General features: G+C 43.1%; 54 protein-coding genes, 6 pseudogenes and 1 riboswitch (2 of these 61 cut by a window edge). Of the genes and pseudogenes, 38 read left to right on the forward strand and 22 right to left on the reverse strand.

Going from position 1 to position 57,671, the window contains the following annotated elements; genetic code table 11:
- The 4 genes and pseudogenes from G4V62_RS05885 to G4V62_RS05900 form a co-directional block, all read left to right on the forward strand.
- Positions 1-946, forward strand: partial view of an exonuclease SbcCD subunit D gene (locus G4V62_RS05885; RefSeq protein ID WP_165200171.1) — the 3' portion only. 257 nt of this gene lie to the left of the window's left edge; only the last 946 of its 1,203 coding nucleotides appear in the window; the start codon falls outside the window, past its left edge; its stop codon occupies positions 944-946.
- Positions 921-1,478: pseudogene (locus tag G4V62_RS21035) on the forward strand (AAA family ATPase); the annotation flags it as partial. The gene G4V62_RS05885 and the pseudogene G4V62_RS21035, both read left to right, overlap by 26 nt.
- A 2,379-nt stretch (positions 1,479-3,857) precedes the next feature.
- Positions 3,858-4,336: pseudogene (locus tag G4V62_RS21040) on the forward strand (SbcC/MukB-like Walker B domain-containing protein); the annotation flags it as partial.
- A gap of 25 nt (positions 4,337-4,361) precedes the next feature.
- A complete protein-coding gene (locus G4V62_RS05900; RefSeq protein WP_281358004.1) occupies positions 4,362-4,637 on the forward strand; it encodes an HNH endonuclease in 276 nt (91 codons plus the stop codon).
- Between the two features lie 3 nt (positions 4,638-4,640).
- On the opposite strand, the gene G4V62_RS05905 is transcribed toward G4V62_RS05900, so the two are convergent.
- The 6 genes from G4V62_RS05905 to G4V62_RS05930 all read right to left on the reverse strand — a co-directional run bounded on the left by G4V62_RS05905 (position 4,641) and on the right by G4V62_RS05930 (position 6,813).
- A complete protein-coding gene (locus G4V62_RS05905) occupies positions 4,641-4,859 on the reverse strand; it encodes a spore germination protein (RefSeq protein WP_165200177.1) in 219 nt (72 codons plus the stop codon).
- 280 nt (positions 4,860-5,139) lie between these two features.
- Positions 5,140-5,514: a spore germination protein GerPE gene (locus G4V62_RS05910; protein WP_246218282.1), complete on the reverse strand. Its 375-nt coding sequence runs from the start codon at positions 5,512-5,514 to the stop codon at positions 5,140-5,142.
- Positions 5,511-5,687, reverse strand: coding sequence for a spore germination protein GerPD (locus tag G4V62_RS05915; RefSeq protein WP_165200179.1), 177 nt, complete (start codon positions 5,685-5,687; stop codon positions 5,511-5,513). Before G4V62_RS05915 ends, G4V62_RS05910 begins: the two co-directional genes overlap by 4 nt.
- Positions 5,684-6,310, reverse strand: coding sequence for a spore germination protein GerPC (gene gerPC / locus G4V62_RS05920; protein ID WP_165200181.1), 627 nt, complete (start codon positions 6,308-6,310; stop codon positions 5,684-5,686). The genes G4V62_RS05915 and gerPC overlap by 4 nt, the downstream gene beginning before the upstream one ends.
- A gap of 54 nt (positions 6,311-6,364) precedes the next feature.
- Complete coding sequence (locus tag G4V62_RS05925; RefSeq protein WP_165200183.1) at positions 6,365-6,574, reverse strand: spore germination protein GerPB; 210 nt, start codon at positions 6,572-6,574, stop codon at positions 6,365-6,367.
- Between the two features lie 17 nt (positions 6,575-6,591).
- Positions 6,592-6,813, reverse strand: a complete 222-nt coding sequence (locus G4V62_RS05930; RefSeq protein WP_165200185.1) for a spore germination protein — start codon at positions 6,811-6,813, stop codon at positions 6,592-6,594.
- A gap of 140 nt (positions 6,814-6,953) precedes the next feature.
- Here G4V62_RS05930 and G4V62_RS05935 point away from each other — a divergent pair, with 140 nt between their 5' ends.
- The 15 genes and pseudogenes from G4V62_RS05935 to G4V62_RS06005 all read left to right on the forward strand — a co-directional run bounded on the left by G4V62_RS05935 (position 6,954) and on the right by G4V62_RS06005 (position 24,397).
- On the forward strand, positions 6,954-7,847 hold the full coding sequence (locus tag G4V62_RS05935; protein ID WP_165200187.1) for a fumarylacetoacetate hydrolase family protein: 894 nt from the start codon (positions 6,954-6,956) through the stop codon (positions 7,845-7,847).
- A gap of 73 nt (positions 7,848-7,920) precedes the next feature.
- Positions 7,921-9,341, forward strand: a pseudogene (locus tag G4V62_RS05940) (NAD-dependent succinate-semialdehyde dehydrogenase).
- A gap of 479 nt (positions 9,342-9,820) precedes the next feature.
- Positions 9,821-10,914 (forward strand): annotated as a pseudogene (locus tag G4V62_RS05945) (PhnD/SsuA/transferrin family substrate-binding protein).
- A 141-nt stretch (positions 10,915-11,055) separates the two neighbouring features.
- Positions 11,056-11,856, forward strand: a complete 801-nt coding sequence (phnC, locus tag G4V62_RS05950) for a phosphonate ABC transporter ATP-binding protein (RefSeq protein ID WP_165200189.1) — start codon at positions 11,056-11,058, stop codon at positions 11,854-11,856.
- Entirely contained in the window at positions 11,843-12,631 is a 789-nt protein-coding gene (locus tag G4V62_RS05955) for a PhnE/PtxC family ABC transporter permease (protein WP_165200191.1), read from the forward strand. The genes phnC and G4V62_RS05955 overlap by 14 nt, the downstream gene beginning before the upstream one ends.
- The gene (locus tag G4V62_RS05960; RefSeq protein WP_165200193.1) at positions 12,631-13,485 is read left to right on the forward strand and encodes a PhnE/PtxC family ABC transporter permease; all 855 of its coding nucleotides are present in this window, start codon (positions 12,631-12,633) and stop codon (positions 13,483-13,485) included. Before G4V62_RS05955 ends, G4V62_RS05960 begins: the two co-directional genes overlap by 1 nt.
- Before the next feature lie 294 nt (positions 13,486-13,779).
- Positions 13,780-15,486, forward strand: a complete 1,707-nt coding sequence (locus tag G4V62_RS05965) for a metallophosphoesterase family protein (RefSeq protein ID WP_165200195.1) — start codon at positions 13,780-13,782, stop codon at positions 15,484-15,486.
- A gap of 41 nt (positions 15,487-15,527) precedes the next feature.
- The gene (locus G4V62_RS05970) at positions 15,528-15,728 is read left to right on the forward strand and encodes a twin-arginine translocase TatA/TatE family subunit (RefSeq protein ID WP_165200197.1); all 201 of its coding nucleotides are present in this window, start codon (positions 15,528-15,530) and stop codon (positions 15,726-15,728) included.
- Between the two features lie 66 nt (positions 15,729-15,794).
- Positions 15,795-16,532: a twin-arginine translocase subunit TatC gene (gene tatC, locus G4V62_RS05975; protein WP_165200199.1), complete on the forward strand. Its 738-nt coding sequence runs from the start codon at positions 15,795-15,797 to the stop codon at positions 16,530-16,532.
- 68 nt (positions 16,533-16,600) lie between these two features.
- Positions 16,601-17,374, forward strand: coding sequence for a DeoR/GlpR family DNA-binding transcription regulator (locus G4V62_RS05980; protein WP_312855439.1), 774 nt, complete (start codon positions 16,601-16,603; stop codon positions 17,372-17,374).
- A 67-nt stretch (positions 17,375-17,441) separates the two neighbouring features.
- Entirely contained in the window at positions 17,442-18,206 is a 765-nt protein-coding gene (locus G4V62_RS05985) for an HAD family hydrolase (protein ID WP_165200201.1), read from the forward strand.
- A 403-nt stretch (positions 18,207-18,609) separates the two neighbouring features.
- Complete coding sequence (gene asnB / locus G4V62_RS05990) at positions 18,610-20,451, forward strand: asparagine synthase (glutamine-hydrolyzing) (RefSeq protein WP_165200203.1); 1,842 nt, start codon at positions 18,610-18,612, stop codon at positions 20,449-20,451.
- 148 nt (positions 20,452-20,599) lie between these two features.
- Positions 20,600-22,101: pseudogene (locus G4V62_RS05995) on the forward strand (phytoene desaturase family protein).
- On the forward strand, positions 22,098-23,567 hold the full coding sequence (locus G4V62_RS06000; protein ID WP_312855440.1) for a phytoene desaturase family protein: 1,470 nt from the start codon (positions 22,098-22,100) through the stop codon (positions 23,565-23,567). Before G4V62_RS05995 ends, G4V62_RS06000 begins: the two are co-directional and overlap by 4 nt.
- On the forward strand, positions 23,564-24,397 hold the full coding sequence (locus G4V62_RS06005) for a phytoene/squalene synthase family protein (protein ID WP_165200205.1): 834 nt from the start codon (positions 23,564-23,566) through the stop codon (positions 24,395-24,397). Before G4V62_RS06000 ends, G4V62_RS06005 begins: the two co-directional genes overlap by 4 nt.
- Positions 24,398-24,667: 270 nt before the next feature.
- On the opposite strand, the gene G4V62_RS06010 is transcribed toward G4V62_RS06005, so the two are convergent.
- The 9 genes and pseudogenes from G4V62_RS06010 to G4V62_RS06050 all read right to left on the reverse strand — a co-directional run bounded on the left by G4V62_RS06010 (position 24,668) and on the right by G4V62_RS06050 (position 35,421).
- On the reverse strand, positions 24,668-26,149 hold the full coding sequence (locus tag G4V62_RS06010) for a phytoene desaturase family protein (protein WP_165200207.1): 1,482 nt from the start codon (positions 26,147-26,149) through the stop codon (positions 24,668-24,670).
- Positions 26,146-27,171: a glycosyltransferase family 2 protein gene (locus G4V62_RS06015; RefSeq protein ID WP_281358006.1), complete on the reverse strand. Its 1,026-nt coding sequence runs from the start codon at positions 27,169-27,171 to the stop codon at positions 26,146-26,148. The genes G4V62_RS06010 and G4V62_RS06015 overlap by 4 nt, the downstream gene beginning before the upstream one ends.
- A gap of 97 nt (positions 27,172-27,268) precedes the next feature.
- Positions 27,269-27,949 (reverse strand): lysophospholipid acyltransferase family protein, encoded by a 681-nt coding sequence (locus G4V62_RS06020; protein WP_165200211.1) that lies wholly within the window; start codon positions 27,947-27,949, stop codon positions 27,269-27,271.
- Positions 27,918-28,718 carry a carotenoid biosynthesis protein gene (locus G4V62_RS06025; protein WP_165200213.1) on the reverse strand — a complete coding sequence of 267 codons (801 nt, stop codon included), beginning with the start codon at positions 28,716-28,718 and terminating at the stop codon, positions 27,918-27,920. Before G4V62_RS06025 ends, G4V62_RS06020 begins: the two co-directional genes overlap by 32 nt.
- 249 nt (positions 28,719-28,967) lie before the next feature.
- The gene (locus G4V62_RS06030; RefSeq protein ID WP_165200215.1) at positions 28,968-30,821 is read right to left on the reverse strand and encodes a bifunctional homocysteine S-methyltransferase/methylenetetrahydrofolate reductase; all 1,854 of its coding nucleotides are present in this window, start codon (positions 30,819-30,821) and stop codon (positions 28,968-28,970) included.
- Positions 30,818-31,950: pseudogene (locus G4V62_RS06035) on the reverse strand (methionine biosynthesis PLP-dependent protein). The gene G4V62_RS06030 and the pseudogene G4V62_RS06035 overlap by 4 nt, the downstream one beginning before the upstream one ends.
- Positions 31,951-32,157: 207 nt before the next feature.
- Positions 32,158-32,267: riboswitch (SAM riboswitch) on the reverse strand.
- A gap of 92 nt (positions 32,268-32,359) precedes the next feature.
- Positions 32,360-33,226 carry an SDR family oxidoreductase gene (locus G4V62_RS06040; RefSeq protein WP_165200217.1) on the reverse strand — a complete coding sequence of 289 codons (867 nt, stop codon included), beginning with the start codon at positions 33,224-33,226 and terminating at the stop codon, positions 32,360-32,362.
- Positions 33,227-33,350: 124 nt separating this feature from the next.
- The gene (locus G4V62_RS06045) at positions 33,351-34,220 is read right to left on the reverse strand and encodes a M15 family metallopeptidase (RefSeq protein WP_165200219.1); all 870 of its coding nucleotides are present in this window, start codon (positions 34,218-34,220) and stop codon (positions 33,351-33,353) included.
- Between the two features lie 334 nt (positions 34,221-34,554).
- The gene (locus G4V62_RS06050) at positions 34,555-35,421 is read right to left on the reverse strand and encodes a DegV family protein (RefSeq protein ID WP_312855441.1); all 867 of its coding nucleotides are present in this window, start codon (positions 35,419-35,421) and stop codon (positions 34,555-34,557) included.
- A 183-nt stretch (positions 35,422-35,604) separates the two neighbouring features.
- On the opposite strand from G4V62_RS06050, the gene G4V62_RS06055 reads away from it, so the two are divergent.
- Together G4V62_RS06055 and G4V62_RS06060 are read left to right on the forward strand one after the other, a co-directional pair.
- On the forward strand, positions 35,605-36,435 hold the full coding sequence (locus G4V62_RS06055; protein WP_165200223.1) for a YitT family protein: 831 nt from the start codon (positions 35,605-35,607) through the stop codon (positions 36,433-36,435).
- A 77-nt stretch (positions 36,436-36,512) separates the two neighbouring features.
- Positions 36,513-37,358 carry a BsuPI-related putative proteinase inhibitor gene (locus G4V62_RS06060; protein WP_165200225.1) on the forward strand — a complete coding sequence of 282 codons (846 nt, stop codon included), beginning with the start codon at positions 36,513-36,515 and terminating at the stop codon, positions 37,356-37,358.
- Between the two features lie 102 nt (positions 37,359-37,460).
- Here the strand turns inward: G4V62_RS06060 and G4V62_RS06065 are convergent, their stop codons facing one another.
- Positions 37,461-37,724 carry a NifU N-terminal domain-containing protein gene (locus G4V62_RS06065; protein ID WP_165200227.1) on the reverse strand — a complete coding sequence of 88 codons (264 nt, stop codon included), beginning with the start codon at positions 37,722-37,724 and terminating at the stop codon, positions 37,461-37,463.
- A 228-nt stretch (positions 37,725-37,952) separates the two neighbouring features.
- On the reverse strand, positions 37,953-38,075 hold the full coding sequence (locus G4V62_RS06070; RefSeq protein ID WP_165200229.1) for a competence protein: 123 nt from the start codon (positions 38,073-38,075) through the stop codon (positions 37,953-37,955).
- A gap of 201 nt (positions 38,076-38,276) precedes the next feature.
- On the opposite strand from G4V62_RS06070, the gene G4V62_RS06075 reads away from it, so the two are divergent.
- On the forward strand, positions 38,277-38,576 hold the full coding sequence (locus G4V62_RS06075) for a YbyB family protein (RefSeq protein ID WP_165200231.1): 300 nt from the start codon (positions 38,277-38,279) through the stop codon (positions 38,574-38,576).
- Positions 38,577-38,928: 352 nt separating this feature from the next.
- Here G4V62_RS06075 and G4V62_RS06080 read toward each other — a convergent pair whose 3' ends face one another.
- Positions 38,929-39,135 (reverse strand): hypothetical protein, encoded by a 207-nt coding sequence (locus G4V62_RS06080; RefSeq protein ID WP_165200232.1) that lies wholly within the window; start codon positions 39,133-39,135, stop codon positions 38,929-38,931.
- 177 nt (positions 39,136-39,312) lie between these two features.
- Between G4V62_RS06080 and G4V62_RS06085 the strand changes: the two genes are divergently transcribed.
- From G4V62_RS06085 to G4V62_RS06130, 10 genes are all read left to right on the forward strand, one after another.
- Positions 39,313-39,624, forward strand: a complete 312-nt coding sequence (locus G4V62_RS06085; protein ID WP_165200234.1) for a metal-sulfur cluster assembly factor — start codon at positions 39,313-39,315, stop codon at positions 39,622-39,624.
- A 221-nt stretch (positions 39,625-39,845) separates the two neighbouring features.
- Positions 39,846-40,895, forward strand: a complete 1,050-nt coding sequence (gene argC / locus G4V62_RS06090) for an N-acetyl-gamma-glutamyl-phosphate reductase (RefSeq protein WP_165200236.1) — start codon at positions 39,846-39,848, stop codon at positions 40,893-40,895.
- Positions 40,896-40,910: 15 nt separating this feature from the next.
- Positions 40,911-42,137 (forward strand): bifunctional ornithine acetyltransferase/N-acetylglutamate synthase, encoded by a 1,227-nt coding sequence (gene argJ / locus G4V62_RS06095; protein WP_165200238.1) that lies wholly within the window; start codon positions 40,911-40,913, stop codon positions 42,135-42,137.
- A gap of 15 nt (positions 42,138-42,152) precedes the next feature.
- Positions 42,153-42,929, forward strand: coding sequence for an acetylglutamate kinase (gene argB / locus G4V62_RS06100; RefSeq protein WP_165200240.1), 777 nt, complete (start codon positions 42,153-42,155; stop codon positions 42,927-42,929).
- Positions 42,926-44,092 carry an acetylornithine transaminase gene (gene argD / locus G4V62_RS06105; protein ID WP_165200242.1) on the forward strand — a complete coding sequence of 389 codons (1,167 nt, stop codon included), beginning with the start codon at positions 42,926-42,928 and terminating at the stop codon, positions 44,090-44,092. Before argB ends, argD begins: the two co-directional genes overlap by 4 nt.
- Before the next feature lie 29 nt (positions 44,093-44,121).
- On the forward strand, positions 44,122-45,198 hold the full coding sequence (locus G4V62_RS06110; protein WP_165200244.1) for a carbamoyl phosphate synthase small subunit: 1,077 nt from the start codon (positions 44,122-44,124) through the stop codon (positions 45,196-45,198).
- Positions 45,191-48,316: a carbamoyl-phosphate synthase (glutamine-hydrolyzing) large subunit gene (gene carB, locus G4V62_RS06115; protein ID WP_165200246.1), complete on the forward strand. Its 3,126-nt coding sequence runs from the start codon at positions 45,191-45,193 to the stop codon at positions 48,314-48,316. Before G4V62_RS06110 ends, carB begins: the two co-directional genes overlap by 8 nt.
- On the forward strand, positions 48,313-49,272 hold the full coding sequence (argF, locus tag G4V62_RS06120) for an ornithine carbamoyltransferase (RefSeq protein ID WP_165200248.1): 960 nt from the start codon (positions 48,313-48,315) through the stop codon (positions 49,270-49,272). The genes carB and argF overlap by 4 nt, the downstream gene beginning before the upstream one ends.
- Before the next feature lie 142 nt (positions 49,273-49,414).
- Positions 49,415-49,768 carry a hypothetical protein gene (locus G4V62_RS06125; RefSeq protein WP_165200087.1) on the forward strand — a complete coding sequence of 118 codons (354 nt, stop codon included), beginning with the start codon at positions 49,415-49,417 and terminating at the stop codon, positions 49,766-49,768.
- 93 nt (positions 49,769-49,861) lie between these two features.
- Positions 49,862-50,041 carry a YjzC family protein gene (locus G4V62_RS06130; RefSeq protein WP_165200250.1) on the forward strand — a complete coding sequence of 60 codons (180 nt, stop codon included), beginning with the start codon at positions 49,862-49,864 and terminating at the stop codon, positions 50,039-50,041.
- 46 nt (positions 50,042-50,087) lie between these two features.
- Here the strand turns inward: G4V62_RS06130 and G4V62_RS06135 are convergent, their stop codons facing one another.
- Both G4V62_RS06135 and G4V62_RS06140 read right to left on the reverse strand, forming a co-directional pair.
- Positions 50,088-50,354 carry a hypothetical protein gene (locus G4V62_RS06135; RefSeq protein ID WP_165200252.1) on the reverse strand — a complete coding sequence of 89 codons (267 nt, stop codon included), beginning with the start codon at positions 50,352-50,354 and terminating at the stop codon, positions 50,088-50,090.
- A 1-nt stretch (position 50,355) separates the two neighbouring features.
- Positions 50,356-50,547 (reverse strand): DUF2929 family protein, encoded by a 192-nt coding sequence (locus tag G4V62_RS06140; RefSeq protein ID WP_165200254.1) that lies wholly within the window; start codon positions 50,545-50,547, stop codon positions 50,356-50,358.
- 140 nt (positions 50,548-50,687) lie between these two features.
- On the opposite strand from G4V62_RS06140, the gene G4V62_RS06145 reads away from it, so the two are divergent.
- The 3 genes from G4V62_RS06145 (at position 50,688) to G4V62_RS06155 (ending at position 53,192) form a co-directional block, all read left to right on the forward strand.
- Positions 50,688-51,455, forward strand: a complete 768-nt coding sequence (locus G4V62_RS06145) for a hypothetical protein (protein WP_165200256.1) — start codon at positions 50,688-50,690, stop codon at positions 51,453-51,455.
- Positions 51,456-51,457: 2 nt separating this feature from the next.
- Positions 51,458-52,165, forward strand: a complete 708-nt coding sequence (locus tag G4V62_RS06150) for a hypothetical protein (RefSeq protein WP_165200258.1) — start codon at positions 51,458-51,460, stop codon at positions 52,163-52,165.
- Between the two features lie 79 nt (positions 52,166-52,244).
- On the forward strand, positions 52,245-53,192 hold the full coding sequence (locus tag G4V62_RS06155; protein WP_165200260.1) for a BMP family ABC transporter substrate-binding protein: 948 nt from the start codon (positions 52,245-52,247) through the stop codon (positions 53,190-53,192).
- A gap of 120 nt (positions 53,193-53,312) precedes the next feature.
- On the opposite strand, the gene G4V62_RS20780 is transcribed toward G4V62_RS06155, so the two are convergent.
- Positions 53,313-53,417 (reverse strand): YppG family protein, encoded by a 105-nt coding sequence (locus G4V62_RS20780; RefSeq protein ID WP_165200262.1) that lies wholly within the window; start codon positions 53,415-53,417, stop codon positions 53,313-53,315.
- Between the two features lie 380 nt (positions 53,418-53,797).
- Here G4V62_RS20780 and G4V62_RS06165 point away from each other — a divergent pair, with 380 nt between their 5' ends.
- Both G4V62_RS06165 and fabF read left to right on the forward strand, forming a co-directional pair.
- A complete protein-coding gene (locus G4V62_RS06165) occupies positions 53,798-54,739 on the forward strand; it encodes a beta-ketoacyl-ACP synthase III (RefSeq protein WP_165200264.1) in 942 nt (313 codons plus the stop codon).
- A gap of 34 nt (positions 54,740-54,773) precedes the next feature.
- A complete protein-coding gene (gene fabF / locus G4V62_RS06170) occupies positions 54,774-56,015 on the forward strand; it encodes a beta-ketoacyl-ACP synthase II (RefSeq protein WP_165200266.1) in 1,242 nt (413 codons plus the stop codon).
- Between the two features lie 290 nt (positions 56,016-56,305).
- Here the strand turns inward: fabF and G4V62_RS06175 are convergent, their stop codons facing one another.
- Positions 56,306-57,346, reverse strand: coding sequence for an LCP family protein (locus tag G4V62_RS06175; RefSeq protein WP_165200268.1), 1,041 nt, complete (start codon positions 57,344-57,346; stop codon positions 56,306-56,308).
- A gap of 153 nt (positions 57,347-57,499) precedes the next feature.
- Between G4V62_RS06175 and G4V62_RS06180 the strand changes: the two genes are divergently transcribed.
- On the forward strand, positions 57,500-57,671 hold the start of the coding sequence (locus G4V62_RS06180; RefSeq protein WP_165200270.1) for a DUF2268 domain-containing putative Zn-dependent protease. Its footprint extends 617 nt past the window's final position; the window shows 172 of its 789 coding nt (coding positions 1-172); its start codon is at positions 57,500-57,502; the stop codon falls past the right edge of the window.

Consider the following 57,671-nt stretch of genomic DNA (forward strand, 5'->3'; position numbering starts at 1 on the left):
TCCCGAACGTTTAATCGCAGCGAAGTCAATCGCCGAAAGCCAAGGAATTTATATATGGGGGCCACCAGTTCCAACGATGGCGTCAATGCCATTAGGAGAAAAACAGGAGCTTTTACAGCTAGCGGTGCTACCTTATCCTTCCGAATCTCGTCTCGCCAGCTACTTAAGTAAAGAGATCGATGAGCATGCGCTTCAGCAAGCGTATAACGAAAAAGTCGGCGCTCTTTTTCGTTCATTGAATGCATCTTACCAGACCGATGCGGTCAAGATTGCGACAAGTCACTTGTTTGCAATTGGTGGTCGAGCGGAAGGGGTTGAGCGTCCGATTGAGGTCGGAGGCGCTTATACTGTAGAGACAAATCAATTCCCACAGCAAGCACAGTATGTTGCTTTAGGGCATTTACATCGCCCACAAACGTTAAAAGGGAACCCTTTGGCGCGATATTCCGGCTCCCCCCTTGCGTATAGTTTTAAAGAAAGCCAGCATGCGAAATCGGTAACGATCATTGAGGCCAGCCCAAATGAACCGGTTTCGGTTGAAGAAATTTTCTTACGGAGTGGTCGGCCGCTTGTTCGATGGGAAGCGACTGAAGGTATATCTCAAGTGTTTCGTTGGATTGACGAAGGGAAGGATGCAAAAGCCTGGCTGGATGTACGTATACATGTTCATGATGTACTTGACGGGCATACGATACATGCCTTGCGAAAAGCCCATCCTGGTATCATACATATTCATCCCGTTTTTCCTGAACAAGCAAAGAGTTCATTTGAGACAGCGAGAACATCACTGCCAATCGATGAGCTTTTTAAACAATTTTATCGCCAACAAACAGGTGGAGCGGAAGTAGACGAAGCGGTATTATCGCTCTTTATGGCGCTTGTTCAGAGAAACGATGCTGAAGAAGGGAAGGAGGATATTTATGAGGCCAGTACAACTGACCATTGAAGGGTTGAATAGCTTCCGTCAAAAACAATCGATTGATTTCACGGCGCTTTGTGAGGGAGGCGTATTTGGAATATTTGGCCCAACAGGGAGCGGAAAATCTTCTATCTTAGATGCAATGACGTTGGCGCTCTATGGAAAAGTAGAGCGTGCGGAGCACAATACTTATGGCATCATGAACATGAATGAAAATACGTTACAAGTGTCCTTTACATTTTGTTTAGAAAACGCAGAGCAGGCAAAAACGTATCGGGTAGAACGAAAATACAAGCGTACAGGAGAACAACGTATGCAGACGACGCTTTGTCGTTTGCTTGATGTGTCTTCTGATTCGCCTGTCGTTCTTTCTGATAAAGCAACGGATGTCAACGATCAAATCGAAAATCTTCTCGGTTTGACAAACGATGATTTTACAAGAGCCGTCGTCCTCCCGCAAGGAAAATTTGCTGAATTCCTTTCGCTGAAAGGGAGTGAGCGGAGACAAATGCTGCAGCGTTTGTTTCAGTTGCAGCAGTACGGGGACCAGTTAAATCAGAATGTGAAAAATAGTAAAGCAGAGACGCTTGCAGACTTAAAAGAAATGGATGCAGAGCTCTCAGGGATCGGGGATGCTTCCAGTGAAGCTGTTGCTACAGCAGAAAGTGCACTAAAGCAAGCAGAAAAAGTCGAGAATGAAGCTAGGCAAAACGTTGAAGCGGTTGAGAAGAGCATTGCTTTTGCGAAGCAGGTAAGAGAATGGCAGCAGGAGGAGCGTGTTGCCATTGCTAAAATTGAAGAGCTAAAAAAACAAGAAGAAGGCATGGCATCTATTCAGGAAAAATCGAATCGGGCTAAAGAGGCTGATACACTTAAGCCCCAGCTTGATACCCTGCTCGAAGCAAGAAAAGAAAAAACAGAGGCAACTCAAGCAAAAGCTGTAGCGGTTCAAGCCGAGGAGAAGGCGACAGCAGAGGTGGAAAAACACCAAGCGAGTTATGAGCAGGTCGAAAAAAACTATGCGGATGCGTATCCAAATCTATTACAAAGGCAACTGCGCTTAGAGAACGTGGCAGGGATTGAAGAGCGGCTCACTGAGTTAAAGGAACAACAAACTGAGCTCACTTCACAGTGCAAGACCTACGAAAAGGCATGTGCAGAATTACAGAAAGAGAACAAGGTATTTGCAGCCAAGCAAATTGCTGAGGAGGAGCAATCCGCCTTGCTTCACAAGCAGTTTGAAGAAGTGATGTCTAACATTCCGCCTGAGGATATTCTTCAATTCGTAAATGAGTACTATCCGCTTGCCTATGAGAAAAAGCAGGTTTTAGATCATAGAACAGAAGAATGGATTGAGGCGAAAAAAGAGGCTGTCCTTACTGAGCAAAAGCTACAAAAGGAACAAAAACAGGTTGAATCAATCACACATCAACTGCATGAAGTGGACAACCAATTGCAAAATCGTTTTATGGGCGCAACAGATCAATTAAGAGCATTAAAAACAGTGGTGCAAACGGTGCAGAAAAAAATAGATCAGATTGAATCGGAAGAGCAACGCCTACAGCAAGAAATCATGGCGAAAGAATTGGCAGAGACTTTACATCATGATCAACCTTGTCCGGTGTGCGGGTCTCATCATCACCCTGCCCCGGCAACAAGAGAAGTGGCAACGTCCAGAGCTGAACATGAGAAGAAGCAGTGGTCTACCGTTCTTCAGCAAATGACACAATTTCAAGAACGGTGGCAACAAGTCGTTCGCCGCTTGCAAGACTGCTCTGATCAACTGTCTCAAACCTTGCCAACTTTCGCGCGGAAAATTGCTGACGCGGAAGGTGTACATAAAAATTTGCCATCAATGGAGACGAAACTCACAGCTGTTGAGCTGCTTGAAGAACAGGCATTAAAGGAAGAAGAATCCCTTAAAAAAGAAGAAGCTGCTGTTGCCAAAAGCGCCCGACATCTTTATACCCTCATGCTGCAGTATACAGAAAGTCAAGCGAATGCTGCGGCTGCAAAAGAACAGCATCTAGCCGCGTTAAAACGTGTGGAGCATAAAGCGGACGAAAAGCATGATGCTGAACAAAGAAATAAAGAAGTGGAAACAGAGTGGACCTCTAGGTGTGGGAACTGGCTGCCACTGCGAAATTACGATCGAGCAAAAAAGGAAATGGACAGCAGGTTAGAAACGAAAGCTAAACTTGAAGCGTCTTTACATGAGAGCCACAAAAAGATTGAGTCGATGAAACAACAGCAAGCCGACAATCGCCATGCCCTAGAGAGGCACCAATTGAGCTTGCAATATCGTCAAGAGTCAAAGAGAAAGGTCGAAGCGGAAATCACTGAGGGAGAAGCGAAAATTAAAGCGGTACTTGATGGAGAAAACAATGTCAAAGAAGCACTTCAATCAATTGAAAACAAAATGAACGTCATGCATCACCACCGTAAAAAAGCTGAGCAAGCGTGCAACGAGGCAAGGCAAGCACAAGTAGAGGCAGATCAAAAATTGCAGCGCCACCGTGAATGGGAAAGACGGGCTCAAGCTCATGAAACTAACTTGCAGAAGCGTTTTGCCGAAGCGCTACAAGCGTCCTCTTTTCAATCTGAACGCGATGTGCAGCAAGCGATTGTCACGAATGAGCAAAAAAGCCTGTGGGATGATCAATTGACAGCATTTCATGAGGAATGGAAAGAAGCAAAGACGACGGTAGAGCGTCTGCGACAAAAAAGAGGCTCGTCCTTCGTTTCTGAAGAGGCATGGAATGAACTTCTTCGGGAAAAAGCATATTGGGGTGATCAATGGCGAAAAGCTGTTGAACATAAAGGGTTTTGTGATCAAGCGCTGTCCACGCTGCGTAAAAAGCACGATCGTTTTACACTGATCCAGCGCAAACGAAAGCAATGTCAGAGCGATTTTCAAAATCTCGAGACGCTTGAAAAAGTACTTAAGGGGAACAGCTTTGTTGAATTTATTGCTGAAGAGCAGTTAATGAATGTATGCATAGATGCTACAAGCCGACTGAGAGAGCTGACAAAAGGAAGGTATGCTGTTGAAGTGGACTCAGCTGGCGGCTTTGTCATTCGCGATGATTTAACGGTGGCAGTCGCAGACCTGTCTCATCCCTTTCAGGCGGAGAAGTGTTTATGACCTCTCTCGCCCTGGCCCTCGCTCTTTCTGCTCAAATTCAATTAAGAGGCACATACCCTTTACAATTTTTCTTTCTTGACGAAGGTTTTGGTACGCTAGATCAATCTATGCTCGATACTGTCGTATCAGCACTCGAAGGACTTCATGATGACAAGAGATCCATCGGCCTCATTAGTCATGTCCCTGAATTACAGGAGCGTCTAGTACGCAAACTGACGGTAAGTCCTCCTTCATTTGCGGGACAAGGGAGTATTGTCAAAGTCGAGGTGTAGCTTTATCTCAAAAAGACATTGTGAATTGTGTGGTCGTCGAGGTGTAGAGACGACAGTACATCATTTAATTCCAAGAGAAAAAGGTGGCACACATTTAGAAACGTCAGACGTTTGTAGACCGTGCCACCGGCAAATTCATGCTTTATTTACGAATGCTGAACTCGCTCATTCCTATCATACGATTGAATCACTTCGCTGCCATCCAGATATAGAAGCGTATATAAAGTGGATTCGTAAACAGCCTCCTACAACGTTGCCGCGAACTAGAACAGCGAATCGCCGTAAGAGAAAGCGTCGCTAACGTTTATGCATTCGACACGACATTTTGATCGACTGGATCCGCGTCAAACGTATTTGTCGAGGAAAGACCTGAGTTTTGAATCGAGAAGTCTCCTGTGATGTTCGAAGCTGCTCCATGATACGATTTTGATGTATGTTTTGGTGAAACATAAAACGAATCTCCAAAATTGACAACGCCACTACCGGCAGAGTTAAATTTGACGGCACCTACAATTGAAGGCATCAGACCCCTCCTTTATGGTCAAAGTATGCGCGCGATTGCTGTTCGGTGCGTACAGAATAAATTAGTCTGTTGACAAACGCTATTATCCGTCGGGGGTTGGCTCGTTCGTCTGCTCATGAACTAAGGCTTAATTCGCTTCTTCACGCGCCGTCGCGTCTAGTCTGCAAAGCGTTTCCGGGTAGTAAGTTATCCGTCATTGCTCGGCTCGTTCTATTCTTATGAGCGTTTTCACCCTTCGTCTGGCCATCCCTTTTATGCCAGAAGGAAGAGGTTGCAAGCATCAATTAACTCTTGGGAGCAGATCTCGAATATGCTTCACTCGGCTCTCCATTCTAACATGATGAGTAGATCCGATATGGACGACGGATGAAGCAGCTACACCGATGAAACGGATGCGTTGAACAGAAAGGTAAGGGGATGCCTGAATGCGACGCAGTTGGACGTTTGTTTCAGGCTGTGGATAAGGAAAAGGTTTCGTGAAAAACGAGTCGGTGAAATCCCCCTCGTTTCCAAAAAATATTTCTTCTTCTCGTTGTACGGCAATGGTTTGGCTGTTCGCCTGAATACGATACGAGTCACCAATTTGTGTGACGCTAGATGAGCTGACTGTAACAATTTGTATATTTTGAACAAGCGATGTACGGGTGTTCATCATTGAGGCGTTAGCGGCACGAAAGGACCAATAATTAATGATTCAGGCGGCGTGTCAAACATGGAGGACAGCACAAGTGTTTCAGCGTCACCAATTAGAAAAAGAGATGATGAAGAGACCGCACCTACCTCTATCGTCCCTTGTTTATTTTCATAATTGACAACTTCTATATTCATTCTGATTCCTCCTCTGATTGATGTGTAGGTAAATGCTGTAAAAACATTTGAAAGGCCGTGTGTATATCTTTTTTCATGCGTTTAAACACCTCTTGCTTCAATGCATTATCTGATACATTTGAGTCTGAATCGCGAATGTGACGTACATAATAGCCAATCCGAGCAGGCAGCTGTGTAGACACATCTTTTAGCATATGCTCTGTCATTTCATGATTCGGCTTCATTCGATGATTGTGTTGCATTTGTTCGATAAGCTGAGGCCCTTCTTGCATGATCCACTGTCTCGTCATATCTTGTAATTCAACAACGAGAGGATCATCTGTGTCAGAGAATCCCCCATTTGCAGGTTCTTTTTCACTTGGGGTCGATGTCGGCGGGGAAAACTCCTCGATATCCTGTGGTGAAATTCCTATAGAAAGTGATCCGGAAAGCGTCTCTATTTTAAGTTGATCAAATTTATATTCAATTCGATCGACATGCATCGTTGGAGTAGACATCATGGAAGTTAGTTTAGCTTCAAGTTGTTCAATACGTGAGGTCATGTCACGTATCTGTTCTTCGTGTCGTTGCATTTGTTGAATAAGCTGCTGAAAGTGGTAAGGGTGCTGGTTGGAATAAACCATAAGCTCCTCCTTGATTGTCGTGCCTCTTTTTGTGACTTTATTCAATCGTAGTGATTAGGGAGCAGGGGGTTGTAAAGGGACAAAGGGCGGTTCTTGAGCAATCTCACCAGGTAACGGAGCTGGTTCAGTGTATCCTCCCGTATTGTATAAATTACTGAGCGCTTGAATTTGTCCTGTTGTGCCGATTTGAAAAACGGAGGAGTTGGTAAGCCCTTCGATTCGAATGGAGTTAATCACAATGCTTTGATGGATGTGTAGGCGCACTGTCTCTCCCCCCTTTCCTATAAATTACCTGCAATATTTTGATCGGATAAATCACTGTCGAACGTATTCGTAGCACTTTGATAACTGGATACAGTAATACCATTACCTGTATTAAATGAACCTGCCCCTGAAAATGTCTTATTTGAGCTTTTAGGCGCAATGGAAAACACGTCACCGACATGAAAAACACCACTTGAGCCAACGGAATTGATTTTAATTGCACCGACAATAGCTGGCATAGCTTCCTCCTTTAAGCGAGTTTAAGCTTTAGGAGATGCCTTTATTACAAAAGCATATTCAGTCTTCGTGTTGAATATGAAGAATGCTTTGCAAACGTCATGATTGAAATAAATGATTTATAAAATTGGAGGAAACGAAGATGAAATGGATGCAAGGCGTCATCAATGGAGTATCGTTTGTTGGTGTAGAACTAGAAGACGGACGTTTGCTAGATGTAGGACGAGCAACATATGCGTTGTCGCCTGAAAGCCAATTACCCTCTAGTTTATTGGAATGTTTGGAGCATTATGATGTGGAGGGAATTGTTTCTAAGCTCCTCTCCTTTGATTTTGAGACACTTCGTTATTATGCGTACGACCCTGGGGAGGTTGCTTTGCAGCCGCCATTAACAAATCCATACAAACATGTGTTATGTATAGGCAAAAACTATGCAGACCATGTGACGGAAATGACAAAAGACGCGTCGCTCCCTGAAGCACCCGTAGTATTTACAAAAGGTCCGGGTACGATCATTGGTCATCAATCCCCCATTCCAGCGCATTCTAGTGTGACAGCTGCGCTCGACTATGAAGGAGAGCTTGCGGTGGTTATTGGGAAAAAAGGCCGAGCGATCAATCAAGAAGATGCTTTTACACACGTTTTTGGTTATACGATTTTAAATGATGTGACGGCGAGAGATTTACAAACGAAACATAAGCAGTTTTATTTAGGTAAAAGTTTAGATGGGACTTGTCCGATCGGACCATATGTGATTTCAAAAGATGCGATCCCAGATGTCACTAAACTGACCATTGAAACAAGAGTCAATGGAGAGCTTCGGCAACGAGGTTCGCTCAAAGATTTAATATTTGACATTCCAACAATTATTGCGGAGCTGTCAAAAGGGATGACTCTTGTACCAGGAGATATCATTGCAACAGGTACGCCAGCGGGTGTCGGAAAAGGGATGAACCCACCGATGTTTTTACGGCAAGGAGATACAGTAGCGATTACGATTGCTGGAATTGGAGAGTTGGTCAATACCGTAAAATAGCAAAAGGTGTTTAAGGTCAATTGGATGTGTGGAATCGTTTAATAAATGCCAATAGAAAGAGAGATGACATCGTATGCTAACTTCTTTATATATCAATGGTAAGTGGGTAGCTGACGCCACCGATTCACTTGACGTGATTAACCCGGCGACTGGTGAACATGTGGCTACAGTTGCGAGGGCAGGAGAACAAGAGACGAAAGCCGCCGTCGAAGCTGCTTCCGAAGCACTGCTGTCATGGAGGAAAACACCAGCGAACGAACGCGCTTCGTATTTGAAGACGTTGTATACACTTATGCTTGATCGACAAGAGGAGCTCGCTACATGCATGACCGAAGAAATGGGAAAACCCTATGCGGAAGCGAAAGGAGAGGTCCTCTACGCCGCTTCATTTATCGACTGGTTCGCAGAGGAAGCAAGAAGAGTCTACGGACGAACCATTCCTTCTCCTAAGAAAGAGCAGCGCCTTCAAGTGATCAAGCAGCCTGTTGGCGTGGTGGCCGCCATTACACCGTGGAATTTTCCGGCAGCGATGATTACGCGCAAGCTCGCGCCTGCCCTTGCTGCCGGATGTACGATCGTGATTAAGCCTGCTAGCCAAACGCCGTTAACGGCACTCAAAATCGCTAAGTTGTGTGAGGAAGCTGGTATCCCAGCCGGTGTCGTTAACGTGATCCCTGCTTCATCACAAGCATTTACAAAGGTCATTATGGCAAGTGAGGACGTGCGCAAACTGACCTTTACCGGTTCGACAGAAGTCGGAAAAGAGCTCATGAAATCTGCCGCAGATACAATGAAAAACGTATCCTTTGAGCTAGGTGGACATGCCCCTCTAATCATATTAGATGATGCTGACCTCAACAATGCCGTCGATGAAGCGATCGCTTCTAAATTTAGAAATGCAGGTCAAACATGCATATGTGCGAATCGTATATATGTGCAAGACGGCATTTATGATGCATTTGTTGAGCGTTTCAATGACAAGGTGAGCGAACTTTCTGTTGGAAACGGGATGAACGATGTTGATCTCGGTCCATTAATTGATGAAGACGGATATACGAAGGTCACTGAACATGTGGAAGATGCCCGATCTAAAGGCGCCTCCGTCTTTAGCGGTGGAAAGGGATATAAAGATGGTGGTTGGTTCTATATGCCCACTGTGTTAACGGATGTGACTAGTGATATGAGAATCATGCAAGAAGAAACCTTTGGACCGGTTGCCCCAATTCAACGATTTACATCGGACGATGAAGCGATTCAATTGGCCAATCACACGCCCTTCGGACTGGCTGCCTACTTTTTCACGGAAAGTATTTCTCGCGGGACGTATCTATACGAAGCATTAGATTATGGCATTATCGGTTGGAATTCAGGTGTACCATCGGCAGCAGAAGCACCATTGGAGGGATGAAGGAGAGCGGTCTTGGTCGTGAAGGAGGCGTTGAAGGCATTGAGGCTTTCTTAGAAACGAAATATATTGCTACGAAATTAACGTAGTTTGTAAAGATGGTAAATATGTCGCACTCATAAGCGAAGACGTACGCATTGTTGAAATGCGGCGTTTTCGCTTATTTTTTTGCGATGTTGCTTAATTGTGGGAATTTATGTTTTAAACATAAATATTTATCTTACCTTTACACGAAATTAACAATTGTGAGGTATTATGTATGAGCAAAGGAGGTTAATTGTGACCAAAAAGATTCAAAATGTGGGTTTGTGTGGTTTTCGCTTGGGAGTTATCTGAAGCGTATTGTATCACGTAGATGCATTCAAAAGAGGGGGTCGTGATGTAACGAAGGGGTGATGACAATGTCGACGCGAGTGAAGTACATAATCAGTGCAAAAAGAGTATTTGACAACATCTTCCCTAAGACAAACGACAAGAAGAACTCAAGTGTTTTTATAGACTGATGAACTTTGAAAAAGATAGGGCGATGAAACTAAAAAGCATGATGAATAATAGGAGGATAAGCAAAATGAAAAAAGCATTTTTAATTTTATTTACTGTGTTACTAAGCGTTGTTATTGCAGGCTGCTCGTCAGCAGGAAATTCAGAAAGTGCAAGCTCCGGTTCAAATTCCGGTTCAAACGAAGGCTCCAGTGAATCTTCAAGTGAAGCTTCAGACGGCGGTAAGGAAACACTAACGATGACATGGTACCCGAACGAATCGGCTGCTGATTTAAAAGATGCTCGTGAAGAACTTGGTAAAGTTGTTGAAGAAGCGACTGGAAAAAAAGTAGAACATAAAACGACAACTGACTATATTGTTGCCATCGAAGCACTTGCGAATGGTAACGCTGATCTATCTTACATGGGCGCACAAGGGTATATTGAAGCCCGTAATAAAAATGAGAGCGTCGAGCCGCTTGTTGTACCGAGTGGGCCTTCTGGTACGTTAGAAGATGCTGTGTACTACAGCTGGTTAGCCGTTAAGAAAGGCAATGAAGATGCTTATAAAGATGGATCTGAGTTTTCTATGGATAACATCACGGACAAAACATTCTCATTCGTAACAAACAGCTCAACGTCTGGTTTCGTTGTCCCTTCTGAAGGAATTGTTTCTTACTTTGGTGAGCAAGACGAGTATAAAGATTTAACGACAGATGATCTATTAGAAGGCGGACCTTTCTTTAGCGAAGTTATGTACGGCGGTTCACACCAAGGTTCTGCAGTCAACCTTCTTACTGAAAAAGCTGAAGTCGCTGCCTTTTGTGACACTTGTGTAGCAAACTATGTAGAGCTTGTTGAAGGCGAAGCGAATAAGCCAGGTGCTATTTACAAAGTTAAATCAGATGCTGCTGCCCCATTTAACACAGTCGCTGATCAAGAGTTTGTCTTAATCTCTGTAACACCTGTATTGAACGCACCAGTTGCAATTAACTCAGATAACATTTCTGATGAAGAAAAACAAAAATTAGCTGAAGCTTTCACTTCTGAAGAAGTTACAATAATGATAAAGTTTTCGTTCCAGAAGATGCTGACGGTGGATTTTTCACAAAAACCGATAAAGAGCAGTTTGTAGAAGCGGATGACAGCTTCTTCGATCCAATTCGTGAGTTATCTAAATAAGTGAATGACAAAAAGGCAATCGCAATCGGGCAGGTTTGCTGATTGCCTTTTGTTCTATCAGTCAAATAAAATGCTCCATGATGCTAGGTTTTGGTTCGGAAAAGGTGCTAAATCTACTCAAATATAAGGAGGGGTTTTTTAATGAATTCATTACTACAATTAAATCAAGTGAGTAAGGACTACGGCAATAATACACTCGCTTTATCTGATGTGAACTTTTCAGTGAATGAAGGTGAGTTTGTTTCTATTATTGGTCCGTCGGGAGCGGGGAAATCAACGCTTCTTCGGACAATTAATCGCATGATCGATGCGAGTCGTGGAGAAGTCATTTTTGACGGAACGGACATGATGAAATTAAAAAAACGAGAGCTGAGAAAGGCACGTACTAAAGTTGGAATGGTGTTTCAACATTATAACTTAGTCAACCGTTTAAGCGTCATTGAAAATGTTCTTCACGGTAGATTAGGTTATAAATCTACGCTTACAGGAATCTTAGGTTTGTATACGGTTGAAGAAAAAGAACAGGCCATGAAAATTTTAAAGCTTCTCGGTTTAGAAGAGCAAATGTATAAACGTAGTGACCAGCTCAGTGGTGGGCAAAAACAGCGCGTCGGTATTGCGCGCGCATTAGTACAAAATCCAAAAATGTTACTTTGTGACGAGCCCATTGCTTCGTTAGATCCAAGCTCATCAAAAATCATTATGGATTATTTAAAAGAAATTTCAACAACGATGGGTATTACAGTCTTAACCAACTTGCACCAAGTGGATGTTGCCTTAAAGTATTCAGACCGGATCATTGGGGTCAGCAAAGGGCAAATTGTTTACAATGGATCGCCTGATAATATTACTGTTGATCAAATTCATCAAATTTACGGGTCAGAAGCTGGTGATCTTTTGATGGAAGCAGGAGGTGCAGAGGGACAACATGCTACAGGATAAATTCTTTTTACGAAAAAGGATCCAATCAATCCTCCTCATTACCGTTTTATTAGCGATAACTTATGGGGCAATCATCATTACAGAATATGATATTGTTCACGGCTTTACCTCTTTTCCAAAAGCCATCGCCTGGGGGCTGACAAATTTTTATCCAACTGAAGCTTCATTAGAAAAGCTTCCTAACATTATGGAAAAGTTGATCGAGACAGTGCTTATATCGGTAGCAGCTGCAACGTTGGCTTCCATATTTGCATTAGTCTTCTCTTTATTTGGTTCTAAAACGACTCAATTAAATGGTTTTATGAGTACAATCAGCCGAGGAATCGCTACGTTGTTCCGTAACATCGACGTTGCTGTTTGGTCATTAATCCTCCTTTTCTCATTTGGGCAAAGTGCTTTAACAGGGTTTTTTGCTCTGTTTTTTGTCTCATTTGGTTTCTTAACACGTGCATTTATTGAAACAATCGATGAAGTCGGTGGTGGTTCTGTTGAAGCGCTACAAGCAACAGGAGCAAGCTATACGTCGACGATCGCTCATTCCGTTATTCCGTCAAGTATTCCGCAAATGATGAGCTGGCTGCTTTTTATGGTCGAAACAAACATTCGGAGTGCGACGTTAGTCGGAATTTTAACGGGAACAGGCATCGGTTTTTCGTTTGATCTCTATTATAAAGGCTTAGACTACAACTCAGCGAGCTTAGTCGTTATCGTTATTTTATTAACAATCTTATGTTTAGAGATCATTTCAAACTATGTGAGAAGGGTGATTTTGTAATGGCTTTTGGCGAACCTACGAGCATTGAACCGAATCGTGGTCCAAATAAATCAAAACTAACGATCGTTAAACCCTTCAATAAAGCGTCCTTTATCATTGGAATGACTTTACTTGTTTTAGTCGCACTCACAATCTATGGATTTTTAACTTTTGATTATAAAGGTGTAAGTTTAATTGAAGGGGTTTTATTAACATTAGATAATTTTAAAACGATGTTTACTGAACCACGATTAAGCAGCTTTACTTTTACGGAAGGACTCTATCAAGTCACAATTACGATCGGCTTAGCTATGCTTTCGACTTTGATAGGTGCGGTTGTTTCTCTATTTTTAGGGTTGTTTGCAGCTCAAAACTTAACGTCACCGAGAATTTCTAATATCATTAAAGTTTTTATCTCATTTATCCGCGCAATCCCAACGGTACTTTGGGTGTTAATCTTTGCAGTAGCTGCCGGTTTGGGAAGTGTGGCGGCTGTCATTGGGATGACGTTCCACTCTGTCGGTTATTTGATTAAAGCGTATTCGGAATCGTTTGAGGAAATTGATGAAGGGGTCATTGAAGCATTAAAGGGAAGCGGAGCCAATTGGTGGCAAATTGTTTTCCAAGCAGTCATACCATCCTCCATTACTTATCTCATCTCATGGACGTTTCTACGATTTGAAATTAACTTTGGCGTAGCTGTTGCGATGGGAGCTGCTGCCGGAGCCGGTGGAATCGGTTTTGATATGTTTATGGCAAGTAGCTTTTACTTAGATTTACATGAAGTTGGAGCCATTACACTATACATTTTAACATTTGCTGTTTTACTTGAAATTGTTGCGGTGAGAATCAAAAGACATTTGCAAAGCAATTAAGGTGTATAAACGTAACGTAGTAGTTAATTTGTGGTTTGTTGTCGAGGAGAACTGTGAATTTGAAACATATATACAAAACTTCACACACGATCAATGAATTATTTACAATTCAAGTGTATTATTCGAGTTGAAAGGAGGGAAATTAAGGCTTTTTGTGTTTTTGGAGGATTTTTAGCGGTCATCATAAAAGCTAAAGGTCTCTAATACATTTGTTTTGTGTGAAGTCTTTGAGGACTAAGTTTCGAATTTTTGTTCAAGTGATGGATAAGACACTGGAGGAGTGAGAAATTTATCATGAGCGACAACAAACCGCAAAAAGGTACGAAGGTGACAAACAGTATATTTGAAAATGAAATGGATCGCCGTACTTTTATTCAAAAGACATCGAAAGTCGCTGGAGCTACTCTTGGATTAACACTATTAGGAACATTAAATAGTCTTCCTGCAGGAGCTGCTTCAAAGTCTTCTGTGATGAAATCAAATGGTAAGGGGCCAGATTTAGTATTTCCAGTTATTAGTGATGTGCATATTAACCCACAAGGTGGCGGTTTAAACTATTTTCAAAACACATTAGAACAACTTAACAGAGAAGTCCCCAATCAAGATGCTTTTATTGTCAATGGTGATTTAACAGATTATGGGACAGTAGAAGAATACGATCACTTTATGAACCTCTACAATCAATATAGACAAACAAACGCTGAATCAATGTTTACTATTGGTAACCATGAATATTGGAATGATTTATCAGCGGAAGGTTCTCAACAGCGGTTTTGCGACAAAACAAACATGGAGTCTATTTATGTCCATAAGGTCATTAAAGGCTATCATTTTATTCTCCTCGGTACGGAAACTATTCAAGGACAATATTCAGGAAAGCAAATTGAATGGTTGAAAAAAAGGCTTGAAAAAGCTAATGCGGACGATTGGAAAAAGCCAATCTTTGTTTTCCATCACTTCCCGTTAGAAGGCACGATTTATGGAAGTCAGTATAGTTATGACAACAACGAAATTTTATATAATGCATTAAAACCATACCCACAAGTCATCTCTTTTTCTGGTCATACGCATTATCCTTTAGACGACCCAAGAATTATCCATCAAAAAGATTTTACTTCTATCGGGTCTTCAACAGGTTCGTACATATGGCTTGATAAAGGGAGGATTCAAGGAGAAGTACCCGTGGGCGCAAGTTTCTTAAATCAAGCTTTGATTGTAGAGGTTCATAAAAACAAAGTCATCATTAAGCGACGTGATATTCATAACGATGATTGGACTGGGGAGCCATTTGAGATTCGTTACCCTGCTAAGACGAACAAATTTAAATATAACGAGCATCTCGATAAAAAAGCACCTTTTTTTACAAGAGATGCGATGGTGTCTATTGATCCAGAGATGACGACGTTGACAAGCTTAGGCATTTTGGTGAACCAAGCGACCGACGATCTTAATGTTCATGATTATAAAATCGTAGCGAGGGATGTAGAAACAGGAGAAGTGGCGAATGAGTTTCTTGCTTTTTCTGAATTCTATAAAGATCCAGTACCTAACCCATTACCATTACCAGTTAGAGGGTTAAAGCCTAATACAACTTATGAGATTGAAGTTCATGCAATCGATTCTTATGAAAAAGTTAGTCAAAACTCATTAAAAGTGTTAGGAAAAACGGTAAAAGGTGATGAGGTCAAAATCACTTTATCAAAAGAAACACTTAACGGAACGGAAGGTGTGCTTGACGTTATTGTAGAACATGTAAGGACTCCGCAAAATGACTGGATTGGAGTATACGAAGAAGACGTTACTCCTGGTACCGGCCTCCCTTCCATTTGGTGGATGTATACGCAGCCTGAAAATGGAAAGCTATCATTGACGTACGATCCAAAAGAAAACAAATATCCAGACAGATTTAAGGAAGGCGTTACGTATAAAATGGTTTACTTCTATGGCAGTGGCTATGATGCTGTAGCTTCAGCGACATTTTCGGTTAGAAGTGCCGAGTAAATGAAGACAACGGTCATTAAAAATTGTAGGAGGTTTACATTATGCCATTGAACATCGGAATTCCCGGTTTAATCCTCGTGCTCGTGATTGCTCTCATTGTTTTTGGTCCTTCAAAATTACCAGAGCTTGGTCGTGCTGTCGGATCAACTTTAAAAGAATTTAAAAAATCTACGAGAGACTTAGTTTCAGATGATGAACTAGAAAAAGACCAACCGAATCAGAAGACCGAAAAAAGCATCTGATCATCTAATCGAGTGAGGTGTGAGTAGTTCACTGCTTGCATCTTTCTTTTTTCTGAGGTGGTAGTCATGAGGCAAAAGAAAATGAATGTGATTGGACATTTAGATGAGTTGCGTAAAAGGCTAATCATTACTTTAGGAGCGTTTATTGTATTTTTTATCGCGGGGTTTATTTTCGTCAAAGATATTTACAATTGGATTGTTCAAGACTTTCCGATTCAATTAGCTGTTTTAGGCCCCGGGGACATCTTATGGGTATATCTCATGCTTTCTAGTGTGGTAGCGATTGCTGTAACGATTCCTGTAGCAGCGCATCAAGTGTGGCTCTTTGTTCGCCCAGCTTTAGAAGGTGACGAACGAAAAGCAACATTAGCCTACATCCCTGCACTGTTTATCTTATTCATTTTAGGGTTATGTTTCGGGTATTTTCTCATCTTTCCAATTGTCTTCAATTTCCTGCTTTCTTTATCAGAAGATATGTTTATGAACTTTTTTACAGCAGAGAAGTATTTTCGTTTTCTGATCAATATGACGCTACCATTTGGATTTTTATTTGAACTCCCAGCGGTGATCATGTTTTTAACAAACATTGGCATTTTAAACCCTTATCGCCTACAAAAAATAAGAAAATATGCGTACTTTATTCTTGTGGTAATATCTGTACTCATTACACCACCTGATTTTCTGTCGGATATTCTCGTGATTATCCCATTACTTTTTCTATATGAATGCAGTGTGCTGCTTTCCAAGGTCGTTTACCGTAAGAAACTCAAAGTAACTGACTTAGATGGGAAAATAGGAGTTTGATCATGGGAAGGTGTGTGAAGTTGTGTTATTATGTTAGTAATTAAACATACCTATATGATTAAAAGTTGGTGAATCTAGTGTTAATGTATGACCGTCATGAGAAAATCATGGAGTTATTGCGGAAAAATAAATCATTAAAAGTGTCAACAGTCACTAAAACTTTCGGTGTCTCGACGGAAACCATTAGAAGAGATTTAGAGTTTTTAGAAAAAGAAGGTTATTTACGTAGGGTGCGCGGGGGTGCTGTTATTGATGATTTAAACAGCCCAGAAGAAAATTTTACTTTCCGAGAAACAAAGTATATTGATGAAAAAAGAGAGATTGCTGACATTGCTACACGCTATGTTTCTGAAGGGCAATCGATTGCGTTAGATGTGAGTACGACAAATACGGAGTTTGCGAGAGCTTTAAAGGAAAAATTTCAACGATTAACGATTTTAACCAACTCATTATTGATTGCAAACGAGCTTGCTGAAATGCCTAATTACACGATCATTTTACCAGGCGGTGTGCTAAGAAATGATGAATTGTGTATGGTAGGGCATTTGACGGAAGATTTCTTTAAGGGCTTTAGTATTGATACATTCTTTATGAGTATTAGTGGGATTTCGTTAATTGAAGGGTTAACCGATTATGGGATGGGTGAATTTCAAGTTAAAATGAAAATGCTCGAAAGCTCTAGGAACTGTGTCGTTTTAGCTGATAGTAGCAAGTTTGATGTAGCTTCCTTACTAAGAGTTTGCCATTTCGATCGTGTTGATCGTATTATTACCGATTCTAAATTGTCAGAGAAAGTTTTGAAAAAATATACAAGTGAAGGCATTGAGATCGTGAACGGTTGATCCTACGTTGTCGCTTGTGTGAGACGTAGTGAGCGAGTAACTATACATAAAAGAGGAATGAATTTATTTGGGAATTAAAGGTATTCTATTTGATAAAGATGGTACTCTATTACAATTTGGTACTGTATGGATTAAAGTGATGAACGAGGTCATCGATGACATCCTCGATGTAATTGGTGAGACGGGGAATAAAGCGCTAAAGAACCGATTATGTCTAGCTATTGGGTTAAATGATGATAAGGTTGACGAAAAAGGGCTTTTGGCAAGTGGAACAACCGTTGATATGGCACAGGCTTTTCAAGCCATTTTACCAGAAAACATACCCTTTTTGGAGCAATGGATGGCCGACAAAATATACGTCAAAACCCAAGAATCCATCGATTGTGTTAAGCCTGTTTGCGACCTATCAGCACTATTTTCAGCTCTGAAGCAAAAGGGAATGATCATTGGAATAGCTACAGCTGATGATTTTGATACGACGGTTTTATGCTTAAAGCATCTAGGCGTTCAAAATGACATTCAATTTTTAGGGACGAGTGATCTTTTCGAGAAGAAACCAAGCTCGCAAATTGTAGATAAGTTCTGCGAACAATTTGGTCTGGAAAATGAAGAGATCGCTTTTGTAGGCGATACTCTCGTAGATTTACAAACAGCTAAAAATGGTGAAGTCGGGCACGGTATTGGTGTTTTGTCAGGTGTTGGTTCTGAGCGGGAGCTACAATCTTTAGCTGACTTTGTCATTCCAAACATCGAGTATTTAATCAATGGTGACGATAAGTTTATATGGGAGTCGGAACTGGAAGGTAAGAAGGAAGCAACATACACTCCATAATGACTTTGCAGAGGACGCTACATAAATTTAGTGTCCTTTTTGTTATACTTTTGCATTAGGGAAGGACGTTTTGCACAACTGTGAACGAATGATCTGTCATACGTTCTGTGAATTTTTAACGTTTTTGCCAAGAAGTCTTATCTTCAAGCGAAGCTAAGTGGTGAGTAGTTCACAAGAAGTCCTCACCTTTCTATTGCGGACAGTCAACCTGACCGGTTTTTTACATATACTATGCTATGGCCTATTTCGGATGATGTCTGTAAATTTGATGCCACTCGCGGTCGCCGGTCGTAATGCGAACGGTTTTGTCGGCCTAAATGTTGATTGCGCAACAAAGGCGTCGGTTGTTCAGAATCTGATGCGGAAGGCTACAACTTTTTTCAAAAAGGATGGTCGATAGCGCATGTGTGGAATTAGCGGTTGGTCAGATTGGCAACAAAATGTCAAAAGTGAAGAAAAGGCGACCAGAACCATGACACAAACGATGACCAGCCGAGGGCCGGATGCCAGTGGTTTCTGGAGCCAAACTCATATTAGCTTGGGCCATCGTCGGCTTGCTGTTGTTGATCTGGCTGGGGGCGGGCAGCCTATGATAAAAAAGATTGATCATCAGCACTTTGCCCTCGTTTATAATGGTGAGCTTTACAATACGGAGGATTTACGGAGAGAGCTCTTAAACAGGGGATACAGCTTTCAATCCCATTCTGACACAGAAGTTTTGTTGATCAGTTATATAGAATGGGGTGAAGGCTGTGTTGATCGATTGAACGGCATTTTTGCCTTTGCGATATGGGATGAGCGAAAAGAGCAGCTGTTTTGTGCTCGAGATCGCCTTGGAGTAAAACCTTTCTTTTATAGTCACGGAGATTCTTCATTCGTTTTTGCATCCGAAATAAAAGCTTTGCTAACGCATCCGCATGTGTCGCCGGTCGTAGATCTTGGTTCGCTTCACGATGTGCTCGGTCTCGGTCCATCACGGAGCCCAGGGAGTGGTGTATTTCGGGATATCGATGAGCTTCGTCCTGGGCATGTCGCTATTTGGAGCCGACAAGGCTTAAAGGTCAGGCGTTATTGGAACGTCAAAAGTGCGCCACACCGACATGATGTCGAAGAAACGGCGGCGCATGTCAAAGACTTGTTTTTGGATGCCGTCGAACGCCAGCTCGTTTCCGATGTCCCACTGGCAACTTTTTTATCAGGAGGACTTGACTCGTCAGGAATCACGGCTGTCGCTGCAGACTATTACAAAAAGCATGGACACAACTCGCTACACACATTTTCTCTCGATTACGAAGATAATGATCGGTATTTTAAAGCCGATGATTTTCAGCCGAACAGTGATGGGTATTGGATTAAGCAAATGACCGATCGGTTTAACACTAGACATCACCAGTGTGTGATCGATAACCAATCCTTGGTATCCTTACTGAAGGAAGCCGTTGAATTTAGAGACCTTCCAGGCATGGCAGATATTGATTCTTCTTTATTATGGTTCTGTCGGGAAATTAAAAAGACGCATACCGTTGCTTTGTCGGGTGAATGTGCTGATGAGATATTTGGTGGTTATCCATGGTTTCATCGTCCCTCAGGAGAAGGGCATTTTCCATGGATGACGTCTTTACAATTGCGGGAACAACTGATTCGTCCTGAAATCCGTAAGCATATGGATTTGCAAGGCTACGTACAGAAGCAATATGACATGACCGTTCAAGAAACGCCGCTTTTAGAAGGGGAAAATGAGGAGGAAACGAAGCGTCGCCAATTGTTTTATATCAATATGCTTTGGTTTATGACGACACTGCTTGATCGAAAAGACCGGATGAGTATGGGAGCCAGCTTAGAAGTTCGCGTGCCTTTTGCTGATCATCGCCTCGTTGAGTATGTGTGGAACATTCCTTGGGATCTGAAAATGCACGGTGGGAGAGAAAAAGGAATTTTAAGAAAAGCACTTGAAGGGGTTTTGCCTGATGATGTGCTTTATCGGAAAAAAAGTCCATATCCGAAAACCCACCACCCAGCATATACAGCGGCTGTCCAGCAATGGATAAAAGATATTTGCAATGATGCCAATGCTCCGTTATTCGATGTATTGGATAGACGTTCGGTAGAACAGCTTTTAGAGGGGAATGCAGAGGAAATAAAGACGCCTTGGTTTGGTCAATTAATGAAGGGACCACAGCTACTTGCTCATCTAGGACAGATGAATCATTGGCTTGAAACATATAACGTACGTTTATCGACGTAATAAACAGCCTAGTCATATCGCTAGGCTGTTTTATATTTGAGGTTTTTCTTTTAATAAATTGGGGAAAACGGAACAGGAAATTATATATTTTGAGGCTAATGATTTTGGAACATGTGCCAAAGGTTGCATTGCTATGGAAGGAGATCGTATGTTGAAAAAAAAGGTGGTCATTGTTGGAGCTGGTCCGGGAGGGCTGGCGAGTGGAATGCTTCTTTCAGCTGCATCCTGTGACGTATATATATATGAAAAGCAGCCGACGGTCGGTGGACGTAATTCAGCTTTGCAATTAGGTGATTTCACCTTTGATTTAGGGCCAACCTTTTTGAGTATGCCATACATTATTGATGAGTTGTTTACGGCTGTTGGAAGGCGAATGAGCGATTATCTCAAATTGATTGAGTTGTCTCCGATGTACAACCTTGTTTTTCAAGGGGAATCCATCTCGATGTATCGCGATCGTGATTTGATGAAGGAGGCGATGCAATCTTTTTCCCCTGCGGACGTTCAAGGGTATGAACGATTTATGGAAGGAATCGAGAAAAAGTGGAACGCTTTGCTTCCTATTTTGCAAAATAAGCATGATTCCATACTAGATTATGGGCGTTGGCGCTTTTTGAAAGCACTTCCTCAATTATCGTTGGGAAAAAGTGTGTATGATGTATTGTCTGATTATTTTACCGATGAGCGGGTAAAGCTTGCCTTTTCTTTTCAAGCAAAATACTTAGGTATGTCTCCGTGGGAATGTCCGGGTGCCTTTTCTATTTTGTCATTTATGGAACATAAATATGGTGTTTTCACCCGATCGGCGGCGTCAATCAGCTTTCAAAAGCGATGGCAAAAGTTATTGAAGAGAATGAAGGGGAGATTCATACAAATTGTGGTGTTCGTCAAGTGCTTATGGATCAAGGCCGGGCAACAGGCGTTTTACTTGAAAATGGTGAGCGCGTTGAAGCTGACGAAGTGATTATTAATGCTGATTTTGGGCATGCGATGCAGCATCTTTTTCCAGAAGGGGCAGTCCAAAAATATACGCCTGCACGTTTGCGGAAGAAAAAGTGGTCGTGCTCAACGTTTATGCTGTATGTTGGACTTGATCGATTGTATGACACGCATCACCATACGATCTTTTTTTCCGAGGATTATAAGCGAAATGTTGAACAAATTACAGGATCACTCGTTCTTCCTGACGATCCGTCCATTTATGTACAAAATCCATCTGTGACTGATCCGACACTTGCGCCTTCAGGACAATCGGCACTCTATATTCTCGCACCCGTACCTAATAATTTGAGTGACATCCACTGGGAGGATGTAGGGCCTCGTTTTCGCGATGCAGTGCTTGCTACTTTAGAGAAGCAACCACAATTTTCTCGTCTCCGTGAGCATATTGTTACAGAAAAAATGCTAACACCTACACAGTGGGAAAGTGAGTATGCAGTCCATTATGGAGCGACGTTTAATTTAGGTCATCAGCTTTCGCAAATGATGTATTTTCGTCCGCATAACCGGTTTAAACATATTCCGCACGTTTGGCTGACGGGTGGTGGGACGCACCCTGGCAGTGGTCTTCCGACGATCCTTGAGTCTGCGCGCATTACAGCACGAGGGATCTTAGAACAAGGGCGAGGCGTCAAGGAGGGATTCATGTGAAGCTTGCTTTTATAGGTAGTGGGATTGGTAGCTTAACGACAGCTCTCCTTTTATCGAAGGAAGGGTTTACGATTGATATCTATGAAGCCGAGTCCGAGCCAGGAGGGCGGCTTCGCTACTTGCAGCGGGGTCCATATAAAATTGATGCCGGCCCGACGATTGTGCTGCTGCCGGAAATGCTGCTTTCCATTCTTGAACAAGGAGGAATTGCACGCCAAGAGCTCGACTTAATTAAGTGCGATCCACTTTATCAAATTTGTTTCCCTGATGGCACCTCCTATGTGAAATATCCAGATGTCAACAGACAGAAGGAAGAACTGTTGCGAGTCTTTCCTCAAGATGTTCGTTATTTTGAACAGTTTATGAAAGATATGAAGCAGCATTATGAGATTGGCGATGCAATGTTTTTAAATCGTTCGTTTTCAAGACGTAGCTCTGCTTTCCACCCGAAAATGCTCCACTCTCTTTTTAAGTTAAAAGCCTATCAATCTGTTAGGCAACGAGCGGCCTCGTATTTCTCAAATGAGAAGCTCATTGATGCTTATAGCCTGCAAACGCTGTACATTGGTGGCGATCCAATGTCATCGCCAGGACTGTATTCGTTAATTCCATATAGTGAACATGCACATGGCTTGTATTATTTGAAAAAAGGTTATGCCGGATTGGCGTCGTTATTAAAAAGCGTTTTGGAGGAGCGGGGCGTTCGCTTTCATTTTAATGAGTTGATCAACAAGATAGACTATGACGCAAGTGGTGTTAAAGGGGTTCGTTCTGAAGCGCGTGAAGAAACCTATGACAAAGTCATCTTTAACGGTGAATTACCGCGATTGTACGATTTGTTAGGACATATGAAAAAGAGAGCACCTTCATTTATCCCCTCTTCAGGTTGCTTTTTACTTTATTACGGGTTGTCTACTCATTATGAAAATAAGATGACGCATCAGTTCTTTTTGCCAGAACAGTTTTTGTATCATATGAAACAGGTGTTTAAGACGAAAGAGCTCCCAACCAATCCGTCATTTTATACGTTCTACCCTTCAGCCATTGACAGTACATTGGCACCTGAGGGACATAGTGTTTTATACGTTCTCGTTCCGGTGCCTTCCGGAGATGGAGTGGATTGGGAGCGAGAAAAGGAACGTTTTGCTTCGATGATTGAAGAACAAATCGAACAAAGGGCTTTTCCTGAATTTAAAAAACATATCGTTTGGCGAGATGTGAAAACGCCTTTAGATGCAAAGGCGGATGGCCTTTTTGAAGGAGGAAGCTTTGGTATCGCACCTGTTCTGAAGCAATCGGGCATGTTCCGTCCCCAAATGAAGCCTTTGCCGATCGATGGATTGTACGCAGTCGGTGCGTCGATCCATCCAGGCGGTGGGATACCGATTGTCATGCAAGGTGCAAAGCTTCTGGCTGACGAAATGATGCAAAAACCAGCCCAATGGGGGAGAGGAGAACTCGGATGAGTGAAGCAGAACGCGCTTATCAAAAATGCAAGCAAATGATGATGACTCATTCTAAATCATTCTATAAAGCTTTTTCATTACTTCCTTCCCGGCAGAAAAAAGCAGTCTGGGCGGTATATGCATTTTGTCGCTACGCTGACGATCTCGTAGATGAGGGAAACCAACCGGCTCGCGATTTAGCGCATTTAGAGGAGGAGCTTGAACATTTTCTAAGCGGCGGGACGCCTAAAGGAGACATTTGGGTCGCACTGGCTGATGTATTTGATCAGTTTGCTATGGACCCACTTCCATTTCGTCACATGCTTCAAGGACAACGTATGGATATTGAACCAAAGCCTTTTTTAACCTTGGCGGACGTCGAACAATACTCGTACTATGTCGCTGGCACAGTTGGTTTAATGCTCCTGCCATTTTTGGCTCCAGATACACGAGATTTGCTTGAAAAAGATGCGGTTAAGCTTGGAAAAGCGATGCAGTTAACAAATATTTTACGTGATGTAGGAGAAGATTTGCACCGCGGGAGAATTTATTTGCCCCAGCAGCTTTTAAATGAACATCATGTTGACCTCTATGAGCTGGCTCAAAGTGCCACCCCTTCTACTAAATTTCAAATCGTCTGGGAAACGATCGCCACACGCGCTGAGTCTCTTTATGATGAAGCGTTAACGACTGTGCATCTCTATCCAGCTTATTCGCGCCAAGCCATTAAAGGATCAGCATATGTGTATCGGGCCATTCTCGATAAAATTCGTGCAGGTAGATATGAAGTGTTTACAAAACGTCATTTTGTAAGTCAGACGGAAAAGCAATTCATTTTAGCAAAATTGTAAAAATGGCCGCCCGTCTTCCAACAGTCGTGATCGGCGATTGAAGCTCACCCATTTGCTTATGCTTGCTTTCTCATTTTGACGAGTAGCAAGGCTTGCTTATCCTCTGATCAATGAATACTTGAGCCGCCGTTCTCCTTGGCACATAGGCTAACTAGGGTTTTCAGGCGAGGATGATACTAAGCGGACACGAAAAAGGTGTAGACAAAGTCTTTTCCAGATTTGTCTACACCTTTATTATGATTTGCGTGACATCGTTTAGAAGTCCACTCATTACGATCTATGATGAAGAATCGCCTTGGCGACATTATAGCCAGAACGCACGACCATTGGTGAACCGCCGCCAGGGAACGTAGAACCTCCGGCGAAAAATAAATTCTGAATGTCTTTTGCCTTGTTAAAAGGTTTGAAAAAGGCTTCTTGCCTACGGTTTGAACTCATTCCATAAATGGCCCCATGATAAGCCCCGGTCATGTTTTGTAAATCTTTGGGGGCAATGATTTTTTCACATACAAGGTGAGAGTGAATAGGGAGACCACGGTCATGTAGTTGTTTATAAATAAATTGTTTATAACGTTCGAGCTCATCTTGTGTCTTTGTGGTTGATAAAAGTGGAGGAGCATTGACTAAAATGAATAGATTATCCCCATCTGGTGACCGACTTGGATCTGTGACACTTGAATTGCTGACATAAATGGCAGGTTGTTGCGGATAAGTGCTATTGTCGAAGAGGTCAGCAAACTCATTTGCATACGTTTTTGGAAAAAAAACGTTATGGTGAAGTAGTCCATTTAATCGTTTCGACAGACCGGCAAGAATGACAAAAGCAGAGATGGAAGGTGGATAGTGAGCGACCTTTTGATCTGAAAAAGTCGGGCGGTCTTCAGCGTTGACGAGCTCAGGATACGCATGTAAAAGGTCCGCATTCATTAAGACGTGGCGACAGTCAATGACATCGCCAGCTTCTGTCTCAACCGCCTTTGCCACTTTATTTTCTACGTGAATCTTTCTTGCTTTCGTTCCTGTTTGAATCTGTACGCCTGTTTCCTTAGCGACTTGTGTAAAAGCGTCAGCAATTTTCGTATTGCCTCCATTGACATAATAGACCCCTTTGGCGAGTTCAAGATAGGCAATGAGAGCAAACGTCGCAGGGGTCTTAAAGGGAGATGATCCGATATAGGTCGCATACCGATGAAATGCATTGATCACGTTCTGATCCTTAAAATAACGCGTATTAAAATGGGCAAGCGATTCAAAGGGACGGACTTTTAAGAACGATGAAGTGAGCGTGGGTGAAAGCATATCCTTCCAAGAAAAGAAAGCGTTGTTCAAAAACGCATGCTCTGCCAGCTCATACAATCGCTTTGTTTCCAGGATATATGACCGATAATGTTGGGCGGCAAAAGGGTCGAGTGCTGTAAGCTGTTCCTCCATGGCTTCAATGGACGTCGTGAAATCGAGATGACGGCCGTCAGCAAAATTATTACGTGTATAAACATCCAACTTTTTAAAGGTGATGCCGTAGTCTTTAGGATCTCTGCCAGTTTCGGCAATGATGTTTTCAAATACGTGTGGCATCGTGATCGTATTTGGACCGTAATCAAATGTGTGCGTGCCAAGTTGATAGGGGCGCATTTTCCCACCAAGATAGTTGTTTTTTTCGAGAAGCAAGACAGAAGCTCCGCCATGCTGTAGCGTAATTGCTGCCGCAAGACCAGCAAGACCTCCGCCAATAATAATGACATCTGTTTTCAAGAGTACTGCCTACCTTTCCAAATATATCCTTTTCGACGCCAGGCGTTATACATGGAAGCAATGAGGATGCTGACCATGGCTGCAGCTGATAAAGGCATCAGTAGGAAATTAAAGTTTTTCTGACCCATTAGCCAGTCGACAAACGCACGTTGCAGCCAAATAAACAGTAAAGCCATAAGTGCCAATTGAATGGTGCCCATCTCAAATAGGGTAAGGCCGAGAATGAAGAGTGGAAAAACATAGAGTGTCAAATAGACGAACGAAATCAAGACGGCCAGTATGTAAGATCGTCCGATGCCTGGAAACGTGTTTTTTAGAAAGCCATTCCAAACGTCAATATTCCTCGAATACATATAGCAAGTCACTTCGGAGGCAATATTCATTAACAACACACGGTGTCCATGAGATTTCATTGCCCGCGTAAGAGTCATGTCCTCGACAAGCGCATCGTGAGCAGCTGTGTGACCACCGACCGTGTGATAGCTATTACGCTCAAAGGCCATAAAGGCACCGTGTGCGGCTGTAAATGCGGGAAATGTTGTATGGTTTGCGAACCAAATCGGTAAATGAAATAGCACGACAAAATGTTGCATTGGTACGAGAAGGCGACTTAAAAAGACTGGAGTGGGACATTTAGGAAAACCAGTAAGCTGTCCAGCCTTCTTTTTACTTAAATGATGAATAACATACTGGATCGTATCCCGATTTAAGCGGATGTCAGCATCAATAAAGAGATAATATTTCCCGTTAGCCAATTGCGAAAGCTGATGGCAGGCATATGATTTACCCATCCATCCCGGTGGCTTCGGCTTTCCTTTGATAAGTGTGAAACGTTGGTCACGCCCTATCGCATCCTGTAGCAATGTATACGTTTCGTCCTCAGATCCATCATCGAGCAAAAGAATTTCAAGATTCCAATAGCTTAACTGCTTTAAATTTTTTATTAAAGCGGTCGCGTTAGCTGCTTCATTGCGAAGTGGGACCATGATAGACACAAGCGAAGGAATGGGTCGTTCCTTCATGCGCGTTTTTAGGCGAGGTAAAAAGAGACTGTTTAATATTGTCCATACTGTACAGCACGCAAGGATCTACACGAGCCCTTCGGTCATCATTATCACCTCACAACAGTTGTTTGAATGGTGTCATGTGGCTGGCTTCGTTTTCAATCGTCGATGCTTGTAAACCGTTTAATTGTAATGTTAACACTTGTTGAAAATAACGGGTCCGCTCTTTTCGGGTCAATGTCACCCAAGTGTCTTTTTGTAGTTCTTCGGAAATATCAATAAATAAGACAGGCTTACGCTCATGCAAATATGTATAATACAGTGCTACTGAGAAGATTTGCGGTGTAGTGTCTGTGATTGTACTTAAGTAAGCTAACCCAGGTTCAAAATGGAGTGGTCGTGTATCTTGGTGATATTCATCGCCTTGCGGAAAAAGCCAGACAGCTTTCCCTTCATCAAGCTGTTTTTTAGCATAGTTCAGGGCTTTAACGATATCTTTAGGCTTTGTTTTATCTACTGAAAAAGCACCAAGCATGGAAAAGTAAGGGTGTTGCTTCAGTCCTTTTTCATGCATCATCATATAAGCTTCTGTCTGGAGGCAATAGCGATTGAAATAAAATAAAACGAGGCCATCCCACCAGTTTGAATGATTAGCGTAGATCAGCGTCGGCTTGTGTGGAGACAACGCTGGCACTTCGGTACTTACGTAAATGTTTTGGAAATGTTTTTGGAGCATGCGTCTAACAATCATTGAAAATATTGCTTCAAATGCTTTGAGCTTGTTTGCTTTTCTCATCATTCTTCACCTCACGCTTTCTGCCGTTGAGATAAAGCAGTAGCCATAATGCGGTCAAGGCAATGACGAGGAAGGCTGCCCCAGGAATACCTTCGAGAACGGCAAGCATGGCAAAAAAACCGACAATCAGTGTGTACAGCCATACCATACGTTCCTCCCACCAGACGTGATTAGCTTCACGCGGAGAAAGAAAAATACTTTTGATGAGGTGTAAAAAGAAAGAAAGCACAGCCCAGCCTATAAAATTTTGCAGGGGGATGTCATAGTAAGTGCCGGGTTCATTCCAAGTCCAATATCCCCTGACCGTGGAAACAGGATCGAGTAAAAGGTCCATACTAACAGCAATCGCTGTTCCAAATAGAGCAATGGCGATCGTTTGAAAGCGCATCCCACTCGTAATTCGTTTAGCGAGCGCATGAGACGTTGCCATGACCATGATCCAAGCAAAGCCGATGCCTACCGGAACGCCAGCCCACTCAATTCCAAAGGCACCATGATAATTGTATGAACCAAATAATATGTTGAAGTTCACACCAAGCGCTTCGGTCCCCATAGAAAGAACAAACACTAAGAGGCTATACCAAAGACCGGCCGCTTGATAAATATAATAAAAGTAAACACAGCCAAGCAACCCAGCGAGCACAAGAAACACGCCATTGCTCCATTCAAGCCATGATGGCAGGATATCAAAGCCTAAAAGGAAAACACCGTTTACATACCAAAAAAGAAATAATATGTATAATGATCGCGGGTGAAAGAACTTTGCCATATTAACATTAACACATCCTATCTATAGTAAAGGTGCTTTCATTATACATGGTGAAAAACGGCTTGTAGAGTTTGGAGTGGCTGCCTTTGGCAAAAGTTTTTTCCGTAAAAAAGTGTAGGCAAAGTTTTTCATAGCTTTGACTACACAGAGAAAGGTGGGCAGGAAGGTAGATGTCCGGCAAAACATCGATCTGCTTCCAGTAATTTCTATATTTTAGCATGTTGCGCGATGAGTAGTGTCATTTGCTACTCATGTTTGCTTTATAAGAGGAATCGCTTTGTTATGAGATAAAGCGTGCTCGACAAGATCGACCGACCAATCGTATTTAAGAAATGGCGTGATGATATAAATGCCTGAAAAGAAATCCATGGCAACATCGATCAAATGCTTAGCAATTGCCAGCCCTTCACGCCGCGCCGCTTTCGGGTCATCCTTACAAGCAGCCATTCGTGCTCTCGTGTCATCAGCCAGTTTAATGCCAGGGACTTCATGGTGCAAAAATTCAGCGTTACGGTACCCGGTGAGCGGCATAATACCAATATACATCGGGGCACTAAGCGTTTGAACAGCTGCAGCAACTTCTTTGATTTGCGCTTCACTAAATACAGGCTGAGAGATGAAATAATCGGCACCATAAGTGATCTTTTTTTCTAATCGTTTGATCGCTTTCTCCATATTTTTAACGTTCGGGTTAAATGCACCAGCAACTGAAAACTGCGCTTTTTCTTTTAATGGCTTGCCTGAAGGAGAAAAACCTTCGTTAAATTGTTTTAGTAATTTAATTAATTCAAAGCTTTGTACATCGTAAACGGATGTAGCTCCCGGAAAATCCCCTAGCTTCGTCGGATCTCCTGTCACACCCAAAATATCATGAATACCAGATGTATGAAGGCCCATAATATGAGATTGCAGACCGATAAGGTTTCGATCGCGGCAAGATAGGTGAACAAGCGGCTTAATATTGTATTGATTCTTTAAAATTGTCGCGATTGAAGTGTTACAGACGCGAGGTGACGCCAGTGAGTTGTCAGCAATCGTAACCGCATCTACACCAGCATGATGCAGTGCAACAGCCCCTTTGAAATACTCGGAAACATCTAAATGTTTAGGCGGATCCAACTCTACGATGACAGAGGTCCGTTCTTGTACAAGCTGATGTAAAGGTTTTTCACTTAATGGTGACACAGATGGTTTTGGTGGTTCTTCAACAAGTGGCTTAACGATCGTTTTTTCGCTGACAGGTTCTAATGCTTGAACAGCAGAAGCCATCGCTGCAATATGGGCAGGTGTCGTGCCACAGCATCCGCCAATTAAACGAACCCCTTGCTTTCTCAAGGAAAGAGCACAATCGCCGAAATATTCTGGCTGCGATTTGAAGAAGAGTCTTCCATCTTGTACATCGGGCATGCCAGCATTCGGGGCTGCTGATAAGAAAACGTTCGGCAATAATGGGACCCCTTTGAGTGCTTCAATCGTATGGTATGGACCAAGACGGCAGTTAATCCCAACAACGTCAGCGCCAATCAAAGCTAGTTGCTTGAGTGCTTTCGTTAGCGGCTTGCCATTTTGAAGTCGACCTGCCTCTTGTAGAGAAAGTTGAGCAATGATGAATATATTGGTTTTCTTTCGTGCTAAAGCGACGACTGTTTGTAATTCTTCTTCATCGTAATACGTTTCGAAAAGCAGAGCATCGACCCCTTCGGAAATGAGAGCATCGACCTGTTGTTCAAACGTGGCGACGATCTTTTCCAAGGTTGTTTCAGACCTAGTTACATCACGGATACCACCAATGGTCCCTGCGACAAAAACATCACGGTCTTTGGCGGCTTCTTTTGCTAATCGAACAGCTGCACGATTGATGTCTTCAACTTGTTCCTCAAGCCCGTACTTTGCCAGCTTAATGGCATTCGCTGCATAAGTGTTTGTTTTAATCACATCTGCACCTGCATCTACGTACGCACGGTGCACCTCTTTCACATACGATGGGTTGGTCAAATTTACACGCTCAAAGCAATGTGTAATTTGGTAGGCATCATATAGATAACTTCCCATCGCCCCATCCAAAATCACGTGTTGCTTTTGCAGTTTTTCAATGAAAGTCATTTGCTTTCCTCCTTTAGTAGCGATGAAGATGCTTCTAGCAAGGCTGCGTTCAAATCATTTTTTAAATCCTCAACATCTTCAATCCCTACAGAGAAGCGGAGGAGGCGATTGCAGACACCGTACGCACTTCGAACCTCTACAGGAATGTCCATGTGCGTCTGTGTCGCTGGATACGTAATAAAGCTCTCAACGCCTCCGAGACTCTCAGCAAAACAAATCAAGGAGAGTGATTTTAAAAATGGTGCAATGAGCTCTTCACCTGTGAGACGGAAGGAAAGCATCCCGCCTTTTCCAGGATAAAAAACATGACTCACAAGGGGGTGGGTCTTAAGAAAATCGGCAAGAACTTGCGCATTTTTCGTATGCTGTCGCATTCTGAGCGGCAATGTTTTCATCCCTCTCATCAATAGCCAACAATCAAAGGGAGACAGCACCGCTCCAGCGGCATTTTGGTAATCGGCCAGCTGTTGTCCTAGTTTTGCATCACGAGCCGTCACTAAGCCAGCGAGGACATCATTATGACCACCTAAATATTTCGTCCCAGAATGAATGACAACATCAGCGCCAGATAAATGAGGATGCTGTAAGTAAGGTGTGAAAAACGTGTTATCGACAATGAATATTAGCCGGTGTTTTTGGGCGATAAAACCGAGCTCGATCAGGTCTGATTCAATCATCAACGGATTTGTCGGTGTCTCTACAAACAGTGCTTTCGTTTTCGGAGTGATGGCTTTTTGCACTTCTTTTAAATTGTGGGTAGGCACACTAGAAAAAGTGATCCCGTGGTTCGTTTGTCCATATTTGTCAAGAAGCCGGTAAGTTCCTCCGTAAAGATCCTCTGAGACGACAAGGTGATCTCCGGGTTTAAAAAGAGACATGACGGCATGAATGGCGGCCATCCCAGATGAGAAGGCAAGCCCGCGTTCACCACTTTCTAAAGCAGCGATGGCTTTTTCTAAAACATCGCGTGTTGGGTTTTTGTACGTGAGTAATCATAGTCGGTCGATTCTCCAATTCCTGCATGTCGATAAGCAGTAGATAAATAAATTGCCGGAGAGACCGTACCTGTTTCAGTATCAGAGCGATTGCCAATTTGCGCAAAAGTTGTGTCAAGTTTTTTTTCTGTCAATGAGGGATGCCTCCTTCAATGTAATGTGTCTATATTTGTTAGGAAGCTACTGACTGGCGCTTGGATGCACGAATCCAGTCAGATAGCGTTGGGGGCATCCGTCATCTCATCCGCCAAACGCTCTGTCTTCGAGCGAAAGTGCGAAAAAAACAACGAAAAAACCCCTTCATGAGAAAAAGAAGGAGTTTTTTTAGAAAAAAATCCTTCTTCTCATCTTTCAAGCAAAATTTGCTTGCTGGACGTAGCACCGTGCCTAATCAATAGGCTGGTTGCTGAGGCTTCATAGGGCCATTTCCCTTCACCTCTCTGGATAAGAAAAAGAATACGTATGATTTAATTGTTATTCATTACTGTACACGAGCTATGACGAAAAAGCAACCTCGTTTTTTTACATCGTCGCAAAGAGTGTTTATCCGTTAATCATGGAGCCACCATTGATATGAAGAACCTGTCCAGTCATATAAGACGAGTCTTCGCAAGCCAAGTATACATAAGCTGGAGCCAATTCTTCTGGCTGACCTGGTCGCTTCATTGGTGTCGTTGTTCCAAAGGTTGCGACTTTCTGCTCGTCAAAGGATGCAGGGATCAGCGGTGTCCAGATCGGTCCCGGAGCTACGGCATTGACTCGGATTCCTCGGTCGACAAGCTGTTGTGACAGGGAACGAGTAAGTGATGTAATCGCCCCTTTAGTTGCGGAGTAGTCGATTAAATCTTTACTTCCTTTGTATGCAGTAATCGACGACGTATTGATAATTGTACATCCAGCAGCTAAATAAGGTAAGGCAGCTTGGGTGAAATAGAAACATGAAAAAATGTTCGTCCGAAACGTCTTCTCCAATTGGTCACTCGTAATATCTTCAAAGCGTTGTTGCGGATGTTGTTCAGCGGCATTATTTACGAGAATGTGTAGCGATCCAAAGGCTTCAATTGTTCTGTTTACAGCTTCTTTGGCGAATGCTTCGTCTCCGACGTCTCCTGGAATAAGAAGGCATTCACCACCATAGCTCTCAATTTCCGCTTGTACGCTTTGTGCATCTTCGTGTTCATTTAAATAAACGATGGCGACGTGGGCGCCTTCCTTCGCATAGGCGATCGCGACAGCTTTTCCGATGCCGCTATCCCCACCAGTGATCAGTGCATTTTTTCCTTGCAGCTTACCAGCTGGTAAATACTCAGGGTTGTCTGAAAAAGGTTGAGGCATCATGTTTTTTTCTAAACCAGGCTGGGTAGGCTGGTGCTGCGCGGGCGCTGAAAAGGGATATTCGTTTGAACGCATTCCGATTCCTCCTAAAATAGCGTTTAAATTAGTGTTACCGAATCGGCACATTTCCAAACAAACCAAAAAACATCGGTACCTCTAAGGGCACCGATGTCATTCATCTCCATACACGTTCACATTCTTACATCGTACTTGGAGCTTGTAAATATTCTTCTAAAGTAATGGATTCGTTGTAGATCTTTTCAGCATGCTCTTCACCGACATAGCGAATATGCCATGGCTCGTAACTATACTGTGTAATATCTACTTTATCTTTTGGAAAACGTATAATAAATCCAAACTGATGGGCATTTTCTTTCAACCATTGCCCTTCAGGGGTATCTGCAAAGTCCTCTGTAAGCGTGTTGTTGACAGAGGGGGTTGACACATCCATCGTTAAACCTGTTTGATGTTCACTTTCCCCGGGAATCGCACTGACTTCATTTGCTTCTTCTTCGGAACCGTAGCGATTAACGTTCGATGCGAAGATCGTTTCTTGTCGGTCATACGAGCGATATCCTGAAATTGCAAATAGCTGCAGCCCTTCGTCTTTTGCTGCTTGAAACAATGGTTCAATTGCTCGCGCGGCTTCTTCACGCATTAAACGCTTAGGCAATTGCTCTGTAAAAGGAAAATCTATTGCTGGTTCGACAAGATCAGCAGGAATATAATCAGCAGGCAGCTTATACGTTTTATTTACTAAAACGAGCGTGCTGTTTGGGTCAGTGATGACATTATTTTCATCTACATCGGTTTCAGGGTTAAAAACGGGTCGATCAGATTGTTCACGTGGTGGTTCTGCGTTTTCATTGTCTTCTTGTTCAGAAGCGGCAGGCTCAGCTGCGGCTTCTTCAGCACTAGACGGCTTCTCGTCTGTTTGGTATGTCTCGTCTGCAGGTAATTCCTCCGAAGACGACGCGCCATTTGGAGAACAAGCTGAAGTCACCAGTAAAACAAGAATTAAAAAAACGACTGAAAAAATTGTTGTCCATGGAATTTGTTTAGAGATCATTTTATACACCAACTTCTTAAAAAATCACAACTCCCCCTTGAGTATCTTACACACGGTATCAATGAAAATGCAAGCTCATTTTATTGGCACGGGACTTGTCAAATAAATAGACGACGTGCTTTACACTGGCACTACGACCTCGCCGGAGAAAGTGATTTGTTAAAATTTGGTGCCGGTAGGTTGTGACAGACGCGTTCGGATTCTTTTTTCATGAGCATATGCTCGGCATCATTTCGTTGAAACCCGTGAACTAAAAAATGCAGACACAGCCTTTTTAGGAAAGACTTTGTCTACATTTTGGCACCTTCTTAAATTTCAGCAAGGTATTTGTATATTACTTTACGGTTTCTTTAAAATAAAAGATAGCGATCGTTCCTGGGCCTACGTGTGCGCCAATCACTGAACCGATGGACTCGATGACAAACGACGTCGTGCCAAATCGTTCTTCAATCGCGTTTCGAAAAAGTTCTGCTTGATCAATCGCATCGGCATGACTGATAAAAATTGTTTGTTCTCCTAAATGGACACCACGTTCTTCCATTAAATCAAGCATGCGTTGTAGTTTCTTCTTGTTTCCGCGTACTTTTTCTAATGGAAGGAGGCGACCCTCGACAGCATGAAGAATGGGTTTTATATGAAGTAAGCCACCCATCATTGCTGCCGCTTTACTGATTCGGCCGCCGCGTTGCAAATAATCGAGATCATCCACTGTAAATATATGATCGATACTGCTGTGGTGTTTTCTAATACGTTTAACAAGCTCGTCGTAAGCTAAACCTTCGTCTCGCCATTTGACGGCTTGATGAACGAGCAACCCTAAACCGAGAGAAGCACACTTAGAATCAATGATTGTTAATTGAAAAGAAGGATATTCTTCGAGTAATTCTTTGTGAACGAGCTCTGCTGTTTGGTATGTGCCCGAAAGTTCAGAAGAAAAAGCCATGTAAATGACAGCATCTCCTTTTTCCGCACACGCTTTAAAAGTTTGGATAAATGTATCTGGTTGTATTTGGGCTGTTTTTGGCACAGCGCCGTTTCTCATCGCATCATAGACTTCTTTCGATGTGATTTCGTGATGCTCCTGATAGTCTTTTCCATTTAAAAGTACGTGCAGAGATAGGAGCTTAACATCGTTTTCCTGACACCATTTTAGTGGAAGGTCACTTGCACTGTCTGTAATTAATACTGTCAACGCTCTCACCACCTGTATCCCAGCTGTTTTTTAAAGCTGTCGTTTGTATGAATAGTGTAACAAAGGCATTAAATAATTCAACATTCAACTCTAATGCTTAAATCATCTGCCTTCAATATTGCTTTCATTTTAAGGCTGCTTCTATAATAATACATGGTCATTCGATTTCACAGAAAAAGAGGCGATTCTCCTATGGTGTGGACGGAAATAAGAAAAATTTTAATTATTATTTTTGGAGCTCTCCTCAATGCGATTGCGCTCAATGTTTTTTTAATTCCAGCAAACGTCTATGCAAGTGGCTTTTCTGGAGCATCTCAATTAATAGCGACAATCCTAGAGCAGCCTGGCTTAACAGGTATCATCTTATTTATTCTCAACATTCCAGTTACGATTTTAGGATGGAAAAAGGTAGGGAAGCTATTTACGATATATAGTTTTTTGTCCGTCATTATGCTAACTTTTTTCCTTGAAATTATTCCGATCGTGGAGCAAACTGAAGATATCTTATTGTATTCTGTGTTTGGCGGAGTGACCTCTGCTATCGGTGTAGGGCTAACGATGAAATTCGGTGCTTCTACCGGAGGAATGGACATCATTGCCATGGTGTTATCGCGTATGAAGGACAAGCCTGTCGGTACATATTTCTTTATCCTCAATAGCTTGATTATCGTCATAGCAGGTGTTTATTTTGAGCCAGAAAAAGCCCTATACACACTTGTCGCCCTTTATGCCACGACACGGGTGATCGATGTCATCCATACACGGCATGAGAAGCTCACGGTCATGATTGTCTCCTCTAAAGCAGAAGAGCTAGAGGCAGCAATTCATGCTCGGTTAGTTCGTGGAATCACCACAGTGCCAGCTCGAGGTGCGTTTTCTAAAGAGGATAAGAATATGCTGGTCATGGTCATTACGCGGTACGAACTGTATGATTTAGAGCATACGATTCGCGAAGTCGATCCAAACGCGTTTACGAATGTAGTTCAGACGACAAGCGTCTTCGGGTTTTTTCGCAAAGATTAATGAAAAAGAGCAGGGCTGTAACTTTTTTAAGATGAGCATCGTCTAAAATTGTGAAGGTCATGAAGGAGGATCTACAAATGATGAAGAAACAATGGTGGCAAAGTATCGTTTTTATAGTGGCCATTTTGGCGCTGACTGCTTGTGCAGGAGAAACGGAAGTGACTGAGACAGAAGAGGATCCCGCTTCTCAAGAGGAAACAACAGATTCTGGTGCGCAAGGGTCTGAGGATGCTTCTGACATAGAGCAGCTTGCAATCGAAGCCTCACCCGATGTTTGGACAAGTGGTGCAGATCTAAGGGTGATTCTTACTAATAACACATCAGAGGACATCACTCTTGAAAGTAGCTCGGGCGAAATCGTTCAAGTCATTGTAACGAATGAAAATGGCGATGTCGTTTATAAATCAAGTGATGATGAAGCTTTTACACAAGCGCAGGAAGAGACAACGATCGCTGCTGAAAATGATGTTCGTTGGACACCTTATTGGGATCTTACGTCTGAAGGAGAGCGAGTTCCAGGCGGCACTTACGAAATGCAGGCGACGCTAATGGCAGATACCGCGAATGGGGAAGCAATTGGTTCTGAGCTGATCGCTGGTCCTGTGGAGATTGAAATTCCTGAAGTAGACCACTCTGTATTCAAGGACATTTCAGTTGAAGGAGAAAGTGGCGCTTATACAGTGTCAGGTGAAGTAGCTGTAGAACAAGGCCCTTTTTCATATGCTGTTGAAGATGGACACAATGTTCTTTTAGAAAGCACACCTTTCCCTGAGCTTGCTGAAAGTGAGGGATGGTCAGCTTTTTCCTTCGATGTAAACGTTGAGGAAACAGACCTTCCGCAAAATGGTTCATTAGTGATCGTACTCTCAAATGAAGCTGGAGATGAAAAAAGCGTCCGCTTAGAGCAATTTAAACAAGAATAAAACAATAAAGAATGATAAGAATAAAAGAGTAGACAAAGTTGGTTCGTGTTGTCTACTCTTTTTATGTACAATAAATGAAGTTGTTAGTGCATAGCTTTTTAGTTATTTGTTGTATGAAATAAATACATCTAAAATCGCTGGTTCAAGTTCTTCCCAATTTGCTGGTTCGGACTTATTAACTGAAACGAAATCATCATATGCCATAATGCTTTCCACGCCGTCTAAAGCTAAAATGCCTTTAAGCAGTGGATGAGACATGTCGTCACCTTTTTTTCCATGAATGCTTCTAGACCCTTCAAATAAGGATTGATCCGCAACAAACTTTACGGCATTAGGGTTCGGGGTATATTGTGCTTGAGCTTGCATCATCTTTCCTCCTCGATTGCCTTCATCTCATCATATGGCAGGCATTATTTTATCCATCATAACATGTCGCTTCAGACGTGCAAACAAAAGGAATCAAAATACAAAGCGGGAGGTTTTCCCCCGCTTTGCAAATGGATTGTAAGAGCAATCTAGGCTTTTTAATGTCATGAAGCTTTAAGGCTGTTCAAATTGTAAACACCTGAGTGTGTGCAGCGGGATATTTGCGAGCTACACCTCGTTTTTATCTTCAGCTTCCTTATAGGTGCTTCGATAAGGGAAACGAAGGTCGTGCTGATGCACAGACAGAGCTCCTTGCTGAACAAAACGCCTTGATTTGCTTTTCCGACTCATGCTCTAGCCTCCTGGCAATCATAATGGCTTGCCTCCCTATACATTGTCTATCGTTTTAAAGTTTTCATACGAAAAATCCACTGTTACTTCCTTGCAGGAAAGGCTGCAACTGCCGGGGATAGATCAGTAATTGCACGTTTTAATTATTTATGAAGGGGAATACTTTAACCAAGATAAGACATCCTTTAAGGAGGCTTTTGTATGAATCGAAAACGTGTCATTTGGTCAACTGTAGCCGTTGGAGCTGCTGGTGCAGCTGCTGCCTCGGTCGTTCTTTTAAAAGACCGGAACAATCGTGAACGCCTGATGGAAACGTATAACGAATGGTCGCAAAAAATGAAGGATACACTTAGTTCCCAAGAAAATTTACCGATTGACAAGGCTGGCTTCCCTGATCCGCAAGATATTGATGACAATAAGATGGTGTCAGAAGGAGCGCAGTTCGGCGTACAATATTTCAACGCGCAAGAGCAAGATTCGCAAAACAATATTCACAATTGAGTACACCTGGTCTTTTGACCAGGTGTTTAGCTTGTGGCCGAACGCTTTCATCTGATTACGTTGGCTCGCTCGACCTGACCTCGCGTTCGGTTTCAAAAAGGAAACGCTTACATTTTTGGTGAGGTTTAGCATACTTCCATCTTATTTAAATGAAATGTTGTGTGCAGAGAAAACAAAGGTGCGATGTTTAAAAAATGCTCAGTCTTAGTTCGCAAGGCTTGTCAGATTGTGCTCGCATTCGAAATATGACATTCATAGAGCCTCAGTCCGTGAAAAATGATGAATGTAAGCGTATGGCGGCAGGCTGAAAACACCTGGTTTTCGTCCAGGTGCTTCCTAAGAAACACAGACATTATGCAATTGGGTGTAATTCATTTGAGTGTAATTCAGAGCCGAATGGATATGAGGCACGTGGCTTCATAATTTGCTCCAGGTCGTCGATTTGTTTTTGGAGGCTGGCAAGGATTGCAAAGGACTGCTCTTCGTTCGAGGCAGCAGGGACATCCGTGATCACGATCCGGTGACCGGTATAGTGGTATACTTGAATATCAGGCAACATCCTTCAACTCCTCTCTAAAGTATCTAGACCATTATATGATATATTCGTTTTATTTATGAAAATCCCTTTAGCGTCTCCTGTCGAATAAAGGGATGTTTTGTCGGGTTCTTTTAAGCGTCCGGTTTTTTCCTTTTCTTATAGCGTGTTATAATACATGCATGAAAGGAGCGTGTTGTAATGGATGAAGCGATGAAAGAGAATATTATGGGCGCTTTGGAAAATGTCATCGACCCAGAATTAGGAATCGACATTGTGAATTTAGGTTTAATTTATGATGTGGACTTAGATGATGAAGGCCACCTTGTTGTCACAATGACGTTGACAGCGATGGGATGCCCTTTAGCCGGAGTTATTGAAAATGAAGTAAGAACGGCTGTTTCTGAAATTCCAGAAGTACAGTCTGTCGATGTAAATATCGTTTGGAATCCGCCTTGGGGCAAAGACAAAATGTCTAGGATGGCTAAAATTGCTCTCGGTGTCCCTGATTAATGGATGGTTAGAATAACGGTTCCTCCTTTTTAAGATGTATGTCTTAGAAAGGAGGTTTTTTTTATAGGTATTCGGATAAATATAAAAAACTTTGTATAAAAAAACGTAAAAACGGTTGAAACATCGCATAACTCATGTATAATTATCAATACAATAAAATGAACGTTAAAAGACATAAAGGTTTAAATATAGAAAAATTGAACGGGCAGGGAGAGAGAAAGATGAATGTCGGAATTGTAGGTGCAACAGGTTACGGAGGCGTGGAGCTTATTAGGCTGTTGCATCATCATCCAGAAGTGAAGCAAATACATGTATATTCAACAACAAAAGAGGGAGAACCGCTGCATAAAACGTATCCACATCTTGGCGGTCAGCAAGGAACGCTTATTCTAAAATCATTTCAACCAGAAGAAATGGCTAGAGAATGTGACGTCGTTTTTTTAGCGGCTCCTGCTGGTGTGTCAGCAGAAATATCGCCACTTCTTTTTGACACCGGAGTGAAAATCATTGACTTATCTGGAGATCTTCGCATTCAAGATCGTGAGAAGTATAAAGCATGGTATCATCGCGAGCCAGCGCCTGAGCGAGTGATTGAAGAAGCTGTCTACGGGTTGTCAGAATGGGCAAGGCCAGCCATTGAGAAAGCTAAAATTATTGCTAATCCAGGTTGTTATCCGACGGCCGCTCTAACCGGATTACTTCCCGTTGTTAAAAAAGGTCTCATTGATTTAGGAACGTTAATCATTGATGCGAAATCAGGTGTTTCAGGAGCTGGTCGAACGCCCTCAGCTAACGCACATTTTCCAGAAATGAACGATAACTTAAAAATTTATAAAGTCAATCAGCATCAGCATATTCCTGAAATTGAACAGATGCTTGCTACGGTACATCATTCTTCTGAAGTACCGCCAGTGACTTTTAGTACACATCTTGTTCCAATGACAAGAGGCATTATGTCAACGATGTACGCTTCTCTGACAAACAAAGGTACGACGCTAGAAAAAGTGCGAGCGGTCTATGAAGAGGCGTACCGCGATGCTCCGTTTGTGAGAGTGCGCGACGACGGAAATTTTCCAACAACCCGCGATGTATATGGTTCCAACTATTGTGATATTGGATTGACGCTTGATGAGCGGACGGGGCGATTAACGATCGTTTCGGTGATTGATAATTTAGTAAAAGGAGCGGCCGGTCAGGCTGTTCACAATTTTAACCTTATGTTTGGTTTTGACGAAATGGACGGACTTCGCTTGCTGCCAGTATATCCATAAGAAAGGATTTTTGCCATGTTAACTTCATCGACAGCCCTGACCCATCAAGAAACCGGAAGCATTACATCGCCAAAAGGCTTCAAGGCGGCAGGTATTCACGCTGGGTTTAAATATAAACGAAATGACCTTGGTGTCATTTATTCAGAAACACCTGCCACGAGTGCAGCAGTGTATACATTGAATCATTTTCCGGCTGCACCCATTAAAGTAACGAAAGAAAGCATTTCAGAAGAAGGACTCCTGCAAGCGGTTGTTGTTAATTCGGCGTTTGCCAACGCTTGCACAGGAAAGCGTGGAGAAGATGATGCGTATGAGATGAGGGGGTTAGCGGCAAGCCATTTACGCATACCTGATCATTACGTCGCTGTCGCATCGACAGGCGTCATTGGAGAACTCATCCCAATGGAAAAAATGCGTGCGGGAATGGCCCAGCTGCAGCCAGAATCTGGAGATCATAGCGCTGCATCATTTAACCAGGCCATTTTAACGACAGATTTAAAGGTGAAATCGGCGTGCTGGACAATGGAAATCGACGGGAAGACGGTAACGATTGGTGGATCTGCGAAAGGCTCTGGAATGATCAACCCGAATATGGCAACGATGCTTTCTTTTATAACAACCGATGCAAATATCGCTTTGCCTGCACTGAATCAAGCTTTAAAAGAAGTGACAGATAAGACATTCAATCGCATTACCGTTGACGGTGAAACGTCTACAAACGATATGGTCTTAGTCATGGCAAATGGTCAGGCTGAAAACGACGAGCTGACAACTGATCATGAGGAGTGGGACATATTTGTTGAAGGATTACGACGAGTGTCAGAGGACCTATCGAAAATGGTTGCCCGCGACGGTGAAGGGGCGACCAAGCTGATCGAGGTAGAGGTTGACGGGGCAGCGACCGAAAACGAAGCTGGTGTGATTGCTAAAAGAATCGTCGGCTCTGACCTCGTAAAAACAGCCGTTTACGGTGCTGATGCAAATTGGGGACGAATCATTCAAGCCATTGGACAGAGTTCGGCAACGATTGATCCAGAAAAAGTCGATGTCTGGATAGGCCCGATTCAAATGCTGAAAGAAAGCCGTCCCCTTCATTTTTCAGAAGAACAAGCTTCAGCTTATCTTAAAGAAGAACAAGTGACGATTAAAGTGGATTTACATGTTGGGAATGCATGTGCTAAAGCATGGGGATGCGACTTAACGTATGACTACATTAAAATAAATGCAAGCTATCGAACGTAAAAGGGGCGGAGGAGCATGACGCGACCTATCGTTGTAATCAAGTGTGGAGGAAGTACGCTGGATAACTTATCAGATTGCTTTTTTCAAGGGGTTAAGCAATTGCAGATGGATGGAAAGCAGCCTGTTATTGTCCACGGTGGCGGTCCTGACATTGAGAGCGTGCTTGAGAAAATGGCGATTAAAACAGAGTTTCATGAAGGATTAAGAAAAACGACCGCATCTGTGATGGAAGTTGTTGAGATGGTTTTAGCCGGTCGGGTGAATAAGCGACTCGTGACGAAGCTAAGAACATGTGGCATTGATGCTTCAGGGCTTGCTGGGTGTGACGGCGGGATGCTTCAATGCCAAGCAATTAATAGAGAGCTGCTCGGCTACGTCGGCGACGTTAAGCATGTGCAAACGAATGTCTTAGAAGGGTTAATCGATGACTGCATCGTGCCAGTGATTGCACCCCTCGGTGTTGACAGTGAAGGCATTCATTACAATATCAACGCCGATACAGCAGCAAGTGCCATTGCCAATGCTTTACAGGCTGAGCAAATGATGTTTGTGACCGACGTTCCGGGTATTATGAAAGATGGGCAGGTCATCCAAGAATTGACAGAGACGGATGTAGAGCAGCTGATGACTGATGGCACGATTTATGGAGGAATGATCCCAAAAGTAAAAGCAGCTTTAGCCACCTTAAAAGGATCGTTGAAAGAGGTTGCTATCGTTCAAGGGGCACAAAATCATAGTCAAAACGGAATTTGTGGAACGACAATTACACGTAGTCTGGAGGTCGTAAGATGAGTCATCTTTTTAAGACATACGGTCGGTGGCCCATTGAAATTCAAGCTGCTGAAGCTGCAACAATGACAGATACAAATGAAAAGACTTACGTTGATTTAACATCTGGGCTTGGAGTTGTCAACGTTGGGCATTGTCATCCAGATGTTTTAGCGGCAGTGGAAAAGCAGTTAAAGCAATATTGGCATACGTCTAACTTATTTGAAAGCAGCTTACAGGAGAAGGTTGCCACCCAGTTAACAGAAAATACGGAGCTGGACCTTGCTTTCTTTTGTAATTCAGGCGCGGAAGCCAATGAGGGCGCGATTAAGTTAGCAAAAAAGCATACTGGACGCACGAAAATTGTGACCCTCCAGCAATCGTTTCATGGTCGGACGTTCGGAGCGATGGCAGCAACGGGACAAGATAAAATTAAAGCTGGCTTTGGACCTATGCTTACAGAATTTGTTCATATTCCGCTAGAAGATATCAGTGCGCTTCACGAAGCAGTGGACGACAATACAGCGGCAGTGATGCTTGAAGTCATTCAAGGTGAAAGCGGTGTTCGGTTAGCCTCTTCAGCCTATTTAAAAGCGGTAGAGGAAGCATGTCAAAATAACGGTGCCCTTTTGATCATTGACGAAGTCCAAACAGGCATTGGCCGAACTGGCTCGTTTTTTGCTTATCAATCGGAAGGAATCGATCCCGATGTCGTTACAGTTGCTAAAGGCTTAAGTAATGGCTTGCCAGTAGGAGCAATCTTAGGCAAGCATTCTTTGGCAGACGCCTTCTCTCCGGGGAGTCATGGAACGACTTTTGGAGGAAACCCTGTCGCCATGGCAGCCGCTTCGGCAGTCATTTCAATTGTAAAGAACGATGACTTTCTTCAAGCTGTTTCATCCAAAGGCGAAGCATGGATTGCCCAATTTAAAGAGGAACTTCACGATCATCCGCTTGTTAAAGACATTCGCGGAAAAGGTTTAATGATTGGGATAGAAATGGAAAAGCCAGTAAGTCCATTGATAACCCGCTTGCAAGAAAAAGGGTTCTTGACATTAAGTGCTGGAGAAAACGTATTGCGTTTACTTCCCCCACTGATTATTTCAGAGGATTTATTAGAAGATTTTGTGAAGACGTTGAAAGAGACGATGATTGCTTGGCATAAAGAAACAGAGCAGCTTGTGTAATAGCAACAGAGAAAGAAGAGGTGGAATGCATGAAAGGGTATTTACATTTAGCCAATGATACAACCTTTGAAGGGACTTGGATCACAGACACGAAAGCTGTCACAGGAGAAGTCGTGTTTTTTACAGGGATGACCGGCTATCAAGAAGTCATTACCGACCCTTCCTTTCGTGGGCAAATTGTCGTTTTTACCTATCCTTTAATCGGTAATTACGGAATTAACGCCACTGATATGGAAAGTAAAGATATTCAAATTACAGGAGCAATCATTGGTGAGCTAAGCGAAGATGGGTTTCACTATGAAAGTGTCAAACCCTTTCATGCCTTCTTGGCTGAACGAGGCATCCCAGTTTTGGCAAATGCAGATACGAGGGATATTGTTAAAGCGATTCGCTCGGAAGGGATGATGGGGGGCGAGCTTAGTCCGAAACCTGATCCCCAATGGGAAGGATACAAAACAATTGAGGAGCAGCATTTAGCATTTGAAACTTCTGTGCGTGCGATCGAAACCTATCCAGGTGATGGCGCTCATGTCGTCTTGCTAGACTTTGGCTATAAGCATTCGATACGTGAGAAGCTAACGAGTATGGGCTGTAAAGTAAGTGTTGTTCCTCACACGGCAACTTTAGCAGATATTCAGCAGCTGCATCCGGATGGGATTGTCTTTTCAAACGGACCAGGCGATCCGGAACAGCTCGGACCAATGCTTCCTAAGCTTAAAACATTATCAGAGATGTACCCGTCGTTAGCCATTTGTCTAGGGCATCAACTAATGGCGCTTGCGCACGGTGGAGCTACGGATAAATTAAAATTTGGTCATAGAGGGGCAAATCAGCCAGTCTTTGATCATTTTAAAAACAAAGTGTTTATGACTTCGCAAAATCATAGCTTTGTTGTTAATGAAAACAGTATGGCTAATTCTTCATTTACAACCCGTTTTGTTAACGTCAATGACGGTTCTATAGAAGGAATGGTCCATGAACAATTGCCGATCATTTCGGTACAATTCCACCCTGAAGCGAATCCAGGACCAGCAGATAGTGATTGGATGTTTGCTGAATTTCACCAGATGATGGTCACCGTAAGAGGAGAGAAAGTATATGCCTAAAGATACAACAGTGCAAAGTGTACTCGTCATAGGATCAGGTCCGATTGTCATTGGGCAGGCTGCTGAGTTTGATTATGCAGGTGCGCAAGCCTGTCTCGCCCTAAGGGAAGAAGGCGTGCGGGTGATTCTCGTCAATAACAATCCGGCTACGATCATGACTGACGAGGCGAATGCAGACGCAGTATATTTTGAGCCCCTTACGGTTGAAAGCATTGAGCGGATTATTGAGAAAGAAAAGCCTGATGGACTTTTAGCTACGCTTGGCGGACAGACAGGGTTGAATTTAGCTTTTGCCTTGGACAGTCAAGGTGTACTTGAACGGCATCGTGTGCGTTTGCTTGGCACCCCGATTGAATCGATCAAACAAGGAGAAGATCGGGAAGCGTTTCGCGCATTAATGAATGAGCTTAACGAGCCTGTACCGCAAAGTATGATCGTAACGAATTTAGAAGAAGCATTGGCTTTTGCTGATGATGTAGGCTATCCAATTATTGTTCGACCAGCTTACACTCTTGGAGGATCGGGCGGTGGCATTGCTGAAAATAAAGCACAATATATAGACACCGTTTCGGGAGGTTTACACGCCAGTCCCATTACACAATGTCTCGTTGAAAAAAGCATTGCCGGCTTTAAAGAAGTTGAATATGAAGTGATGCGCGACCAATGTGGCACATGTATTACCATTTGTAATATGGAAAACATTGATCCGGTAGGTGTTCATACGGGGGACTCCATAGTTACAGCCCCTTCACAAACACTGACCGATCGTGAGTACCAAATGCTTCGGAAAGCAAGCATTAAAATTATCGATGCTCTCGGGATTATCGGCGGTTGTAATATTCAATTTGCCCTTGATCCAAACAGTAAGCAATATTACTTAATCGAAGTGAACCCGCGCGTCAGTCGCTCTTCTGCCCTCGCGTCAAAGGCAACAGGCTACCCAATCGCTCGCATCGCTGCGAAGCTCAGTCTTGGCTATGGGTTACATGAATTGAAAAATCCGGTCACAGGTCATACGTTTGCCAGCTTTGAGCCGTCGCTCGATTATGTCGTCATGAAATTTCCGTGCTGGCCATTTGATAAATTTCAAAAGGCGAATCGCTCACTTGGAACGCAAATGAAGGCAACGGGTGAGGTCATGGCAATTGACCGTAATATCGAAGCGGCGATTCATAAAGCAGTGCGTTCACTTGAGCTATCGACAAATGGTCTTCGCATGCAGTCATTGCAACATTGGCAGAATGATGACCTTTGGGTGATCGTTAAGAAAGCAGATGACCGTCGTTTCTTTGCGATCATTGAGCTCATCCATAGAGGGGTGCCGATCGACACCATTTATGAAGAAACAAAGATTGATCAATTTTTCCTTTCAGCGTTCGCTCGCATGGTAAAGCGCGAAAAACAAGCAGAGGCCAGCAGCTTAAATACCATTTCGCAAGAAGAGATGTACGAATTGAAAGCTTACGGTATATCGGACGAATGGTTGGCAAATGTATGGGGGGCTGGACTCGGAGAAGTAGCACAAAAACGGAAAGCATTTGGTATTCAGCCAGCTTATAAAATGGTGGATACGTGCGCTGCTGAATTTGAAGCAGCCACTCCGTATTTTTATTCAACCTGGCGCGGAACGACAGAAGTCAATGTCTCTCAAAAACCAAAAGTCATTATTTTAGGATCTGGTCCAATTCGGATTGGTCAAGGAATTGAGTTTGATTATAGCTCAGTACACGGTGTCCTTGCTTTGCAAAAAGCGGGCTTCGAGACCATTATGATAAATAACAATCCAGAAACGGTTAGTACCGATTACGAAATGGCGGATAAGCTCTATTTTGAACCTTTAACGGTTGAAGATGTACTCCATGTCGCTGAAGCTGAACAAGCAACCGATGTGATTGTCCAATTTGGCGGGCAAACTGCCATTGGTCTCGTTGCTGGATTAGAAGAGGCTGGTCTTCGTATTTTAGGTACGAGCCAAGACTGCATCGATATGTTTGAAGATCGCGATCGGTTTTATCAATATCTACAGTCCATTGATGTACCGCATATTCCTGGCGAAACGGTGTATACGAAAGAAGCTCTGCTGACGAAGGCGCAGGCGATCGGTTTCCCTGTTCTTATCCGTCCTTCATATGTGATCGGTGGAAAAGGAATGCACATATTTACCGACCTCGAATCACTGTCACTCTTTGCTGATGAGCACGAAGAGGCAGGTTATCCTCTCTTAATCGATGCTTACATGGCAGGAAAAGAAGCAGAGATCGATCTCGTTACAGATGGAAAGGATGTCGTCATCCCGGCGATTTTTGAGCATATTGAAAAAGCGGGTGTGCATTCTGGTGACAGTATGGCTGCCCTTCCGCCGTTAACACTTACAAATGCTGAGAAGGAAGAAATGGCAAGACAAGCAGCCCAAATTGCCACAAACACCAACTTTAAAGGTGTTATGAACATTCAGTTTGTCATTAACAATGGTCACGTTTATGTGCTTGAAGTAAACCCACGCGCTAGCCGAACGGTTCCTGTGATCAGTAAAGTTACTGGGGTTCACCTCATTCAAATTGCAACTGCTGTTCTAATCGGTAAGCCATTGCGAGAGCTTGTTTCCCAAACTGGACTACTGTCTGAAGCGCCATTCACAACGGTGAAATTCCCCGTATTTTCTACTGGGAAATTAGATGGATTAGATCCACTGGTAGGTCCTGAAATGCAATCGACTGGGGAAGGAATCGCGATCGCAAAAACGAAGGAAGAAGCCTTTTTTAAAGCCTTTCATTGGCAAGAAGATGCAAAGGCGAATGTTCGTTCTGAAGTATACGTTGGTGATTTGCCCGCAGACATTAGAGAACAATGGGTACACTCTATTGAAAAGGCCAATCTCAAAGCTATATATGGCGGCTTTGATGAATGGGTGACAAAAAAAGAGGCACTCGCTTACGTTGGGCTGAATCAATCATTAGCAGAGCAAAGAAAAAAGGCGTTAAAGCATCGACTTCACATCTTTAGTCAAGAAAGTACCTTATCTGCTTTTCTGACAGGCAGAACAAGTAAAGCGATGAACGTCAACAGCATTCAGGAATGGCTTCAACAAACACAACAGCCAACGGGGGTGGAAGGATGAATACGGCACAATCGTTAACGCCGGTAAAGCTTGATAAAAAAGATCTGCTCACATTAAAAGATCTCAAACCTACAGATATTCAAGCATTGCTTGACTTAGGCATCGCTCTAAAAGAAGCGCAACGTCAAGGAACGCCACATCGCCTGCTCGAAGGCAAGACCCTGGCAATGATTTTTGAAAAATCATCAACGCGAACGCGCATCTCTTTTGAAACAGGCATGGTGCACTTGGGCGGACACGCGCTGAACTTAACGAGTGATCAACTTCAGCTAGGTCGCGGAGAATCTATTTACGATACAGCGAAGGTCTTTAGTGAGTATGTCGATGGCGTCATGATTCGTACGTTTAGCCATGCGATGGTGGAGGAATTGGCTGAGCATGCAGCGATTCCCGTCATTAATGGCTTAACTGATGATTATCATCCATGTCAAGTACTGGCCGATTTAATGACGATCTACGAAGTGCACGGCGCTCTCGCAGGAAAACGTTTAGCCTATATCGGAGATGGAAACAATATGGCCCACTCCTTAATGATCGGTTGTGCAAAAATGGGAATGGAATGTGTCATTGCATCTCCAAAAGGATATCAGCCGAGTGTGGCAATTGTTCAAGAGGCGCAAGACATAGCGACCTCAACAGGAGGCTCCGTTTTAGTCACCGATTGTCCAGAACAGGCAGTAGCAGGAGCCGACGCTGTCTATACCGACGTTTGGGCGAGTATGGGTTGGGAAGAAGAGCAAAAGGAAAGGGAAAAAGCGTTTAAAGATTATCAAGTCAATGAAACGCTCGTTGCTGCGGCAAAAGACGATTTCCTATTTTTACACTGCTTACCTGCACACCGTGGTGAAGAAGTTACTGCTGGCGTAATCGACGGTCCAAACTCCGCTGTTTTCCAAGAGGCCGGAAACCGGCTGCACGTCCAAAAAGCATTGCTTGCGTCATTGCTGTCAAATTAAAAATGCGCGTTTTAGAGTGTATAAGGTTAACACTTTAAAACGCGTTTTTTATCGTGAATGATAAAATCGAACTGTATCATTAACCGTGGACAACTCACCATAGGGCATTCGCTGAATACGCTATAGGCAGGAGGGATGCTTTATGGACAATACACAGAAGATGTACCAAAAATGTCAAAAGCGCGTAAATCAAATGGTACAAGTGCAAACGAAGTGTGGGAAGACATTTGAAGGTGTCATTATGCAAGTGGATGAAATGAATGTGTATATGGATATGCCGTTGATGGAAAGGGAAGGTAGTGAATACGAAGAACATGACGAGCGGAGACCACCGTATGGCTATGGACCAGGATATGGTGGCTACGGCCCAGGTTACGGTTATGGTGGCTATGCCCCTTATGGTCCGCCATACGGCTACGGAGGGTATGGCATAGGGCGATTAATTTTGCCATTAGCAGCGCTTACGGCAGTTTCTACGCTTCCATACTTTTGGTGAATCCGTTTTCATGAGGGCGAGTCGTACGCTCCGAGCGCCTCATGAAAGCGGCGCTTGCGGTACATACTACTCCAAAGAAAGGAGGGGTATCGCATGGGCCAAAATCGTCAATTCACCGCCGGTCAGAAAGCGCCAAACAATGGCATGTACGTAGAAATTGGAGAAACGGGCAGTATGGTTAAAGACCCGAAAGCGGTTAAGCTAAAAGCAGGAGAGTCATTTCCTGAAAACACAAATCACAATCGAAAGTGGACGTATCAAAGAAAGCCGTAACATATAAAAAGCAGCCAACTTTACTGAGTTGGCTGCTCAATTATGTTTAGAGTAATACAAGTGTTAATAATACACCGCTTGCAATAAACATAAGAAACGGGATAATCATCGCTTTTTTCGCTGAGTGCGAAAAAGCAATCCAAACCGTCAATGTATAAAGAACGAAAACGCCAAGAAAAAATAGTGCCTGTGCTAAGAGGACACTGGAGCTTGCGCCCTTAGAAAATTCAACGGCGAGATATATAAGGCACCCAACAAAAAAAAGGAGGCCAATATTACGGAAAATACGACTTGTTGGAATGTCCTTAGCCATATTAGCTTCCTGCATGCTCTCTGTTTTCTGACAAAGGGATGAACGCTGTGATGATCAGGACAACAACAGCAAAGAAAATACCCGCAGTTATTCCGCGCTCTAAAGTATATGCATCTCCCTGCATACTACCCACAACAAACACCGTCATTTGAGCAAGCAAAAAGGACCAGACAATTGCCCAAAGATACGCCATATGTAAATCACCTCAACTAAAATAAGATTCAACTGCAACGAAAACGCATGTTACGAATAGTGTATCATACCCTGTTAAAAAAGGGAATGAGCCAATCGACTGAACGTGAAGCGAATAAAATGTAACGCAGGTGAAGAAGGATGTTGAAAAATCAGCCAATGCATATGGAACGTTATTTTATGCTTGATCAGCAGTGGAATGTTTTGCACATCCCTGAGCGTCCTAACGGATTTGCGATTTTAATCGTAGGAGATGTAAGCCATTATGTTGACGAAGATACGAGCTTTTGGCGCAACCACCCTGGACGCAACCGTTTATTAAGCGATTTATTGGAAAAGGGCTATACCGTTGTAAACACCCATTGCTTTGGCAGACATTGGGGAAGCCCTGAGGCAGTCCGGTTTCTACAAAGGCTTGTCTACGTATTTCTAAAGCAGGAAATCTTAAACCCATACATCCACTTGCTTGGAGAAGGGATGGGGAGCTTGGCCTTATTGAAGCTGGCAAATTTAATGCCTTCTCGGATTCGTTCTGTTGCTTTAATTACCCCGTGTGTTTCATTACAAGCTTATGCAAAAACCGAAAAAGAAAACCGGCTCTTTTATAAACGGTTGTTAAAAGAGGTCTCTGACGCCTATGATATTCCCAAAGATGATGTCGAAGAGACCGTTCTTCAAAAAAGTCCAATGAATCAGTTTGTCATGAGCCGTCCATGCCACATTTTTCAAGACATCACGAGTCATACGTATCCAGTAGACATACACGCCCGTCCTTTTTATGAATATTTAAAGCAAACAGGAGAGAATGCCGGATTAACATTATATTCAACGCAATTAAGTGGAGGGCATTATGAGACGATGGTGAATTTCTTTCAGTCCAATGAACAATATTTGGATAAAGGAGAATAACAATGGCGAATGTTTTTGTGAAGCACGGGGGGAGCTGGCTCGGTTTTCATATGATCGAAGCTTTAAGTGATCGAGGTCATGATGTGTATATTGATTTATTAGAATGCACAGATACCTTTTGTGACTGGTTTGGCAGGAATGCGCTCATTCACTTTTCTAACATTGACAATCGTGTTGACAAGTTAAAGGAACTTCCGGTGGATCGCATCGTTTATTGTGTCGACGTGTGGAAGGAAAGGATGCGTGCTGATATTCAAGCACTCGCTGCGCAATGGCCAGTGCAAGTGCTCCTACATGAGTCTTATGCGAGCTTAGATTTTAACATTTCCAACGTGCTTTGGTGTTATCATCCCGATTTGTTTGGTCCAGGGCAGTCAAATCAGCATTTGTTAACGGCTCTATGGAACGGCTCGCCTTTATATGACTCAACGCCAAAACATCCTCATGTGATGTTTGTTAAAGATTATACGCGCTGTGTTGCGGAAATGCCTTTTCGAGAAGGGCAGGTGTCGATTGAATATGATGATGACGTGCACTGGTCAGATATTCTGACGAACTCTGAACGAGAACGACTTGAGCAGCAGCCTGCTCTTAAGCTGTCCGCTCATGACGACACTTCTACAGTCACAGTGCAAAAGCCAACCCCACTCCAAGACGCCTTATCTAGGACAAAAAAAGCGCTCAACCATGCATGGCCGCGCTTTGAATAAGTTGGGCGTTATACTTTTACATTTACTAAAGAGCCAAGTACAATAGACATAAGGACATAGTGAACGGGGAGTGAAAAGCATGCGGTCTGCTTTGGCAGCAGCAGCCTGCTTTATTTTATTGGTCATCATCGGGTGTCAACCCTCTACAGATACTGGCTTGCGTGTTGGTATGCTCGTGCCAGGCACGATTGGCGATCAGTCATGGGGAAATGAAGGCTATGAAGCGCTTATGCATTTGCAAACCAATATGGACGCTGAGGTTTTTTATAAAGAAGGCATGACTGAAAAAGCAGACGTGAAAACAGCGCTTCAAGAATTTGAGCATGCGGGAGTGGAGCTTGTATTTGCTCATGGTCAGGAATACAGCGCTCTGCTCCGGGAAATGTACAGCCAGTTCCCATCAATTCACTTCGTTATATTTAATGGATTATCCAATGCAAACAATTCGACCAATATTCAATTTCAATCACATGCGATGGGTTTTTTCGCAGGAATGACCGCCGCTGGTGTATCAGAATCAAAGAAGGTCGGTGTCATTGCGGCGTTCGAATGGCAGCCTGAGATCAATGGCTTTTTTGAAGGGGCAAATTTTTCCGACAATGCAGTCGAGGTATTTGTTCGTTATACGAATCATTGGGATGATTCTGCTCAAGCCTTGAACATTTTAGACAGAATGATTGCTGAGGACGTTGATGTCGTTTATCCTGCCGGAGATGCATTTAGCGTTCCAATCATTCAGGCAATGAAAGAGAAAAACCTGTACGCCATTGGTTACGTCTCTGATCAAAGTGATCTCGGTGAACGGACTGTACTTACGAGCACGATCCAGGACATTGAGCATGTGTACGAAATGGCAGTACAGTTATATACAGAGGATAAGTTAATTTCCGGAACAATCGGCGTCGATTTTCAAGAAGGCGCCATTCGCCTAGGCTCTTTTAGTCCGGTTGTTCCCGGTAGACTACAAGAAGAAGTGAACGATGCTGTGGAGCGCTATAAAGAGACAGGGCTGATGCCAAACCAATAAAATATTGAATGAGATTTTTAAATCAAGCTGCAACTATTGGTGAGGTGTACAAATAAAAAAGAGTGTAAACAACGCCTGGAAAGACGTGACTACACTCTGTCGGGAGGGTCTGCCTCCCTTTTATTTTTTAAACAAAGAAATGATGGGGGAAATTTGTTTAACGACGGGGCCAATTTGGTTTACTGTTTTCATGACCTGGTCCATTTGGTTAATATAGTCTTCCATATTTTTTTAGGGGCACTTTGCTGCGGATATTGATTAGATTGAGGCTGAAAAAAGCTGAGTGAGATGGCTGATTTGGATAGCCCCACCCCCATGGCGACTGCGGTCGAGGTCCTTGAGGATTCCCAGGCCCGCCGTTTGAAAATGGAGGTCTTTGTCTACGCATATCAATCCTTCCTTTCTTAGAGTCGCTTTTGCAGTAATGTATGTACTAAACGAATAAAGGAGACGGCGTGTATCATGTATTTATAAAGAAAGGGTAACGATGGGCGACTAGACAAAATATTAAATTTAGACTAAAATTAGTACCTGATACTAACATGTGATAGAGAAACGTTAGGTTGCCTGACTACCGATAAAGAGGAGATACGAGGAGGACGAACATGAATACAGGAATTTTGGGGGTCGGGCGTTATTTGCCTGAGAAAGTGCTGACGAATGCAGATCTTGAAAAAATGGTCGATACGAGTGATGAATGGATTTCTACTCGAACGGGTATTAAAGAGCGACGGATCGCTTCTGACGAAGAAACGACAGCACATATGGGAGCAAAGGCAGCGCTCAACGCAATTGAAGAGGCTGGATTGACGCCAGAAGAAATCGATATGATCCTAGTCGCAACTGTGACCCCAGATCGTTCCTTTCCGTCTTGTGCTTGTGATATTCAGGAAATAATAGGTGCGAAGAAAGCGGTCTGTATGGATATTAGTGCGGCATGCTCCGGCTTTATGTATGGAATGGTGACTGCACAGCAGTTTATTACAAACGGCATTTACAAGCATGTGCTATTGGTAGGTACTGAAAAGCTGTCAAGCATTACCGATTGGACAGACCGTAATACGTGTGTACTGTTTGGCGATGGTGCTGGAGCAGCTGTGCTTGGTGAAGTTTCTGATGAATTTGGCATTTTATCATTTGAGCTAGGGTCGGACGGAAGTGGAGGCAAGCATCTTTATGCAGAACGTGATAAAATCTTCATGAATGGTCGCGAAGTTTTTAAATTCGCTGTTCGGCAAATGGGTGACTCGGCTTTGTCGGTGATTGAAAAAGCGGGGCTTACGAAAGAAGACGTCAATTTTCTAGTTCCACATCAGGCGAACATCCGTATTATGGAAGCTGCCCGCATAAAGCTAGACTTGCCGGTAGAAAAAATGGCAACGACGGTAGCGAAATATGGAAATACTTCTGCGTCTTCCATTCCGCTCGCACTTGCAGAAGAATGGGAGAACGGCAATATTAAAGATGGAGATGTATTGGTACTCGTCGGTTTCGGGGGCGGTCTTACTTGGGGCGCTGTCGCGTTAAAGTGGGGCAAGGGCCGTTAAGATCAACCTTAATATTGCAAAGGGGAAGGACATTATGGAAAAACGTAGAGTTGTAGTAACAGGAATGGGCGCGTTAACGCCGTTAGGTAACTCAGTAGAAGAAACATGGCAGCGTGTCATTAACGGAGAATCAGGAATTGATGTGTCTACGCGTGTCAATCCCGATGATTTTCCAGCACGTGTTGCCGGTGAATTAAAGAATTATGATGAGTCAGTATTTTTAAATCCGAAAGATGCTAGAAAAATGGATCGCTTTACGCGCTATGCAGTGGCAGCTTCCAAGATGGCAGTCGAAGATGCTGATTTAGCCATTACGGAAGACAATGCAGAACGCGTTGGTGTATGGATCGGTTCAGGGATCGGTGGCATCGAAACGTTTGAACAGCAGCATAACATCTATAATGATCGCGGAGCTAAACGGGTCAGTCCGTTTTTTATTCCAATGCTTATTCCCGATATGGCTGCTGGACAAGTCTCGATTACGCTCGGCGCCAAAGGGATCAATTCTTGTAGTGTGACCGCTTGTGCCACAGGCGCCAACTCGATCGGCGACGCTATGAAAGTCATTGAACGTGGCGATGCGGATATAATGATTGCTGGCGGAACAGAAGCGCCGCTCACGAACATGGCGTTTGCAGGCTTTTCTGCCAGTAAAGCGTTGTCAACAAATCCAGACCCACAAACGGCCAGCCGTCCATTTGACAAAGACCGTGATGGCTTTGTGATGGGTGAGGGTGCTGGGGTACTCGTGCTCGAATCACTCGAGTCTGCCCAAAAAAGGAATGCACGCATTTATGCCGAGCTGAGTGGTTATGGAGCTACGAGCGATGCATATCATATTACAGCACCTGCACCAAATGGAGATGGGGCAGCGCGAGCAATGCTCATGGCGTTGGAAGATGCTCGGGTGTCAACCGAAGACATCGATTACATTAATGCCCACGGTACAAGCACAGCGTATAATGATAAATTTGAAACGATAGCGATCAAGTCCGCGTTTAAAGATCATGCATACAAACTGGCTGTATCTTCAACAAAATCAATGACAGGTCATATGCTTGGTGCTGCAGGGGGCGTTGAATCGATTTTTGCTATTAAAGCAATTACAGACAACATTTTGCCGCCAACAATTCATTTACAAACACCAGATCCAGATTGTGATCTTGACTACGTGCCAAATACAGCACGTGAAACAGCAGTCAAAACGGTTCTAAGCAATTCAGCTGGCTTTGGCGGACATAATGTCGCCCTTGTCTTTAAAAGTTTTGAAGGATAAATGAGGAAGGCGTTCTCCTTTCAACACGGAAGGAGTTAGAGTGTAGAGAAAGTCATCAAAGGCTTTGCTACACTCTTTTTTTGTGTTCCTTTTAATTTGAAAGCAGGAGCATGACGATCCATGCAAATGTTTGTCAACAGGCGCAGCCTGTCCTATTTTGAAATGAAAAAACACTCTTGCGTTGTCGGAAGTAACGCTGAACTACCCATTTACTTTAGGTGCAGCTCAGCGTTCACGCCGGTACAAGTAGTGTTTTTTCTTTCTACTCTTTAATATGAGGTTGCATTTTGTTAGTGAGCAGGCTGTTCCTCAAACGATGGTGCACCGCCAGCCTCTTCACCCGAATTTTGTGCAACATTGTTTTGCTTAAAAAAGTCAGTGACAGCATCATAGTTCATCTGTTCATCCATTTCAATGACGTCCCCGATTCCTGGATGGCGTGCTGGCCAGTGGGAGTTTTCAACAGGGACTTGCAATGTTTCAATGTCCTGGACAGGGTTTGCCAACACGTTGGTTGCGTACTTCGTGATCGTTCCTGAAGACATGTTCGTTTTCGTATACGCTTCAATGGTCCCGAGCAGCTCAGGGGCTTTTAAAATGCCATTGACGCTAAATAGCTGATCTTTGACAGCACGAATGACCTGCTGCTGGCGACGCACGCGGCCAAAATCGCCTTCCTGATCGTGGCGGAAGCGAGCATAATGGAGAAGCTGTTCCCCGTTCAGCTTTTGCATCCCAGGCTGAAGGTCGATCATCAGTCCACCTGCGTTGTCGATATAATACATCCGCTTTTCAACATCGATTTCGACACCGTCTGTGGCTAAACGGTCAACCACTTCCGTAAAGCCGTTAAAGTTAACGAGACTGTAATACTGCACGTCAATGCCGAAATTCTCTTTAATCGTTTGCCTTAAAAGCTCAGCGCCACCAAAAACGAAAGCCGCGTTAATCTTATTGTAGCCGTGTCCTGGAATATTGACATATGTATCCCTCATGATCGATGCCAATTTAGCTTCTGACGTTTCAGGGTTATACTGTGCAATCATAATGGTGTCCGTTCTTGAAGATTGCGCTTCCTCTGTATCTATACCTAATAACAGCATATTGATTGTATCGTCAGGTGATGAATCGACACCTTTAAATTCATCTTCTTTTTCAGACAAATTGTCTGCCCAATCGCCAGCAGCTTCTTCTCCGCTTTTTTTCGCTTGAATGTATTGATTGGTTACATATGCAATACAGATAGATAAGACGGATAAAAAGATCAATGCACTTAAATAAAACTTTTTACGTTTTTTTCGTTTTTTACGAGTGATACGTGTGTCCGCCATGACATCTCACCTTTTCATGAAGTACCAATAAAAATAAGTCTTTTGTCCTTTACAGCATGCATACAAAAATCAGCGTAACAGTCCTAGTGTATAATGTACCAAAAATCTCTGCAACCATAAAATTCGTACGAAACGAAAGAAAGGAGTCTGTCTATGGCAATCTTATCGATGAGAGAGATACTCGAGAAGTCTATCACAGCCCGTTCATTTTCAGATTTTAAAGCGCTTCTTGATGTGAATGACAATACGCTTATGGAGCTCTATGCTGCAGGGCTCTTGCCATTAAACGAATTAACAGAAGGTCATCTGCAGACGTGGATTGCAA

The sequence above is a fragment of the Litoribacterium kuwaitense genome (assembly GCF_011058155.1).
Lineage (GTDB): Bacteria > Bacillota > Bacilli > Bacillales > DSM-28697 > Litoribacterium > Litoribacterium kuwaitense.

Coding starts and splice junctions, on each gene's coding strand:
- G4V62_RS05905 (WP_165200177.1), bottom strand. CDS start 4,859: ATGCCTTCAATTGTAGGTGCCGTCAAATTTAACTCTGCCGGTAGTGGC.
- G4V62_RS05910 (WP_246218282.1), bottom strand. CDS start 5,514: ATGATGAACACCCGTACATCGCTTGTTCAAAATATACAAATTGTTACA.
- G4V62_RS05915 (WP_165200179.1), bottom strand. CDS start 5,687: ATGAATATAGAAGTTGTCAATTATGAAAATAAACAAGGGACGATAGAG.
- gerPC (WP_165200181.1), bottom strand. CDS start 6,310: ATGGTTTATTCCAACCAGCACCCTTACCACTTTCAGCAGCTTATTCAA.
- G4V62_RS05930 (WP_165200185.1), bottom strand. CDS start 6,813: ATGCCAGCTATTGTCGGTGCAATTAAAATCAATTCCGTTGGCTCAAGT.
- G4V62_RS05935 (WP_165200187.1), top strand. CDS start 6,954: ATGAAATGGATGCAAGGCGTCATCAATGGAGTATCGTTTGTTGGTGTA.
- phnC (WP_165200189.1), top strand. CDS start 11,056: ATGAATTCATTACTACAATTAAATCAAGTGAGTAAGGACTACGGCAAT.
- G4V62_RS05955 (WP_165200191.1), top strand. CDS start 11,843: ATGCTACAGGATAAATTCTTTTTACGAAAAAGGATCCAATCAATCCTC.
- G4V62_RS05960 (WP_165200193.1), top strand. CDS start 12,631: ATGGCTTTTGGCGAACCTACGAGCATTGAACCGAATCGTGGTCCAAAT.
- G4V62_RS05965 (WP_165200195.1), top strand. CDS start 13,780: ATGAGCGACAACAAACCGCAAAAAGGTACGAAGGTGACAAACAGTATA.
- G4V62_RS05970 (WP_165200197.1), top strand. CDS start 15,528: ATGCCATTGAACATCGGAATTCCCGGTTTAATCCTCGTGCTCGTGATT.
- tatC (WP_165200199.1), top strand. CDS start 15,795: ATGAGGCAAAAGAAAATGAATGTGATTGGACATTTAGATGAGTTGCGT.
- asnB (WP_165200203.1), top strand. CDS start 18,610: ATGTGTGGAATTAGCGGTTGGTCAGATTGGCAACAAAATGTCAAAAGT.
- G4V62_RS06005 (WP_165200205.1), top strand. CDS start 23,564: ATGAGTGAAGCAGAACGCGCTTATCAAAAATGCAAGCAAATGATGATG.
- G4V62_RS06015 (WP_281358006.1), bottom strand. CDS start 27,171: ATGAAGGAACGACCCATTCCTTCGCTTGTGTCTATCATGGTCCCACTT.
- G4V62_RS06020 (WP_165200211.1), bottom strand. CDS start 27,949: ATGAGAAAAGCAAACAAGCTCAAAGCATTTGAAGCAATATTTTCAATG.
- G4V62_RS06025 (WP_165200213.1), bottom strand. CDS start 28,718: ATGGCAAAGTTCTTTCACCCGCGATCATTATACATATTATTTCTTTTT.
- G4V62_RS06030 (WP_165200215.1), bottom strand. CDS start 30,821: ATGACTTTCATTGAAAAACTGCAAAAGCAACACGTGATTTTGGATGGG.
- G4V62_RS06040 (WP_165200217.1), bottom strand. CDS start 33,226: ATGCGTTCAAACGAATATCCCTTTTCAGCGCCCGCGCAGCACCAGCCT.
- G4V62_RS06045 (WP_165200219.1), bottom strand. CDS start 34,220: ATGATCTCTAAACAAATTCCATGGACAACAATTTTTTCAGTCGTTTTT.
- G4V62_RS06055 (WP_165200223.1), top strand. CDS start 35,605: ATGGTGTGGACGGAAATAAGAAAAATTTTAATTATTATTTTTGGAGCT.
- G4V62_RS06060 (WP_165200225.1), top strand. CDS start 36,513: ATGATGAAGAAACAATGGTGGCAAAGTATCGTTTTTATAGTGGCCATT.
- G4V62_RS06065 (WP_165200227.1), bottom strand. CDS start 37,724: ATGCAAGCTCAAGCACAATATACCCCGAACCCTAATGCCGTAAAGTTT.
- G4V62_RS06070 (WP_165200229.1), bottom strand. CDS start 38,075: ATGAGTCGGAAAAGCAAATCAAGGCGTTTTGTTCAGCAAGGAGCTCTG.
- G4V62_RS06075 (WP_165200231.1), top strand. CDS start 38,277: ATGAATCGAAAACGTGTCATTTGGTCAACTGTAGCCGTTGGAGCTGCT.
- G4V62_RS06080 (WP_165200232.1), bottom strand. CDS start 39,135: ATGTTGCCTGATATTCAAGTATACCACTATACCGGTCACCGGATCGTG.
- G4V62_RS06085 (WP_165200234.1), top strand. CDS start 39,313: ATGGATGAAGCGATGAAAGAGAATATTATGGGCGCTTTGGAAAATGTC.
- argC (WP_165200236.1), top strand. CDS start 39,846: ATGAATGTCGGAATTGTAGGTGCAACAGGTTACGGAGGCGTGGAGCTT.
- argJ (WP_165200238.1), top strand. CDS start 40,911: ATGTTAACTTCATCGACAGCCCTGACCCATCAAGAAACCGGAAGCATT.
- argB (WP_165200240.1), top strand. CDS start 42,153: ATGACGCGACCTATCGTTGTAATCAAGTGTGGAGGAAGTACGCTGGAT.
- argD (WP_165200242.1), top strand. CDS start 42,926: ATGAGTCATCTTTTTAAGACATACGGTCGGTGGCCCATTGAAATTCAA.
- G4V62_RS06110 (WP_165200244.1), top strand. CDS start 44,122: ATGAAAGGGTATTTACATTTAGCCAATGATACAACCTTTGAAGGGACT.
- carB (WP_165200246.1), top strand. CDS start 45,191: ATGCCTAAAGATACAACAGTGCAAAGTGTACTCGTCATAGGATCAGGT.
- argF (WP_165200248.1), top strand. CDS start 48,313: ATGAATACGGCACAATCGTTAACGCCGGTAAAGCTTGATAAAAAAGAT.
- G4V62_RS06125 (WP_165200087.1), top strand. CDS start 49,415: ATGGACAATACACAGAAGATGTACCAAAAATGTCAAAAGCGCGTAAAT.
- G4V62_RS06130 (WP_165200250.1), top strand. CDS start 49,862: ATGGGCCAAAATCGTCAATTCACCGCCGGTCAGAAAGCGCCAAACAAT.
- G4V62_RS06135 (WP_165200252.1), bottom strand. CDS start 50,354: ATGGCTAAGGACATTCCAACAAGTCGTATTTTCCGTAATATTGGCCTC.
- G4V62_RS06140 (WP_165200254.1), bottom strand. CDS start 50,547: ATGGCGTATCTTTGGGCAATTGTCTGGTCCTTTTTGCTTGCTCAAATG.
- G4V62_RS06145 (WP_165200256.1), top strand. CDS start 50,688: ATGTTGAAAAATCAGCCAATGCATATGGAACGTTATTTTATGCTTGAT.
- G4V62_RS06150 (WP_165200258.1), top strand. CDS start 51,458: ATGGCGAATGTTTTTGTGAAGCACGGGGGGAGCTGGCTCGGTTTTCAT.
- G4V62_RS06155 (WP_165200260.1), top strand. CDS start 52,245: ATGCGGTCTGCTTTGGCAGCAGCAGCCTGCTTTATTTTATTGGTCATC.
- G4V62_RS20780 (WP_165200262.1), bottom strand. CDS start 53,417: ATGGAAGACTATATTAACCAAATGGACCAGGTCATGAAAACAGTAAAC.
- G4V62_RS06165 (WP_165200264.1), top strand. CDS start 53,798: ATGAATACAGGAATTTTGGGGGTCGGGCGTTATTTGCCTGAGAAAGTG.
- fabF (WP_165200266.1), top strand. CDS start 54,774: ATGGAAAAACGTAGAGTTGTAGTAACAGGAATGGGCGCGTTAACGCCG.
- G4V62_RS06175 (WP_165200268.1), bottom strand. CDS start 57,346: ATGGCGGACACACGTATCACTCGTAAAAAACGAAAAAAACGTAAAAAG.